The 55,001-nt window shown below is 62.3% G+C and carries 60 protein-coding genes and 1 tRNA gene (2 of these 61 only partly in view); 31 read left to right on the top strand and 30 right to left on the bottom strand.

Annotated elements, in window-relative coordinates:
- The 10 genes from Q9295_RS13970 to rpmH form a co-directional block, all read right to left on the bottom strand.
- A protein-coding gene (locus tag Q9295_RS13970) for an amino acid ABC transporter ATP-binding protein (RefSeq protein WP_306681185.1) crosses the window boundary here: on the bottom strand, positions 1–168 show its start. The gene continues 603 nt to the left of window position 1, outside the view; the window shows 168 of its 771 coding nt (coding positions 1–168); the start codon lies at positions 166–168; its stop codon lies off the left edge, out of view.
- Positions 169–180: 12 nt separating this feature from the next.
- A complete protein-coding gene (locus tag Q9295_RS13965; protein ID WP_306681184.1) occupies positions 181–1,977 on the bottom strand; it encodes an amino acid ABC transporter permease in 1,797 nt (598 codons plus the stop codon).
- Between the two features lies 1 nt (position 1,978).
- Positions 1,979–3,316, bottom strand: coding sequence for an amino acid ABC transporter permease (locus Q9295_RS13960; protein WP_306681183.1), 1,338 nt, complete (start codon positions 3,314–3,316; stop codon positions 1,979–1,981).
- 165 nt (positions 3,317–3,481) lie between these two features.
- Positions 3,482–4,498 carry an amino acid ABC transporter substrate-binding protein gene (locus Q9295_RS13955; protein ID WP_306681182.1) on the bottom strand — a complete coding sequence of 339 codons (1,017 nt, stop codon included), beginning with the start codon at positions 4,496–4,498 and terminating at the stop codon, positions 3,482–3,484.
- Positions 4,499–4,729: 231 nt separating this feature from the next.
- Complete coding sequence (locus tag Q9295_RS13950) at positions 4,730–5,437, bottom strand: ATP12 family chaperone protein (RefSeq protein ID WP_306681181.1); 708 nt, start codon at positions 5,435–5,437, stop codon at positions 4,730–4,732.
- Between the two features lie 22 nt (positions 5,438–5,459).
- Positions 5,460–6,506: an RluA family pseudouridine synthase gene (locus Q9295_RS13945; RefSeq protein ID WP_306681180.1), complete on the bottom strand. Its 1,047-nt coding sequence runs from the start codon at positions 6,504–6,506 to the stop codon at positions 5,460–5,462.
- Positions 6,503–6,886 carry a fluoride efflux transporter CrcB gene (crcB, locus tag Q9295_RS13940; protein ID WP_306681179.1) on the bottom strand — a complete coding sequence of 128 codons (384 nt, stop codon included), beginning with the start codon at positions 6,884–6,886 and terminating at the stop codon, positions 6,503–6,505. The genes Q9295_RS13945 and crcB overlap by 4 nt, the downstream gene beginning before the upstream one ends.
- A gap of 115 nt (positions 6,887–7,001) precedes the next feature.
- The gene (yidD, locus tag Q9295_RS13935) at positions 7,002–7,259 is read right to left on the bottom strand and encodes a membrane protein insertion efficiency factor YidD (RefSeq protein WP_306681178.1); all 258 of its coding nucleotides are present in this window, start codon (positions 7,257–7,259) and stop codon (positions 7,002–7,004) included.
- Positions 7,256–7,750, bottom strand: coding sequence for a ribonuclease P protein component (locus tag Q9295_RS13930; protein WP_373457468.1), 495 nt, complete (start codon positions 7,748–7,750; stop codon positions 7,256–7,258). The genes yidD and Q9295_RS13930 overlap by 4 nt, the downstream gene beginning before the upstream one ends.
- A gap of 32 nt (positions 7,751–7,782) precedes the next feature.
- Positions 7,783–7,917: a 50S ribosomal protein L34 gene (gene rpmH, locus Q9295_RS13925; RefSeq protein WP_124086033.1), complete on the bottom strand. Its 135-nt coding sequence runs from the start codon at positions 7,915–7,917 to the stop codon at positions 7,783–7,785.
- 380 nt (positions 7,918–8,297) lie between these two features.
- Here rpmH and Q9295_RS13920 point away from each other — a divergent pair, with 380 nt between their 5' ends.
- Together Q9295_RS13920 and Q9295_RS13915 are read left to right on the top strand one after the other, a co-directional pair.
- A complete protein-coding gene (locus Q9295_RS13920; protein ID WP_306681176.1) occupies positions 8,298–9,764 on the top strand; it encodes a sensor histidine kinase in 1,467 nt (488 codons plus the stop codon).
- Between the two features lie 153 nt (positions 9,765–9,917).
- Positions 9,918–9,994, top strand: a tRNA-Arg gene (locus Q9295_RS13915).
- A gap of 92 nt (positions 9,995–10,086) precedes the next feature.
- Here Q9295_RS13915 and Q9295_RS13910 read toward each other — a convergent pair.
- Positions 10,087–10,842: a helix-turn-helix transcriptional regulator gene (locus Q9295_RS13910; protein WP_306681175.1), complete on the bottom strand. Its 756-nt coding sequence runs from the start codon at positions 10,840–10,842 to the stop codon at positions 10,087–10,089.
- Positions 10,843–10,951: 109 nt separating this feature from the next.
- On the opposite strand from Q9295_RS13910, the gene Q9295_RS13905 reads away from it, so the two are divergent.
- From Q9295_RS13905 to Q9295_RS13885, 5 genes are all read left to right on the top strand, one after another.
- Positions 10,952–12,031 (top strand): ABC transporter ATP-binding protein, encoded by a 1,080-nt coding sequence (locus Q9295_RS13905; RefSeq protein WP_306681174.1) that lies wholly within the window; start codon positions 10,952–10,954, stop codon positions 12,029–12,031.
- 79 nt (positions 12,032–12,110) lie between these two features.
- Positions 12,111–13,256 carry an ABC transporter substrate-binding protein gene (locus Q9295_RS13900; RefSeq protein WP_306681173.1) on the top strand — a complete coding sequence of 382 codons (1,146 nt, stop codon included), beginning with the start codon at positions 12,111–12,113 and terminating at the stop codon, positions 13,254–13,256.
- Positions 13,257–13,260: 4 nt separating this feature from the next.
- Entirely contained in the window at positions 13,261–14,112 is an 852-nt protein-coding gene (locus Q9295_RS13895) for an ABC transporter permease (protein WP_306681172.1), read from the top strand.
- Positions 14,113–14,121: 9 nt separating this feature from the next.
- Entirely contained in the window at positions 14,122–14,925 is an 804-nt protein-coding gene (locus Q9295_RS13890) for an ABC transporter permease (protein WP_306681171.1), read from the top strand.
- Between the two features lie 17 nt (positions 14,926–14,942).
- The gene (locus Q9295_RS13885; protein ID WP_306681170.1) at positions 14,943–15,701 is read left to right on the top strand and encodes an SDR family NAD(P)-dependent oxidoreductase; all 759 of its coding nucleotides are present in this window, start codon (positions 14,943–14,945) and stop codon (positions 15,699–15,701) included.
- A 21-nt stretch (positions 15,702–15,722) separates the two neighbouring features.
- On the opposite strand, the gene Q9295_RS13880 is transcribed toward Q9295_RS13885, so the two are convergent.
- From Q9295_RS13880 to Q9295_RS13845, 8 genes are all read right to left on the bottom strand, one after another.
- Positions 15,723–17,429 (bottom strand): ABC transporter ATP-binding protein/permease, encoded by a 1,707-nt coding sequence (locus Q9295_RS13880; protein WP_306681169.1) that lies wholly within the window; start codon positions 17,427–17,429, stop codon positions 15,723–15,725.
- Positions 17,430–17,737: 308 nt separating this feature from the next.
- The gene (locus Q9295_RS13875; RefSeq protein WP_306681168.1) at positions 17,738–18,268 is read right to left on the bottom strand and encodes a hypothetical protein; all 531 of its coding nucleotides are present in this window, start codon (positions 18,266–18,268) and stop codon (positions 17,738–17,740) included.
- 8 nt (positions 18,269–18,276) lie between these two features.
- A complete protein-coding gene (locus Q9295_RS13870; RefSeq protein ID WP_306681167.1) occupies positions 18,277–18,714 on the bottom strand; it encodes a hypothetical protein in 438 nt (145 codons plus the stop codon).
- 248 nt (positions 18,715–18,962) lie between these two features.
- Positions 18,963–20,039 carry a DmpA family aminopeptidase gene (locus tag Q9295_RS13865; RefSeq protein WP_306681166.1) on the bottom strand — a complete coding sequence of 359 codons (1,077 nt, stop codon included), beginning with the start codon at positions 20,037–20,039 and terminating at the stop codon, positions 18,963–18,965.
- 34 nt (positions 20,040–20,073) lie between these two features.
- Positions 20,074–21,093: a polyamine ABC transporter substrate-binding protein gene (locus Q9295_RS13860; RefSeq protein ID WP_306681164.1), complete on the bottom strand. Its 1,020-nt coding sequence runs from the start codon at positions 21,091–21,093 to the stop codon at positions 20,074–20,076.
- Positions 21,094–21,322: 229 nt separating this feature from the next.
- Positions 21,323–21,808 carry a gluconokinase gene (locus Q9295_RS13855; protein ID WP_306681163.1) on the bottom strand — a complete coding sequence of 162 codons (486 nt, stop codon included), beginning with the start codon at positions 21,806–21,808 and terminating at the stop codon, positions 21,323–21,325.
- A gap of 1 nt (position 21,809) precedes the next feature.
- On the bottom strand, positions 21,810–22,688 hold the full coding sequence (locus Q9295_RS13850) for a DMT family transporter (protein ID WP_306681162.1): 879 nt from the start codon (positions 22,686–22,688) through the stop codon (positions 21,810–21,812).
- Positions 22,689–22,728: 40 nt separating this feature from the next.
- Entirely contained in the window at positions 22,729–23,640 is a 912-nt protein-coding gene (locus Q9295_RS13845) for a LysR family transcriptional regulator (RefSeq protein WP_306681161.1), read from the bottom strand.
- 133 nt (positions 23,641–23,773) lie between these two features.
- On the opposite strand from Q9295_RS13845, the gene Q9295_RS13840 reads away from it, so the two are divergent.
- The 10 genes from Q9295_RS13840 (at position 23,774) to Q9295_RS13795 (ending at position 32,685) form a co-directional block, all read left to right on the top strand.
- Entirely contained in the window at positions 23,774–25,435 is a 1,662-nt protein-coding gene (locus tag Q9295_RS13840; RefSeq protein ID WP_306681160.1) for an alpha/beta hydrolase, read from the top strand.
- Between the two features lie 199 nt (positions 25,436–25,634).
- Positions 25,635–27,158 carry a signal recognition particle protein gene (gene ffh, locus Q9295_RS13835; protein WP_306681159.1) on the top strand — a complete coding sequence of 508 codons (1,524 nt, stop codon included), beginning with the start codon at positions 25,635–25,637 and terminating at the stop codon, positions 27,156–27,158.
- Positions 27,159–27,324: 166 nt separating this feature from the next.
- Positions 27,325–27,633, top strand: a complete 309-nt coding sequence (locus Q9295_RS13830; RefSeq protein WP_306681158.1) for a chorismate mutase — start codon at positions 27,325–27,327, stop codon at positions 27,631–27,633.
- Positions 27,634–27,693: 60 nt separating this feature from the next.
- Entirely contained in the window at positions 27,694–28,053 is a 360-nt protein-coding gene (gene rpsP / locus Q9295_RS13825) for a 30S ribosomal protein S16 (protein WP_306681157.1), read from the top strand.
- Positions 28,054–28,268: 215 nt separating this feature from the next.
- The gene (gene rimM, locus Q9295_RS13820) at positions 28,269–28,772 is read left to right on the top strand and encodes a ribosome maturation factor RimM (protein WP_306681156.1); all 504 of its coding nucleotides are present in this window, start codon (positions 28,269–28,271) and stop codon (positions 28,770–28,772) included.
- 68 nt (positions 28,773–28,840) lie between these two features.
- Positions 28,841–29,788 carry a hypothetical protein gene (locus Q9295_RS13815; RefSeq protein ID WP_306681155.1) on the top strand — a complete coding sequence of 316 codons (948 nt, stop codon included), beginning with the start codon at positions 28,841–28,843 and terminating at the stop codon, positions 29,786–29,788.
- A 70-nt stretch (positions 29,789–29,858) separates the two neighbouring features.
- Positions 29,859–30,692 (top strand): tRNA (guanosine(37)-N1)-methyltransferase TrmD, encoded by an 834-nt coding sequence (trmD, locus tag Q9295_RS13810; protein ID WP_306681154.1) that lies wholly within the window; start codon positions 29,859–29,861, stop codon positions 30,690–30,692.
- 369 nt (positions 30,693–31,061) lie between these two features.
- Positions 31,062–31,436 carry a 50S ribosomal protein L19 gene (rplS, locus tag Q9295_RS13805; protein ID WP_306681153.1) on the top strand — a complete coding sequence of 125 codons (375 nt, stop codon included), beginning with the start codon at positions 31,062–31,064 and terminating at the stop codon, positions 31,434–31,436.
- Between the two features lie 14 nt (positions 31,437–31,450).
- Positions 31,451–31,672 carry a 50S ribosomal protein L31 gene (gene rpmE, locus Q9295_RS13800; RefSeq protein WP_306681152.1) on the top strand — a complete coding sequence of 74 codons (222 nt, stop codon included), beginning with the start codon at positions 31,451–31,453 and terminating at the stop codon, positions 31,670–31,672.
- Between the two features lie 203 nt (positions 31,673–31,875).
- On the top strand, positions 31,876–32,685 hold the full coding sequence (locus tag Q9295_RS13795; RefSeq protein WP_306681151.1) for a division plane positioning ATPase MipZ: 810 nt from the start codon (positions 31,876–31,878) through the stop codon (positions 32,683–32,685).
- Here Q9295_RS13795 and Q9295_RS13790 read toward each other — a convergent pair.
- Both Q9295_RS13790 and Q9295_RS13785 read right to left on the bottom strand, forming a co-directional pair.
- Positions 32,669–32,821, bottom strand: a complete 153-nt coding sequence (locus Q9295_RS13790) for a hypothetical protein (protein ID WP_306681150.1) — start codon at positions 32,819–32,821, stop codon at positions 32,669–32,671. The two genes, Q9295_RS13795 and Q9295_RS13790, sit on opposite strands and share 17 nt — an antisense overlap.
- Positions 32,822–32,951: 130 nt before the next feature.
- Positions 32,952–33,317 (bottom strand): ArsR/SmtB family transcription factor, encoded by a 366-nt coding sequence (locus Q9295_RS13785; protein ID WP_306681148.1) that lies wholly within the window; start codon positions 33,315–33,317, stop codon positions 32,952–32,954.
- 205 nt (positions 33,318–33,522) lie between these two features.
- Between Q9295_RS13785 and Q9295_RS13780 the strand changes: the two genes are divergently transcribed.
- From Q9295_RS13780 to Q9295_RS13760, 5 genes are all read left to right on the top strand, one after another.
- Positions 33,523–33,879, top strand: a complete 357-nt coding sequence (locus Q9295_RS13780; RefSeq protein WP_306681147.1) for an AtpZ/AtpI family protein — start codon at positions 33,523–33,525, stop codon at positions 33,877–33,879.
- 36 nt (positions 33,880–33,915) lie between these two features.
- Positions 33,916–34,626: a F0F1 ATP synthase subunit A gene (locus tag Q9295_RS13775; protein ID WP_306681231.1), complete on the top strand. Its 711-nt coding sequence runs from the start codon at positions 33,916–33,918 to the stop codon at positions 34,624–34,626.
- A 65-nt stretch (positions 34,627–34,691) separates the two neighbouring features.
- On the top strand, positions 34,692–34,928 hold the full coding sequence (locus Q9295_RS13770) for a F0F1 ATP synthase subunit C (RefSeq protein WP_226936586.1): 237 nt from the start codon (positions 34,692–34,694) through the stop codon (positions 34,926–34,928).
- Positions 34,929–35,015: 87 nt separating this feature from the next.
- A complete protein-coding gene (locus Q9295_RS13765) occupies positions 35,016–35,567 on the top strand; it encodes a F0F1 ATP synthase subunit B' (protein WP_306681146.1) in 552 nt (183 codons plus the stop codon).
- 4 nt (positions 35,568–35,571) lie between these two features.
- Complete coding sequence (locus Q9295_RS13760; protein WP_306681145.1) at positions 35,572–36,144, top strand: F0F1 ATP synthase subunit B; 573 nt, start codon at positions 35,572–35,574, stop codon at positions 36,142–36,144.
- Between the two features lie 154 nt (positions 36,145–36,298).
- Here Q9295_RS13760 and Q9295_RS13755 read toward each other — a convergent pair whose 3' ends face one another.
- Together Q9295_RS13755 and Q9295_RS13750 are read right to left on the bottom strand one after the other, a co-directional pair.
- Complete coding sequence (locus tag Q9295_RS13755) at positions 36,299–36,958, bottom strand: YiaD family glycine zipper/OmpA-like lipoprotein (RefSeq protein WP_306681230.1); 660 nt, start codon at positions 36,956–36,958, stop codon at positions 36,299–36,301.
- 159 nt (positions 36,959–37,117) lie between these two features.
- Complete coding sequence (locus tag Q9295_RS13750) at positions 37,118–37,951, bottom strand: methylated-DNA--[protein]-cysteine S-methyltransferase (RefSeq protein WP_306681144.1); 834 nt, start codon at positions 37,949–37,951, stop codon at positions 37,118–37,120.
- Between the two features lie 209 nt (positions 37,952–38,160).
- Between Q9295_RS13750 and nth the strand changes: the two genes are divergently transcribed.
- The 7 genes from nth to Q9295_RS13715 all read left to right on the top strand — a co-directional run bounded on the left by nth (position 38,161) and on the right by Q9295_RS13715 (position 45,392).
- Positions 38,161–38,802 (top strand): endonuclease III, encoded by a 642-nt coding sequence (gene nth / locus Q9295_RS13745; protein ID WP_306681143.1) that lies wholly within the window; start codon positions 38,161–38,163, stop codon positions 38,800–38,802.
- Positions 38,799–39,782, top strand: a complete 984-nt coding sequence (locus Q9295_RS13740; RefSeq protein WP_306681142.1) for an adenosine kinase — start codon at positions 38,799–38,801, stop codon at positions 39,780–39,782. The genes nth and Q9295_RS13740 overlap by 4 nt, the downstream gene beginning before the upstream one ends.
- 194 nt (positions 39,783–39,976) lie before the next feature.
- Positions 39,977–41,476, top strand: a complete 1,500-nt coding sequence (locus Q9295_RS13735; protein WP_306681141.1) for an FAD-linked oxidase C-terminal domain-containing protein — start codon at positions 39,977–39,979, stop codon at positions 41,474–41,476.
- Positions 41,476–42,567, top strand: coding sequence for an FAD-binding protein (locus tag Q9295_RS13730; protein WP_306681229.1), 1,092 nt, complete (start codon positions 41,476–41,478; stop codon positions 42,565–42,567). The genes Q9295_RS13735 and Q9295_RS13730 overlap by 1 nt, the downstream gene beginning before the upstream one ends.
- Entirely contained in the window at positions 42,567–43,859 is a 1,293-nt protein-coding gene (gene glcF / locus Q9295_RS13725) for a glycolate oxidase subunit GlcF (RefSeq protein ID WP_306681140.1), read from the top strand. Before Q9295_RS13730 ends, glcF begins: the two co-directional genes overlap by 1 nt.
- Positions 43,860–43,923: 64 nt before the next feature.
- Positions 43,924–44,733, top strand: coding sequence for a trypsin-like serine peptidase (locus tag Q9295_RS13720; protein ID WP_306681139.1), 810 nt, complete (start codon positions 43,924–43,926; stop codon positions 44,731–44,733).
- A 182-nt stretch (positions 44,734–44,915) separates the two neighbouring features.
- Complete coding sequence (locus tag Q9295_RS13715) at positions 44,916–45,392, top strand: Hsp20 family protein (protein ID WP_306681138.1); 477 nt, start codon at positions 44,916–44,918, stop codon at positions 45,390–45,392.
- A gap of 93 nt (positions 45,393–45,485) precedes the next feature.
- Here Q9295_RS13715 and Q9295_RS13710 read toward each other — a convergent pair whose 3' ends face one another.
- From Q9295_RS13710 to ubiA, 7 genes are all read right to left on the bottom strand, one after another.
- A complete protein-coding gene (locus Q9295_RS13710) occupies positions 45,486–47,501 on the bottom strand; it encodes a vWA domain-containing protein (RefSeq protein ID WP_306681137.1) in 2,016 nt (671 codons plus the stop codon).
- Positions 47,498–48,034 (bottom strand): RNA polymerase sigma factor, encoded by a 537-nt coding sequence (locus tag Q9295_RS13705; protein WP_306681136.1) that lies wholly within the window; start codon positions 48,032–48,034, stop codon positions 47,498–47,500. The genes Q9295_RS13710 and Q9295_RS13705 overlap by 4 nt, the downstream gene beginning before the upstream one ends.
- Before the next feature lie 243 nt (positions 48,035–48,277).
- A complete protein-coding gene (locus Q9295_RS13700; RefSeq protein ID WP_306681135.1) occupies positions 48,278–48,772 on the bottom strand; it encodes a peptidoglycan-binding protein in 495 nt (164 codons plus the stop codon).
- A gap of 214 nt (positions 48,773–48,986) precedes the next feature.
- A complete protein-coding gene (locus Q9295_RS13695; protein ID WP_306681134.1) occupies positions 48,987–50,465 on the bottom strand; it encodes an NAD-dependent succinate-semialdehyde dehydrogenase in 1,479 nt (492 codons plus the stop codon).
- Between the two features lie 230 nt (positions 50,466–50,695).
- On the bottom strand, positions 50,696–51,025 hold the full coding sequence (locus tag Q9295_RS13690; protein WP_306681133.1) for a hypothetical protein: 330 nt from the start codon (positions 51,023–51,025) through the stop codon (positions 50,696–50,698).
- Between the two features lie 44 nt (positions 51,026–51,069).
- Positions 51,070–53,043: an OmpA family protein gene (locus Q9295_RS13685; protein WP_306681132.1), complete on the bottom strand. Its 1,974-nt coding sequence runs from the start codon at positions 53,041–53,043 to the stop codon at positions 51,070–51,072.
- Between the two features lie 89 nt (positions 53,044–53,132).
- A complete protein-coding gene (gene ubiA / locus Q9295_RS13680; RefSeq protein ID WP_306681131.1) occupies positions 53,133–54,104 on the bottom strand; it encodes a 4-hydroxybenzoate octaprenyltransferase in 972 nt (323 codons plus the stop codon).
- A 12-nt stretch (positions 54,105–54,116) separates the two neighbouring features.
- On the opposite strand from ubiA, the gene Q9295_RS13675 reads away from it, so the two are divergent.
- Positions 54,117–54,842 carry a 16S rRNA (uracil(1498)-N(3))-methyltransferase gene (locus Q9295_RS13675; protein ID WP_306681130.1) on the top strand — a complete coding sequence of 242 codons (726 nt, stop codon included), beginning with the start codon at positions 54,117–54,119 and terminating at the stop codon, positions 54,840–54,842.
- Positions 54,839–55,001 carry the start of a hypothetical protein gene (locus tag Q9295_RS13670; RefSeq protein ID WP_306681129.1) on the top strand. The gene runs 389 nt beyond the window's last position, so the window shows 163 of its 552 coding nt (coding positions 1–163); the start codon lies at positions 54,839–54,841; the stop codon falls past the right edge of the window. Before Q9295_RS13675 ends, Q9295_RS13670 begins: the two co-directional genes overlap by 4 nt.

The following is a 55,001-nucleotide window of genomic DNA, read 5'->3' as shown; positions in this document are numbered from 1 at the left end:
GGTGGATTTGCCCGAGCCAGAGGGGCCGCAGATCACGATCCGTTCGCCCCGGTTCACGGTCATGTCGATATCGCGCAGCACATGAAAGCTGCCATACCATTTGTTCATATTGCGGATCTCGACCGCGACCTCGTCGGAGACCTGAAGTTTGGCGTTAGCACTGGTCATATGGGGGCTCCTTTAACGGTGGTCGGTCTTCAGCTTGCGCTCCAGATACATCGAGTATCGGGACATGCCGAAGCAGATGATGAAGAAGATGGCGCCGACGAAGATATAGGGCTCCCAATAGATGCCCTTCCAATTGATATCGGCGCGTACGATTTGGGTGACACCGCGCAGCGGGTCGAGCAGGCCCACGAAAGAGACCAGAGTGGTGTCTTTGAAAAGCCCGATGAAGGTCGAGACGATGCCCGGGATCGAGATCTTCAACGCTTGTGGCATGATGATCAGCCGCTGCGCTTGCCAATAATCAAGGCCAAGCGCATCGGCGGCCTCATATTGGCCACGGGGGAGAGCGGCAAGACCGCCCCGCACCACCTCGGCGATATAGGCCGAGGCGAAGAGCGAGGCGAGGATGATCACCCGCAGGATCAGGTCGAAATTGGTGCCGGGCGGCAGGAAGTAAGCCAAAAGCAGCGAGGCGGTGAAGAGAAGGGTGATGAGCGGCACGCCTCGGATGAACTCGATAAACCCGACGGAGAGGGTTTTGACGAGGAACATGTCAGAGCGGCGGCCGAGGGCGAGGATGATGCCCAAGGGCAGCGAGGCGGCGATGGCGCTGACGCCGATGACGATGGCCAAAAGGAAGCCGCCGAATTGGTCAGAGCTGACTTTGGTGAGGCCAAGGGGAAGACTCTGGTCCAGTTGGGCGGTGACCAAGGGGTGCAGGATCACGAAATAAGCGCCCAAGGCGAGAAGCCCACCCAAGATGCCAAGCCCGGCGGCGCGGCTGCGGGCGGCGCGGAAGGTGCCGAGGCCCGCAAGTATGGCGCCCAGGCCAAGGAAGCTTGCCAAGGTGCCGCCAAAGATCATCCCAAGGTTCAGGTCGAGCGTGGCGCTGATCGCGCGCATCACCGCAACCATGGCCCAGACCAGCATCGAGATCACCCAGACCACAGCCGAGACTATGGCTCCGAGGAGTTTCACGAGGATGCCGCTCTCGGCGCCCCAGCCTGGGTAGAAGCTGTTGGCGGCGGAGATCTTGGTCAGGAAGTCGGCGCTGACGGCGTTGAGGTAATGCAGCAAGGCGGCCGCCACCACCGCCGCACCCAGCGCGGTCAGGAGGGCGTAGACCAGATTGCCGGTGGAGTCTTTGAGCCGGCTGTAAAGGAGGCCAAAGCCAACGCCCACGGCTGCGGCCAGCATGGCGGAGAGGTAAAGCCAGACCGAGCCGCCCCAGAGCAGAAAGAGCGAGGCGAAAGGATAGCTGAGCGTCACCCAGATCAAAAGCTTCGGCCGGCTCCAAGCCAGCGCAAAGAGCCCGACCAAAAGCACGGCCGAGACCAAAAGCGGGGCGGTCGCGGTGCCAAGAAACAGCATCGCAATCAGGGTGAGCGCGCCGGAGATGCCGGCCATGATCGCGGCTTTGCGGTCATTCCAAAAGAGCACCGGGGCCAGCGCCACCATCAAAAGGCCAGCGGCCAAGACCGGGCGCCAGTAAAGCTCTGATGGGTAGAAGCCGAAGATATATTGGTGCCAGCGAGCGCGGATCACCGCCCAGCAAGCCCCGCTTTCAGCGCCGTTGGCGGCGACGATCTGGCGACACTCGCCAAGGCTGGTGGCATCCCAGACGCCATTCCACCACCAAGGCGCGGCGCGGGCGACGAGCCAGAAGATCACGAAAAGCCCCAGCAGGGTCAGGATGGTGTTCACGGGACCCGAGAAAAGGTTCTCGCGCAGCCATTTCACCGCGCCTTTCTGGCCCAGAGGCGGCTCTTGTGCAGCGAGCATTTCAGTGCGGACGAAACTGTTGGACATCTTAGCGCTCCTTCAGCTTCACGGCATTGTTGTAGATGTTCATCAGGCCCGAGATGATGAGGCTGATGATGAGATAGGTGAGCATCATCAAGAGCATACACTCAAGCTCGCGCCCGGTTTGGTTGAGCGTGATGCCCCCCAGAGTGCCGCGCAGGTCAAGGTAGCTGACCGCGATGCCAAGCGAGGTGTTCTTGGTGAGGTTGAGATATTGCGAGATCAGCGGCGGGATGATGACCCGCAAGGCTTGCGGCAGAATGATGAGACTCATCGTGCGACCGGGGCGGATGCCAAGGGCGAAGGAGGCCTCGGTCTGGCCTCGGCTGATGGCAAGGATACCGGCGCGAACGATCTCGGCGATGAAGGCTCCGGTATAAAGCGCCAAGGCCAAAGTCAAAGCGGTGAAGCTGTGCTGCACCAAAATGCCGCCTTGGAAGTTGAAGCCCTTTGAGACGCCATTCTCATCGGAAGCAAAGGCCGGGAGTTGCAGATGAAAGCCCATCGCCAGCAGCAAAAGCGCGATCGGGCCGAACAGGATTAAGAGAGATTTCCACCATGTGGTTGGCCGCTCGCCCGTGGCCTCTTGCTGAGCCTTGACCCGGCGCAGCATGGCGCGGTTGACCAAGATTGAGCCGATCACCACAGCCAAGGCCGCAAGCACCGAGAAATTCACCGGCACGCCGCCAATCTCGGTGCTGCCCAAGGGACGGTCAAGCATCGGCGTGGCCATATAGCTGCCGCGGTTGGTGACGGCGACGGTGCCAAAGAGGATTTTCGAGGCCGTAGGCTCTAGATCATTGGCGGGATCATCATCCTGCCAGCTGTCGACCATCGCTTGCGTGACTTTGAACTCATTGGGGGCGGGCTGGGTCTCGGAGGTGACCACGAAGATCACGACAATCCACAAAAGCAGCGGGATGTTGCGAAAAGCCTCGACATAGACGGTCATCAACCGGCTGACGAGCCAGTTGTTGGACAGCCGCAAGACCCCGGCGATCACGCCGATGATCGTGGCGAAGAAACAGCCGACAATCGCAACGAGCAAGGTGTTGAGCAGGCCGATGATGACGGCGCGGCCGTGGGTGCTGTCGTTGGTATAGGGGATCAGCTGCTGCTCGATATCATAGCCAGCGCGGACCCAAAGGAAACTGAAGTTGATGTCTTTGCCTTTGGCATTCAGGTTTTGAATGGTGTTGTCCACCAACCAACCGACCAAAAGCAGCACCAGAACCAAGACCACCACTTGGATGGTGATTGCACGGAACCGGGTATCGTAAATCAGCATCGAAAGGCGAAAGCCGTCTCGATCTGCCCCGGGGGGCGTGCTCGTGGCTAAAGTCATTCTTTACCCCCTGTGCCTGTCATGTCCGGCTTTGGCGCCGGTTATGCGGCAGATCGTGTCGATCTGCGGGATGACGGGACGTGTAATTTTGCGGCGACCCGCGTGGGCCAGGCCCGAAAAAGACAAAAGGGGCGCGACCTTGCGGACGCGCCCCTTTCGATCAGATCACCGGAACGGTGCGGCGTATTGCAGCCCACCTTGGGTCCAGAGCGCGTTCAACCCGCGGGCCAGACCGATCGGGGTGGCGGTGCCGATATTGGCCTCAAAGATCTCGCCATAGTTGCCGCTGGCGGCGATGGCATTCTTGAAGGCGTTGTTGTCGAGACCGGCCATCGCGCCAAGGTCACCCTCGATGCCAAGGAGGCGGCGGACTTCCGGGTCGGTCGAGGACGCGGCGGCTTCTTCGATATTGGCTTTGGTGATGCCTTTTTCTTCAGCGATCAGCAGAGCGTTGAAGGTCCAGCGGACGATATCGCCCCACTGGTTGTCGCCATGACGCACGGCCGGCCCAAGCGGCTCTTTCGAGATGATCTCGGGAAGGATGATGTGGTTCTCGCTGTCGGCCATAGTGGCGCGCGAGGCCGCTAGACCCGAAGCGTCGGTGGTGTAGGTGTCGCAAGCACCAGCCAGATATTGGCGCTGGGCTTCCGAATCGTCCTGCACGGTAACCGGGGTGTAGGAGATGTTGTTGAACTTGAAGAAGTCGGCCAAGTTCAGCTCGGTCGTGGTGCCGGTCTGGATGCAGACGGTGGCGCCATCGAGTTCCTTAGCCGAGGAAACGCCGAGGTCTTTTTTGACCATGAAGCCTTGGCCGTCATAGTAGTTGATCGCAACGAAATCGAGCTTCAGGTCAACGTCGCGGCCATAGGTGGCGGTCGAGTTGCGGACCAGAAGGTCCACTTCGCCCGAAGCCAAAGCGGTGAAGCGGGTCTCGCCGGTGGTGGGGACGAATTTCACCTTGGTCGCATCGCCCAAGACGGCGGCGGCAACGGCGCGGCACAGGTCCACATCGAAGCCCTTCCACTCGCCGCTGGCATCGGGTGCGCCAAAGCCGGTGAGGCCGACGTTGGAGCCGCAGATCAGCTCGCCGCGGGCCTTCACATCATCCAGCGTGCCGGCGAAAGCTGCGCCGGCCAGAACGGTCGATGCCGCAAAAGCGCCGAGGAATACCGATTTTTTCATGTTACCTCTTCCTGTTTCTCCGCCGCGAGGGCGGCTTTTTTGTCCCAGCCTTGCTGGCTTAGGCTTGATCCTGTTGGAGGTTGGCCTCTCCCAGTGCAGGGCAGTGTCGGCGAAAGGACAGGAATCGGTCAAGGGGACATGCAAACGATCGAAAAGATCGCCTGTTTTCATGACGTTATTTGGAAGAATGCGGCGGTTTTAGGCGCGCGTCGAAGAATTTGCTTCGAAATGTTACCGACACAATGCGCAGAATCGGTCGGCTTGCACAAAAGCGACACGGCGGATGGTCTCGGCTGCGGCCTCCATTTCATCCTCGCCCCATTGCTCGACCTGCCAATGATTGTCGATGCGCGACAGATCAAAGGCTTCGCTGGCGGTCAGGCGCGCACGGGTGGTGGCAAGGGCAAGGACCAGCGAGCCCGAGATCGCCACAAGGTCATGCAGAGCTGCGAGTTCAAAATTGCTGAACGCGGCAACATGGCCGGTCAGCCGATCAAGGCTTTGCGCCGGTTGATCCACCGGCATGATGCCCGATGTCACGACAAGGGGTGCGTCGAGGGTCTTGGCCGACCAGTCCAAAAGCGGATCCCAAGCGGCGGCTTGGCGCTCTTGCAAGGGGGCGGGGCCGGTGGCGCGGTAGCACAAAAGGTCGCTGCCGCCGTAATTGGAAAGCTCGGCAATCACCTCGGCCCGCATCGGCGCGACTTTGTCGATGGCGGAATTGGCGGCTTTGGTGAGCGGCATGGTCTCGGGCTTAAGGACTTTCTCTTGCGCGTCCCATTCGGCGGCGATGGCTTCGGCCAAGGCGAGGGTTGGCAACACCAACAAGGCTTTGGCCGGGGTCTTCACCGCGCGGCCATCAAGGCGGATGGTAAATCCGCCCTCGACAGCTTCGGCCTTCGCCTCCTTCCAGAAGCGTTTCGGGGTCCAGTCGCTCATGATGCCGCCCTTGATCTTTGGCTTAACGGATGGTGGTGAAAGGATCGGCGGGGACGTCGGTCACTTTCCAATCCAAGATCTCCCATGTCCGGGCCATATGCTCGGGCAGGGGGGCGGTGAAGGTCACTTGGGCCTTGGTGATCGGGTGCTCGACGGTCATCGAGCGGGCATGCAGATGCATCTTGCGCGAGATGCCGCCACCAATGGCTGCGCCCCAGCCATCGCCGGCATTATCCGCCTCGGAGCCACCATATTTGCCATCGCCCAGAATGGGATGGCCGATTTCGGCCATATGGGCGCGCAGCTGATGGGTGCGGCCGGTGACCGGCTCAAGTGCCATCCACGACAGACGCGTGCCAAGGAACCACAGAGTGAAATAGTCGGTCTGCGAGCGCTTGGCCTCGGGGTGTTCTTTGGCCTTGGCGGGGTGGACGCAGAGCATCTTTTCGCCCTCGCCGCCGCGACCGCGGCCCGGAGCTTTCTCAAGGTAGAATTTGATCGAGCCACGGCGCGGGTTCGGCACGCCAGCGACGACCGCCCAATAGATCTTGCGCGCGGCGCGGTGGCGCAGGCTTTCCGACAAAGCGCGGGCAATCCGATCGGTGCGGGCCAGAAGGAGGATACCGGAGGTGTCTTTATCCAGCCGGTGCACCAGCTTGGGCCGGTCTTTGTAGCCAAATTTCAAAGCCTCGGTCAGACCGTCAACATGGCGATCCCCTTGGCCCGAACCACCTTGCGACGGCAGCCCCGGCGGCTTGTTCAGCACGATGATATGCTCATCTTTCCAGATCACCGCGTCTTGGATCATCTTGGCATCCGCCGCCGAGATGCCAGCGACCTGTGCCCGGACAGGTGCCTCGGTCTCGGGCAAGGGCGGCACGCGGATGGTCTCGCCCGGTGCCACACGGTCCGAGGCTTTGGCGCGGCCACCATCAACGCGGATCTGCCCGGTGCGGCACATCTTTTCGATGGCACCTTGGGTGATCTGCGGGAAGCGGCGCTTCAGCCAGCGGTCAAGGCGTTGCTCGCCTTCATCTTCGGATACGGTCAACAGTTGCACAGCGCTCATGCGAAGGCTCCCCGGAATAGGTGCAGGGCCAGCGCGATGGCTGCCAGCGAAAGAAGGACAGAGGCGGCGATATAAGCCGTTGCCTCGAGGATATCGCCGCGCTGCCAAAGGGTTAGGCTGTCGAGCGAAAAGGCCGAAAAGGTGGTGAAGCCGCCCAAGAGGCCGGTCAAAAGAAGCGGCGAGAGGCGGGCGGCCTCGCGCTCGGTCAGCAGCACGAGCAAAAGCCCCATCGCGAATGATCCGATGACATTGACGATCATCGTGCCCCAAGGAAAGCCCACGCCGAAAAGGCGGGTCGTGCCTGTCGTGACGCCAAAGCGCAGCACGGAGCCGAGGGCTCCGCCAAGGGCGACTTGCAAGACATTGGACAGGGTGAACATCGGTTGGCCTATGCGGCGGGGCAGGGAAAAAGTCAATCTCGGCAGGGATTTTCGGCAGGTTTTCGGCAAGGGCTTGGGCCGTTTGGCCCCGCCCTGCTGAAAGGGTCGTAAGAGGTTACGGCGCGCGATGTTGGGCATCATGCGCAGGGTCCGCGCCGGGCACCGGATCATAGCCCGCCCCGCCCCAAGGGTGGCAGCGACAGAGCCGATGCGCGGTCAGATAGCCGCCTTTCAGCCCACCATGCCGCTGCAAGGCTTCCAGCGAATAGGCCGAGCAGGTGGGTTGAAAGCGGCAGCCATGCCCGACCCAAGGCGACAAGAGCAGCCGGTAGGCCCGCACTGGCAGTGCCAGAATATGGGCCAGGGGCGTCACTTGCGGGCCTCATGCACCTTGGCGAGGGCGGTCTCTAGATCGGCCAACAGGTCGGTGAAGAGCCGCGTCACGGTGGCGCCGGGACGGGCGACCAGCACATAATCCCAGCCCGGTTGGCCCTTTGGCAGAAGGACCGCCCGCGCTGCCTCACGCAACCGGCGCTTGGCGCGGCTGCGCACCACCGAATTGCCGGTCTTCTTCGAGGCGGTGAAGCCGACTTGGATCTTCGGATCGCCGTCTTTGCGGTCACGCGCCTGCAAAAGGAAGGCAGGTGCCGTCTGGCGACGGGCTGAAGCCGTGCGCAAAAACTCGGGCCGCGTTTTCATCACGGCCATTTTCGGCGCGGAGTTTGCGTCGGTCATGGGCTGAGATTCGGTCACGGCCTGGGGTTCAGCTTGGGTATCGGCTATCGGCGGACAAACGGAAACCGCCGGTGGCGCGATGGGCGCTTCGGCAGATTGCCTTGTGCCCAGTGCCTCCGGCGGCGTCATGCAGTCTCCTCGCCCCCGAGAGGGCTAAAGAATTAGGCCGAAAGGACCTTGCGGCCCTTGGCGCGGCGGGCTGCCAGCACCAGACGGCCACCTTTGGTAGCCATACGGGCGCGGAAGCCGTGACGGCGGCTGCGGACCAGCTTCGAGGGTTGGTAAGTGCGCTTCATCGCGGTCTCCATCAGATTCGGGTGCCCGAACCGAGAGATTCGAGGGCTGTAACTAGAAGCCCGCCTGATAGGGAGGTTTTATCCCCAAGTCAACGCGGGTTGCGGGGCCTTTTGCATCAGATTGCCAAGGAAGCGCAAGGGCAGAGGGCGCAAAACCCTGTGACGCAGCGGCGGGCTTGCCGTAGCGGCCAGCGCGGCGGCTGTGATGGGCCGAAAATGCCCACCGGGATGCGCCGATAGGCAAGTTGGAAAACTGTGCGGCAATGAAGGGTCATCTGCGCTTCTTTACCCTTCTTTGACACGGATGCATTTGATATCTCTGCTCACAGAGTTGTGTGCGGGATGGGCCGGTGGCGGAGACGGGCAAGCAGGACACAAGGGTGCGACCGGCCGTCGAAGGCCGGCGCTGGCGCTTTTGGAAAACGCTTTCAGGGCGGTTCTTGCTTTTGACCGTGGTCTTTGTGCTGCTGGCTGAAACGCTGGTTTTCCTGCCCTCGATTGCGCGCTACCGCTATGATCGGATGGATGAGCGGCTGAAGCTGGCGCAGGTCGCTGCGCTGACGCAGCTGGCGTCGGACAATATGGTGAGTCCCGATCTTGAGGCCGAGCTTTTGGCCAATGCGGCGGTGTTCAACGTGGTGCTTCGGCGCGATGATGTGCGCCAATTGGTGCTATCCTCGCCGGTTCCGGGCCCGGTTGCGGCGAATTACGACCTGCGCAAAGCCACAAGCTGGGAGCTGATCCGCGACGCTCTGGCGCTTTTGGCCAAAGCTGAAGTGCAGGTGATCCGGGTGATCGGGCATCCGGTGCAAGAGGGCGGCCAGCTGATCGAGATTACGATGGACACCAAGGTGCTGCGCCAGCAGCTTTTGGAGTTCAGCTTCCGCATTCTGGCGCTGTCGGCTTTGATCTCGGCGGTGATGGCGGTGCTGTTGTTTACGGCAGCGCAGCGGCTGCTGGTGGCGCCGATTCGCCGCGTCGTGCGCCATATGCAGGCCTATGCCGAAGCGCCCGAGGATGCGCGGCGGGTGATCGCCCCCACGGCCGAGGTGATGGAGCTGCGCGCCGCCGAAGAGGCGATGGCTCAGATGCAGACGCAACTCATTGGTGCCTTCAAACAAAAAGAGCGGCTGGCGCAGTTGGGCGGGGCAGTGGCCAAGATCAGCCATGATCTGCGCAACATCCTTACCACGGCGCAGCTTTTTGCCGACCGGTTGGAGGGCAGCGCCGATCCGGCGGTGGCGCGTTCGGCGCCGAAGCTGATCAACTCGATCAGCCGGGCGGTGGCTTTGTGCGAATCGACCCTTGTCTTTGGTAAGGCCGAAGAAGCCCCGCCGAAGCTGCGCCATTTCGCCTTGGCGCCTTTGGTGGCCGAGGTGGCGGAAGGCGAAGGCTTGCCGATCAGTGGCTTGCGTGGGGCAAGCGCCGGGGAAGACGCCCCGGCCGAGGCCTTGGTCTCGGCCTTGCTGGATGTGCCTGCGGGTCTGATGCTGCGGGCTGACCCCGAGCAGCTGCACCGCGTGCTCTCGAATCTGTTGCGCAATGCCCGCCAAGCGATCGAGGCCACCGGCCAGCCCGGCATGATCGAGATCTCGGCCGGGGAGGATGACAATGATTGGTGGATCAGGGTGGGGGACACTGGCCCCGGTCTGCCCGCCAAGGCGCGCGAGCATCTGTTTGCGGCGTTTCAGGGCGGCGCGCGCAAGGGTGGCACCGGGCTGGGCCTTGCCATCGCGGCCGAGCTGGTGCGCGGGCATGGCGGCCGGTTGGAACTGCATCGCAGCGATTCCGAGGGCAGTGAGTTCGTGATTCATCTGCCAAAAGCCGAAGGCGTGGCAGAGGCTTAGCCGATATCGCCCCTTGGCAGGGCCGCGGCGGCTTTGCCGGGGCACTTGCCGTAGGGGCATGACAGATTTTTGAAAAAAAATCGTCTGAAATCAAAATCTCTGACATTTCGCACTTGCCAATACCGGGGGCTAAGGCTACATCGCCCCCACGACGGACCCGTAGCTCAGCTGGATAGAGCATCAGACTACGAATCTGAGGGTCGGGCGTTCGAATCGCTCCGGGTCCGCCATAGAATTCAAGGCCTTAGACAGAAATGTCTAAGGCCTTTTTTCTTTGCCTTGCTTGGATTCGCGGCTTGATCGGCCCGGATTGAGACCGGGCTTAAGGGGCGATTCCAGCTAAGAAATGCGCGAAGAGTTCGCGCTGTGAAGAGATTCCCAATTTGGCGTAAATATTGCGCCGATGGATGCGCACTGTGCCGGGCGCGATGCCCAGCTCTTGGCCCGTCGCCTCGGCGGAATAGCCTTTCAGCACCCAGTCGACGATTTCCCGTTCCCGCAAGGTGAGCCGGTCAAGCCTTTCGCCGCTGAGGGTGGGGCGGGGGGCTGAGCGGGTGGCAAATTCCGCCTCAAGCCCGGCCCAATGGCGGCGCATCAAGGCGGTGACCACCGGGGCAAGATCACCCAGCCGGCGCAGCTCGGGGCGGGTGAAGGGCTTTTCCTCGCGCATCAAGGACAGCACGACATGACAGTTGCCGGGCGCTTCGGCGAAAAAGCCGATCTCCTCGGCAATCTCGGTGCGCTGGTAATAGCTGCGGAAATATTCGCCTTGGTAGAAGCGATCGGGTGCCAAAGTGCGCAGTTGGTAAAGCCCCGAGGCAACCGGCCGAATCGCCGCTTGGCAGAAAGGGTCTAAGAGATAGGGCCCTTCCAGATAGTCGCTGACGAAAACTTGCCGCCGATGCGCGGGGAAATCGTCGAAAAGATCCAAGGGCTTGTCCTCGCCGCGATAGCCGAAGGCCACGGTGAACGTATAGGGCACCACCCCGCGCAGCCAGCTGCTGAGTGCGGGGCAAAAGCCGGTGCTGCCCAAAGCGGAGATCGCTGCGGCCAATTCTGCGGCGTGATCTGGTCTCATGGTTGAGCCGTCCCTTGTGGTCAGGAACTATGCCTTTTGTGGTATATACAGAAGAAGGCACATTTTCTACGCTTTCCCTGATTTCATAGGGTAGATGGCCAAGAGGTTCATGCAAAGTCAACCGATTGCCGAATTGCGGGAGGTCACCAAGCGCTATGGTTTGGTGACGGCGACCAGCGGGCTGAACTTGGCGATCCAGCCGGGGGAGTTTCTAAGCTTCCTTGGCCCCTCGGGCTGCGGCAAGACCACGGCTTTGCGGATGCTGGCGGGGTTTGAGCAGGCCACCGAAGGCGCGGTGCTGATTGATGGGCAGAATGTGAACGGCGTGCCGCCCTATCTGCGCCCGGTGAATATGGTCTTTCAGCAATATGCGCTGTTCCCGCATCTCGATGTGGCGCGCAATGTGGCCTACGGGCTGAACCAGCGCCGCCCGAAACCTGCCAAGGCCGAGGTTGCGGCAGCGGTGGACCGCGCCTTAGAGATGGTGCGGCTGTCCGGCTTTGGCCCTCGGCGGATTTGGGAAATGTCGGGCGGGCAGCAACAACGGGTCGCGCTGGCCCGCGCCATCATCAACCGCCCGAAGATCCTCCTTTTGGACGAGCCGATGGCGGCTTTGGACAAAAAGCTGCGCCATGACATGCAGATCGAGCTGAAATCCCTGCAGCGCGAACTGGGCATCACTTTCGTTCTGGTCACCCATGATCAGGAAGAGGCTTTGTCGATGTCGGACCGGATTTGCATCATGGGGCAGGGGCGGATCGTGCAAACCGGCACGCCGGAAGACCTCTATGACCGGCCGCAAAGCCGCTATGTGGCGGATTTCGTTGGGCGTTCGAATTTTATCAAAGCCGAGGTGGCAGGGCGCGAGGGCGATCTTCTTGCCGCGAAGGCCGGGGGCAGCGTGATTAAGGCGCGCGGCGGTGAGGGGCTGGCGCAGGGCTCTGCGGTGACGCTTTCGCTGCGGCCCGAAGAGATCCGCCTTGCCCCGGCGGGGGAAGGTTTGCCCGTCACCGTCACGCATCGGATCTTCCTAGGCGAGCACACCGAATATCACCTGCAATCAAAGGCTTTGGGGACTTTGGTCGCCGTGGTGCCGCGTGGCTCTGAAGCCGCCGGCGCTTTGGCTCCGGGGGCCGAGGTCGTGGCGCAGTGGCGCGACGGCGCGGCTTTGGCATTGCAAGCGGAATGAGACGGCGGGGCAGAGGCCCCAAACAATGACCACAGATCGGGTGCAACCCGGCAGCAAAACCAACATCAGGGAGACTAAGATGACCAAATATCGTGATCATATCCCGGCGAAAGAGTTCCTGACCCATCTGGAAAGCTTGCGCAAAGGCTCGATCTCGCGGCGGCATTTTCTGGCGGTGACCGGGATCGGCGCGGCGACAAGCCTCTTGGCCGCAAGCCTGCCGGGCCGGGCCTTCGCGCAAGCCATTGGCGACCGCGTGGGGATTGCCACTTGGCCGAATTACCATGATCCGGCCAATCTGGACGCCTTCCGCGACGCCACCGGCGCGGCGGTGGATGTGAATGTTTTCGGCTCGAACGAAGAGATGCTGGCCAAGTTGCAGGCGGGCGCGACGGGCTGGGATGTGGTGGTGGCGACGAATTACACCATCTCGACTTATGTCGAAGAGGGGATCATCCAAGAGCTGGATCTTACGCAGATCCCGAATTTCGACCGCGCCGCCACTGATCCGCGCTTTGCCGATCCCGGCGTGATCGATGGCAAGACCTATGCGATCCCGCGCAACATCGGCACCACCGGCTATTGCGTGAACAGCAATGATCTGGAGGGGGCCGAGGCTAAGAGCTGGAAGGACTTCTGGGATCTGGCGCGCGACAAGCTTTCGGGCCGGGCGATGGTGCATGACTATCAGCTGACCGCCATCGGCAATGCGTTGAAATATTACGGCTATTCCTTCAACTCGGTCGACAGTGCAGAGCTGGCCGATGCCGAGAAGCTGCTGATCGAGGCCAAGCCGCATCTCTTTGCGATCAACTCGGACTACCAGCCCTCGATGCGTTCGGGCGATGCGTCGATGTCGATGTGCTGGACCGGGGATGCGGTGCAATTGCAGCGCGATATGCCGGAAATCCTCTATGTGCTCGGCACCGAAGGCGGCGAGCTTTGGTCAGATTTCTTCACCATCCCGACCTCGGCCCCGAATAAGGCAGCGGCCTATGCGCTGATCAACTTCCTTCTTGAGCCGCAGATGGCCGCGAAAGAGGCTTTGTTCCACGGCTATCCCACGGGCGATTCCCGCGTGGATGCTTTGCTGCCGGAAGAGATGCGCAACAGCGAGATCCTTTACCCGGCGGCGGATCTGCTGAACGCGCTGGAATTTGGCGCGGCGGTGACCCTGACGAACCCCGAGCGCGCCGAGATCATGGCGCGGTTCAAGGCGGCCTAAGCCCATGCGACCATCCTTGCGCACCAGTCTTTTCCTAGCCCCTGCAACAGCTTGGCTGCTGTGCATGCTGGTGCTGCCATTGGTGGTCGTTTTGGTCTTCAGCTTCGGCACAAGGGGGGCGGCGGGCGGTTACGTCCCCGCCCTTTCCTTGGAGAATTACGCCAACCTCGGCGCGCGCTGGGCGGCGTTTCAAAACACGCTGGTGCTGGCGCCTTTGGGCACGCTCACCTGCCTTATCATTGCTTGGCCCTTGGCCTATTTCCTTGCGATCAAGGCCGATCCGCGCTGGCGGACCTTGCTGTTGATCTTGGTGATCGTGCCATTCTGGACCTCGATCCTGATCCGCTCTTACGCTTGGATCCAGATTCTTGGCGGCAACGGCCTGCCCAGCCTGATTGCCGAGCTTGGGATGGGCAAGCCGCGTCTCATCAACACGCCTTTCGCGGTGATGGTGGGGATTGTCTACGGCTATCTGCCGCTGATGGTCTTTCCGATCTATGTCGCCTTGGAAAAGCTGGACAAAAAGCTGCTTGAGGCCTCGAGCGATCTTGGCAGCCCGCCCTTCCGCACCTTCTTGCAGGTCTCTTTGCCGCTCTCGCTTTCCGGAGTGGCCACCGGCTCGATGCTGGTTTTCATCTTGTTGATGGGCGAATTCCTGATCCCGCAGATCTTGGGCGGCGGAAAGGTGTTTTTCGTTGGCAATGCGCTGGTCGACCTCTTCTTGCAATCGCGCAACTGGCCCTTTGGCGCGGCGGTGGCCGCCACTTTGGTGCTGGTGATGCTGGTCACCGTCACGCTGTACCTGAGGGCCATGAAACGGCTGTCGGGCGGGCGCGATGATGTGGCGTTGATGTAGGGGGCGGGGATGCGGCTTTACGCGCTGGCGGTTTACCTGTTCCTTTACATCCCGATCGGGATCATTGCGCTTTTTTCCTTCAATGCCGGGCGGCATGCGGCGCAGCTCACGGGCTTTTCGCTGCAATGGTATGGCAAGGCTTTGGATAATCCCTTTGTGATCGGGGCCTTGAAGACCAGTTTCACCGTTGCTTTGATCTCGGCCACTTTGGCCACGCTTTGCGGCACTCTGGCGGCGGTGGCCCTGCAGGGGATGCGAGGCCGCGCGCGGATGCTTTACGATGCGGCCCTTTATGTGGCGGTGATGGTGCCGGGGATCGTGATCGGCATTGCCACTTTGATCGCTTTGGTCACGGTGTTTGACGCTGTGAACCCGCTCCTCTTGCAGGCATTTGGGGCCGAGGCCCCGCAGCTTGGCCTTGGCAAAGGCTCTCTCATCGCGGCGCATGGCATGTTCACCATGGCGCTGGTGGTGGTGATCGTGCGGGCCCGGTTGCAAGGCATGGACCGCGCTTTGCTTGAGGCTTCGGCCGATCTGGGCGCGCCGCCGATGCGGACGTTCCTTCAGGTGACTTTGCCGCAGATCGCTCCGGCGGTGCTGGCCGGCTTCCTTCTGGCCTTCACCTTTAGCTTTGACGATTTCATCATCGCCTTCTTCGTTGCCGGGTCCGAGACGACCCTGCCGATCTATGTTTTTTCCTCGATCCGCCGGGGGGTTACGCCCGAGATCAACGCCATTGGCACGATGGTGCTGGTCGCCTCGCTCTTGGTGCTGATCACCGCGCAGATGATGTTGCGGCGGCGGGCGCGTTAACCATGGAGCAGTCGGGAATGGAGTTGCAGGGCCGGGTGGCTGTGGTGACGGCGGGTGGCGCGGGGATCGGTCGGGCGGGCTGCTTGGCCATGGCGCGGGCCGGGGCTTTGGTCGTGGTCACGGACCTTGACGCTTCGCGGGCCAAGGCGGTGGCCGAGGAGATCCGCCTGGCGGGCGGACAGGCCGAGGGGCATGGCTTAGACGTCAGTGATGATGCCGCTTTGCAGGGAAGGATCGCGGATGTCGCGGCGCGGCACGGGCGGTTGGATGTGCTGCATTCCCATGCCGGGGTGCAGGTGCCGGGGCGGCTCGATCAGATTACGGCAGAGGATATGGATCTCTCTTGGCGGCTGAATGTGCGGGCGCATTTTGTGGCAGCACAGGCGGCGATGGCGGTGATGCTGCCGCAAAAGGCCGGGTCGATCATCGTCACGTCTTCGAATTCCGGGGTGCAATATGACCGTGAGATGTTGGCCTATTGCACCACCAAACATGCGGTGATTGCGATGGTGCGCCAGATCGCAGTCGACTTCGCGCCCCATAAGATCCGCTGCAATGCTTTGTGTCCGGGCTTCGTGGACACCGTCTTCAACGCCGGCTTTGAGGCGCAGATGGGGGGGCGCGCTGGGCTGGAGCGTTATGTGGCGGGGCAAATCCCCTTGGGGCGCTTTGGCACGGCGGAGGAGATTGGCGAGGCGGTGCTTTACCTCGCCTCGGACCGGTCAAGCTTTATGACCGGCCATGCTTTGGTGATCGACGGGGCGGAGAGCCTTTAAGCGCTCCGCCCGATTTTTTTTTCAGGCAAGGTCTTCTGAGCGATCCGCCGGGCCGATCCGCAAAGCGTCATCGGTGGCAAGACCCAAGGGCTTGCGATGGGCGACGACGAGGATGCTGGTCTGCGGCAGCTCGGCGCGCAGCCATGTCAGCAGATCGGCCTCGGATGCGGGATCAAGCGCCGAGGTTGCCTCATCCATCAAAAGCCAATCGGGGTGGTTCAGGACCGCGCGGGCAAGGCCCAAGCGCTGCCGTTCGCCCATCGAAAGACCGGCCAAAGCGGCCTCGGGCGTGTCGCTGAGCAAGCGGTGGCCAAGGCCCAGCCGGTCAAGCACAGCGGCGATCCGCGCGGGGTCTTGGCTGGCAGGATCCAAGGGGTGGCAGGCGGCACCGGCCAGCCCATCGCCCAGCACAGGCGCGCCGGCGGGCAGGAAAAGGAAGCGCCCGGCGGGGCGTTCGACCCTGCCGATGCCCCAAGGCCAAAGCCCTGCAATGGCGGCCAAAAGCGTGGTCTTGCCTTGGCCAGAGCTGCCGGTGATCAAAAGTGTTTGGCCGGGGCGGATCACCCGGTCCGGCACCTTATCGAGCCAGCGCCCATCCGGCGTGGCGAGTTGCAACCCGGACAGCCGCACGGCACCATCATTCGAGACCCCGCGTTTGATATCACGCGGCGCGCCTGCCAAGGGGGTGGGGGCTTTCGCGGCCTGCATCAAGCCGTCCAAACGCTCACAAACCGCGACGAACTCGGCCAAGTCACGGTAATTGAACAAAAACCAGCTGAGCGTCGTGGTGACATTGGAAAAGGCCGAGGCGAGTTGCATCAACCCCCCCAGCGTTGCCGCGCCTGCCAGATAGGCGGGTAATGCGAAGAAGGTCGGCACCCGCAGCACGGTTTGCGTATAGGGCCGGGTGAACAGGCCCTGCAAAAGCTCGACCCGCATGATGCGCTGCCAATTGCCCCGGATCGCGGCAAAGCGGCTGTCGAGGAGGCGGCGCTCGGCCTCTTCCCCGCCGCCTTGCGCCACCGAATCGGCGCGGTCGCGCAAGCCGATCAGGGCATGGCGGAAGTCAGCCTCGACCTTCTCACGTTCAAAATACCGCGCCTTCAGCGGGCGGCCGAGACCGTGAGTGATCAGCGTGGCGATGACCGCATAGATCGGCGCCAGCCAGAACATATAGCGCGGGATCGTGACCTCAAAGCCAAAGGCGGTGAAGCTGAGCGCGAAGGTCGACAGCGACCACAGGATGGCGACGAAGGAAAAGAGCGAGACGATTTGAGAGGTCAGCTCAAGCGTGAATTCCAAGAGCCGGCTGACATAGATCCGACAATCCTCGGCCACGCGCTGATCGGGGTTGTCGATCGCGGTCTGGCCAAAACCCGGCCGCAACAGCCAATAAGCGCGGTTGCCGACCCAAAGGTCCAAGGCCTCGGCGGTCAGCCGCGCCCGCCAGCGGATCAAAAGCTGCTTGCGGAACCAATCGGCGGCCAGCCAGCTGGCGGCGGAAAGCCCGACCAGAAGGAAGAAAATGCCGACCTGCCGGATCGCCTCAGCCGCATCCATCGCCTCAAGCGCATCGAAGAAATGCTTGTTCCAAGCGATCATCCGCACCGCGACCCAGACGCCAACAAAGTTCAGCGCCAGAACAAGGGCGTAAAGGCCGATCCCCCACCATGCACCGGGCCCCCCGGCCGCAATCCGCGCCAATCGAACCGCGCGAAGCAGGGTCATGCGAAAGCCAGAGGCCATTGCGTCGTTCCTAGACTGTGCCGCCCGTTGTCAAAGCAATGGATGGCCCGGCTGCGGATGCGCTTGAGGCGGATCCGGCAGGCAAGGTCGCTTGGCTTTGGCAGCTGTTGGAATTTGGGTGCTGGCAAACGGGCTGGCGGCGTGACCGAAGGATCACGGGGGCGTCATGGCAAAACCAACCGGATTAGTCAACTTTGCTTACCCTTGCCGGGCCGCGGCACGGGCGCATAGCCCATAAAAAAGCGCCCAAGCTTGGGGCTTGGGCGCTTTTAAGTTTTGAAGGTCGCGGTTTAGCGCGGGTCGACGGTCTCGTCGCGGCGCATTGCTTCGAAGATGGTTTTCACCTCCGAGACATGGCCGATGCGGCTTTTCCAAGTGAACAAGGGCGCGAAGTGGCGCAGATATCCAAAGGCCAAGACGATCGACATGTAGAAGCACATCACGCCCATATAGGTGGGCGAGAACAGCCGATCGGTGCGCAGATTGAGCACGATCGCATTATACCAAACCACGCCCGAGATCGGCAAAGCCAGCACGATGGCCAAAGGCATCATCCGGTTCAGCATCAACAGAACGCCGCAAACGATTTCCAGCGTTTTGACGATGTCGAAAAGGCCAACCTCGATCATGGTGACCAGCATTTGCGACGAAAGCGGCATATTGCCCACGGGCTGCGGGAAGATCGGCGCGGCGCCAGCTTGGGTCAGCCAGTAAGAGGTGCCCGAGATGATCATCCAGCCGCCAAGGTAAAGGCGGAAGAAATGCAAGATAACCTTGCCCAGGGTGCCAAGGCTCAGATCAAAGGTGATGTTCTTGTTCATGATGCGCCTCAGTTCTGAGCGATGTAACGCTGGATGGAATCAATGCGGCCACCGCGGGCGCCGATGTCGATGATATCGACCACGGTCCGGGTGGTGCCGTTGATTTCAAGCTGATGCACCGCCGTCACCTGACGGCCGTCCCCCAAAAGCGGGCGCAGCAGGGTGGATTTCGCGGTCACGCCGGCTTCCAGCTCAGGGAACAGGGCGGGGTCCAGCTCGGCCTTGGCCGAGAGATATTCGGCTTTGACGAAATCGGCTTTGCCTTCGTCATAAAGCGCGGTGCGCATATCGGTGACAACATGGCGCGGCATCTTGTCGATGGCGGGGCCCCATTGCCAGCCCGGCGCGATATGCAACTGGTAGTAGATATTGCCCAAGGAAGCCAGTCCGACCACCACCAAAAGGGCGCGAACTGTATTCTGGGACAGCGTAAATTGTGCAGGCATAGCCGCTCCATTCATTAATACTTGCGGCCATTTGGCAGAATGAGAACTGCCCGAAGATCGCAAGTGCACGACGGTGGTGTCCTAGGGCGTCATTGGAAGACGTCGCAAGGCGCAAACGTGCTGACGTCACGACAGTTCCCATTTGCGTGATTTCGGCGACGAATGGGCGGGCTTATTGCGGAACTGCCGCAAACTGTCAAATTTCGTGTTTCTGGGAAAGGATTTAGACCGGGGGCGATGGCGGTGGCTTAGCCCTTTGTGCTTGCGAAAATTTCGCGCAACCTGTCGGTGTTCAAGGCGCGGCAGGTTCCGCCCTTGGGCTTGAACGTGTCGACATCCTCGCCCGCCACCATTGCATTGACCACCGACTCCTCGATGGCCTGCACCGCTGCCAGATAAAGCGGGTCGAGAAGGTCAATGGTCAGCTCTTCTTTGCGCACCAAGGGGGCGGCGAATTTCGGCATCGGGCCGGGATTGGCGGTCGAAAAGGCCAAAAAGATATCGCCCGAGCTGTTGCCGCCCGGCGTGCCATGCCGGCCAATGCCAATCGCGGCGCGCTTGGCCAATTGCCGCAGCGATAGACCCGAAAGCGGTGCGTCGGTGGCGATCACCACAATGATCGAGCCCATTTCCGTCTTTTGCGGGGCCTCATAGGGGATCAGCTCCCCGACCGGGCGGCCAAGGATGTTCAGCCAAGGCCGCAAGCCGTGATTGGCCTGCACCAAAGCGGCCACGGTATAATCTTGCCCGCCCACGGCCACTCTGCGCGACGAGGTGCCGGTGCCGCCCTTGAACTCATAGCAGATCATGCCATTGCCCCCGCCCGAGGAACCCTCGGCGACCGGCCCGGTCGAACGCGCTTCGATCGCGGCGATGGCATGCGCAGGCTCTACATGCAAAGCGTTGATATCGTTCAACACCCCGTCATAGGTCTCGGCCACCACCGGCATGGCCCAAGCGTGATGCTGGGTGAAATATTCCGCGTAATGATCGATCATCCAGCGGGTCGCGCCCATATGGGCCGCGCCCACGCCATGCGTGTTGGTGATCAGTACCGGGCCAAGGAAATACCCCGCATCGTCAATCCAATGCGTGCCGGTCATCTCGCCATTGCCGTTTAGCGCATAATGACCGGCCCAGACCGGCTGCGGTTCATGTCCCGGACGCGGCAGGATCGCCGTCACCCCGGTGCGCATGTCGCGCGCGGGATCGGTCAGGGTGCAAAAGCCGACCGCCACCCCGGGCACATCGGTGATCGCGTTCAAGGGGCCGGGCGTGCCGGGGAAAGGCAATCCAAGATCGCGGGCGCGGGGCTTTGGTTGCATATCATCTCTCCTTGGGACAATGGCGCGCGGGGCCTTAAGGCGCGGGCCGGATCGCATTCCACGCACGGTCATAATGTTCAATCGCCGTGCCAAGGTCTTCCAAGATTTGCAGCCGCCGATGCGTCTCGCCTTGCACATTGATGCTGGGCTGCGAGCGGATCGCCTCGGGCGTTAGCACATTGGCGGGGATGTTGGGCGTGCTGTTGAACTGGTGCGAGACATTCAGCGCCGCGATCTCGGGGCGCAGATAGAACTCCATAAATTTAATGGCGTTCGCGCGGTTCGGCGCCGAGGCCAGCACACACATATTCTCTTGATACATCGTCGCCCCCTCAGTGGGGATCACATATTTGATCTGGGGCCTGTCTTGGTAGAACGCATTCATCCCAACATAGGCCTGCGCGGCGACATAGGGGCCGTCTTCCAGCCGGGTGGGCGCTTCATAGTCAAAGGTCGCAATCTGTGCCTCTTGCGCCAAGATGTAATCGGCGGCTGCCCGGATTTCATCGGGATCGGTGCTGTTGACCGAGGTGCCATTGACGAAATGTCCAATCGCCAGCACCTCGCGCTTATCATCCAAGAGCGCGATCGGACCGAGGCCCTTTTTCGGGATGGCGAAAAACTCCTCCCAACTGGCGATGGGGCCGGTTTGCGCTTCATTGTAGAAAATCCCCACCGTGCCCCAAGCATAGGGCAGGCAATATTCGCCCTTAGAATCCAGCTTGGTGCGCAGGAAACTTGGGTCGATATTTTTGAAATCGGGATGAGTGTTGATGCCGGTTTTGTCCAAAAGCCCCAGCCGCAACATGATGTCGTTCATATGAACCGAGGGAAAGACGATGTCATAGCTGGTCGTCCCGGCTTGAATCTTCGCCAGCATCTCCTCATTCGAGGTGTAGCTTTCCAAGCGCACCGTGATGCCGGTCTCTTCGGTGAATTTGACCAGCACTTGTGGCGAGATGTAATCCAGCCAGTTGTAAAGGGACAAATGGCCCTCGGCCTGCGCGCCTGCGGGCGAAAGGGTCAGCGCAATGGCCCATGCCATTGTTTTCATTGGGAAGCTCCGCCCTGATGCCTGTGGCTCTGGGCCGCTGGAGGAAACGTTAAGGCGATGGCAAGGCGGGGAGGAGCGGCGGGCAGGCACGGATGGCAGACACGGCGGGCAGGCACGGGGGGCAGGCACGGAGGGAGCGAGCATCCTTCGGCTCAGACTGATGCAGGGCGCGTGGATGACACAACAACTGATGTGAGCGGTAACACTCTTTTGCATGCGGAATAAAGCCCTAGCCTTGCAGGGCGATTAATGCTGCCCTTAAAAGTGCCGATGGCGGCAGGCTGGCATCAAGCGCGGTGGCCTCATCGGGACCGGGGGGCTCAAGCGTGGCGTATTGGCTGGCCAGCAGCGAGCTGGGCATGAAATGGCCTTGGCGCTGGGCAAGGCGGGTGGCGACCAGCGGCTCGGGGGCGCGCAGATACAATATCTGCAACGTGCCCGCCTGACGCAACCGGTCGCGATAGGCGCGGCGCAGCGCCGAGCAGGCGACCACCACCGGCGCGCGATCGCGCAAGGCGCTTGCCACCCGATCCAGCCAAGGCGCGCGATCGGCGTCGTCAAGCGGCGTGCCAGCGGCCATTTTGGCGCGATTGGCGGCGGGATGCAGATCATCCCCCTCTACAAACTCGGCGCCCAAAGCCTGAGCCAAAGCCGCCGCCAAGTTGGATTTGCCACAGCCCGAGACGCCCATCACCAGAATGCGCCACGGGGCCATATCAGTCTTTCAACAGCATGATGAGCGCCACACAGGTCAGCGCCACGCCAAATCCCACCAAGGCCGAGGGCCAAAGCCCATGCATGGCCAACTCCCACAGGATCACCCAGCTTGGCACAAGGTAGGTATAGGCCATCACCTTAGCCGCAGGCAGCCGCAGCGAGGCGAATTGCACCAGCCAAAGTGTCGTCGCGGTGGCGGCGATGGTGATATAGGCCAAGGTAACCCAAACGATGCCCGGCAAAGCGGTCAGCTCGGTGCTGCGCAGGCTGGGAGCGGCCCAAAGCGTCAAGATCAACGCGCCTGCGATCATCGTCAGCAAGGTCGAGGTGAGCGCGCTTTCGCCGCGGTTGAACTTGCGCACCAGCGCCGCATAGGCGGCATGGCAAGCGCAGCCCCAGAAGTAAATCACCTCGCCCCGGCCGATCTCAAAGCGCAACAGCGCCGAGATGTCGCCGCGAAAGATCACCCAAAGCGCCCCAGCTCCGCCCAGAGCCAAAGCCACCCGCATCCGCGGCGTGGTGCGTTGGCGCAAGAAGAGCCAGCCAAAGCCCGCCGCCATCACCGGCGTGAGGGTGAAGACCGCAGCGGTCTGCACCGCAGGGGCCAGCTTCAGGCCTTCAAACATCAGCGTGAAATAGGCCGCCATCAGCGCGCCCAACACCAGCCAGCGCCAAGGCGCGCGGCGCGCCGCTTTGCGCACCGGTGCGCCGCTGATCCATGCCAAACCCGCCAAGAACACCGCTGAAAGCGCGAAGCGCCATGCCGACAGGAGAGCCGGGTCGATATGCGGGGCGGCCAGCACCCCCAGCGAGAACGATCCCGCCACAAGAGCGGAAAAGGCCAGCATTGCCAGATGGCCAAGGGCGGCGGGGCTCATGCTTGGTGTTCCTTAGTGGGGCCGGGCGCCTTCTTCAGTCTTAGCTGCACAGCCGCCACGATTTTGCCTGCTCTTTCAAATGCGCCACAAAGGCCTGCACCTTGCGGGTGCGGTGCAAATCCACATGCGTCACCAGCCACAAAGGCGATTCCCATTCTGCGCGCGGCGGCATCACCTCGACCAAGCGGTCGTCTTGATGGGCCCGGAAGGCCGACAGGAAGCCAATGCCCACGCCCTCACGCAGGGCCACTTCCATCGCTTGCGGCTCTCCAGTGCGGAAGGTCAGCGCCGTATCCGGCACCCGCTCGCGCAGCCAGCGGTGGAAGGGCGCGCGCCCAGCCTCATTATCGGCCGTGACAAAGCGGTGCTGCGCCAGATCGGCCTCCGTCTGAGGCAGGCCATATTTTTCGACGTAAGAGCGCGCGGCATAAAGCCCGGTCTTCATCCGCACCAAGGGCTGCACAACATTGTCAGGCTCTTCTGGCACGCTGCCAGCGCGGATCGCCACATGCGCCTCGCCGAAATCCAGTCGGAACAGCCGCATATCGGTGAGATAGCGCACCGAGAGATCGGGTTGCAGGGCTTGGAAGCTGGTCAGCACCGGCACCAGCAGATCCGAGATCCCCGCGATCGAGGTCACGATCAGCTCACCCTGAACCGTCTCGCCATGCCCTTTGATGCGATTGGCGAGCTGGACGAACTGCTCATCCGCCGCCTGCGCCACCACCAAAAGATCGCGCCCGGCTTCGGTCGAGGTGTAACCTCGCGCGTGGCGTTGGAAAAGTTTGATCCCCAGCCGCGACTCTAGCGCGTCGATATGGCGGATCACCGTGGCATGGTGCACGCCCAAAACCTCGGCCGCGCCCGAGACCGTGCCCAGCCGCGCCACTTGATAGGCTGTCCGTAACTCGTCCCAGTTTTGCACCTGAACCTCCTGTGCGATTATGCACATCTGTGCTGGGGGCGGCGCGAAAGGCAAGAGCTTGCGTGTCGAACTTACGCGAAGACAGCGCTGCGGTGCTTGACCTTGACGCGCTGAAGCCTGAGCTTGGCAGGCGAAGTCAGGCCTTTGGGATTGCGTGGTGATGATCAGTTGGAGAGAGGTGCGCGACCACCCCTTGCTGGGGCGACCCTCGGCCTTGGGGCTGGTGCTTGGCTCCATCCTGTTCGCCTTGTCGCTGACACCCTCGCTGATCCCGCGCAGCGGGCCGATGCAGGGGCTTTTGGGCGGCATCTGTTTTGCTATCGGCTATTTGATCGGTGCATCTTTGGTGATGCTTTGGGACTGGATGTTAGAGCGTCCCGCCCGGTCCGAGCGTTTCGTGCGCCAAAGCCTTTGGGTGGCGCTGGGCTTGGGCGTGGTGGTGGCCGGTTGGGGGCTTTGGAACGTCACCCGCTGGCAAAACGGCATCCATAGCGCGATGCAAATCCCGCCCGTTGAAAGCGCGCGGCCTTTCACCATTCTCTGCGTCGCGGCTGGGGTCGCAGTGGGGCTGATCGGCATTGGGCGGATCTTCCGGCGGCTTTGGCGGATGATCTCTGCCCAGCTTGAAGGGCTTTTGCCACGCCGTCTGGCGCTGGTGGTCGGGCTGGGGCTGGCCTTCTTGCTCTTTTGGTCGGTCGGCAATGACCTTGTCCTGCGCCGCGTCTTGGGCGCGATGGATGAGACCTATGCCGCCGTCGACAAACTTATCCCGCCTGACCGCGCCGCCCCCAGCGATCCTTTGAAAACCGGCAGCGCGGCCTCGCTTGCCAGTTGGGAGGGGCTTGGGGCCGAGGGACGCAATTGGATCTCGTCGGCCCCCGATGGCGATGAGATCACCGCCGCCACAGGCTTGGCCGCGGTGCAGCCCTTGCGGGTCTATGTCGGTCTGAACAACGCCAAAACCCCCGAAGAACGCGCCGCTCTGGCCTTGGCCGAGGCCAAGCGCGTGGGCGCCTTCGACCGGCGCACTCTGGTCATCGCCACCCCCACCGGCACCGGCTGGATGGACCCGGCGGGGATGCAGGTGCTTGACTATCTGACCGGCGGCGATGTCGCGACAATCGCGGTGCAATATTCCTATCTACCCAGTTGGATGTCGCTGTTTTTGCAACCCGAATACGGATCAGAAACCTCCGAGGCGCTATTCCACGCCATCTACGGCCATTGGCGCAGCCTGCCGATTGAGACCCGCCCGCGGCTCTTTCTCTTTGGCCTCTCGCTTGGCTCGCGCAATGGCGAATTCGCCGCCACCTCGCCGATGACCTTGGGCGATCCGGTGGATGGGGCCTTTTGGGTCGGCCCGCCCTTCGCCGCCACCGGCTGGCGACAGGTGGTCTCGGGGCGTGAGGCAGGCAGCACCGCTTGGGCGCCGCGCTTTGGCGATGGCTCGATCCTGCGCTCGATGACGCAAAAGATTGACCCGGTGGGCGAGGGTGCGGCTTGGGGCGCGGTACGGGTGGTTTATCTTGCTTATCCCTCGGACCCGATTGCGCATTTCACCACCGATACGCTCTGGCGTCGCCCCGATTGGCTGTCCGGCCCGCGCGGTCCCGATGTCTCGCCCGGGCTTGGCTGGTATCCCGTCGTCACCTTCTTGCAGCTGGCGCTGGATATGATGACCGCCACCTCGCCGCCCCCCGGTCGCGGCCATGTCTATGCCGCCCGCGACTATCTGCGCGGCTGGGAAGAGGTTTTGGGGCTAAAGACCCCGCCCGAGACGCTGGCGCGCATCGATCAGGCCTTGGCGGATCAGGGCCTATAGCCCGCCTTTGTGCCTGCAAGCCTTGACTCATTGGCCCAAGGCGCGTATCGCCCGACCCAATTCCCCGGAGGCCAAAGCTTCCGGTCCCATGGGCAAAGCCCGGGATCGCCATCCGTCAGCGCGTTGCGCCCACGGGTGCTTTGCCGCTTTGCCGTCTCGCTTCCCTTCAGGAAGTGGCCCGCAACGATGAGGTGACGCGATGTTCGAGAGCCTGTCAGAACGCCTTGGTGGCGTCTTCGACCGCCTGACCCGGGCTGGCGCGCTGTCCGAAGAGGACGTGATCACCGCGCTGCGCGAAGTCCGCGTGGCTTTGCTTGAGGCTGACGTCTCGCTGCCGGTTGCGCGCGATTTCATCAAGCGGGTGCAAGAAAAGGCCACCGGCTCGGCGGTGACGAAGTCGATCACCCCCGGCCAGATGGTGGTGAAATTCGTCCATGACGAACTGACCCGCGTTCTGGCTGGCGATGAGCCGCCCGAGGCCCTGAAAATCGACAACCCGCCCGCGACCATCCTGATGGTCGGTCTGCAAGGCTCGGGTAAAACCACGACCACGGCGAAGCTCGCCAAGCGTCTGAAAGAGAAGAACGGCAAGAAGGTTCTCCTCGCCTCGCTCGACACCCAGCGCCCGGCGGCTATGGAGCAGTTGGCGATCCTCGGCGTCCAGATCGGCGTCGACAGCCTGCCGATCGTCAAAGGCGAAACGGCGGTGCAGATCGCCAAACGCGCCAAGACCCAAGCCTCGCTTGGTGGCTATGACGTTGTCTTCCTTGATACCGCGGGCCGTCTGCACATCGACGAAGTGTTGATGGACGAGGTCCAAGCCGTCCGCGACATCGCCCAGCCGCGCGAGACGCTTCTGGTGGTTGACGGCCTGACCGGCCAAGACGCGGTCAATGTGGCTTCGGAATTTGACGGCAAAGTCGGCATCTCCGGCGTGGTCCTCACCCGGATGGACGGCGACGGTCGCGGCGGTGCGGCGCTTTCGATGCGCGCCGTCACCGGCAAACCGATCCGCTTCGTCGGCCTTGGCGAGAAGATGGACGCGATTGAGCCCTTCGAGGCCGAGCGCGTCGCGGGCCGCATCCTTGGCATGGGTGACATCGTCGCCCTTGTCGAAAAAGCCCAAGAGACCTTCGAGGCCGAGCAGGCCGAGCGGATGGCCAAGCGCTTCTCCAAAGGTCTGTTCAATATGAACGACCTGCGGATGCAACTGGAACAGATGCTGAAAATGGGCGGGATGCAGGGCCTGATGGGTATGCTTCCCGGCATGGGCGGCATGGCGAAAAAGGCCGAAGAGGCGGGCTTCAACGACAAGATGCTGCGCCGCCAAATCGCGCTCATCAACTCGATGACCAAGCGCGAGCGCGCCAATCCCGATCTTTTGCAAGCCAGCCGCAAGAAGCGCATCGCTGCCGGTGCCGGGCTTGAGGTGTCAGAGCTGAACAAGCTGCTGAAACAGCACAAGCAAATGGCCGATATGATGAAGAAATTCGGCAAAGGCGGCGGCATGAAGCAGATGATCCGTCAGATGATGGGCAAGGGCGGCATGCCCGACCCGTCGAAAATGTCGCCCGAACAGCTCGCCGAAGCCGCCAAAGGCATGCAGCAAGGCCTTGGTGGCATGGGCGGCATGGGTGGTCTTTCCGGTATGGGCGGCATGGGCGGTATGCCGCGCGGCCTGTCGTTGCCGGCCGGTCTCTCGGGGCTGATGAAGAAGAAATGACCCAAGCTCTGGCACAGCATGGCAGCTCTGGCCCGGTCCTTGCGACCGCGCGCCCGCATCTGTGCCAGAGGCTGCGGTCTCAGGCGTTTCGTGACCTGTATCCGACCCTAGCCGCATCTGTGTTGCGCGGTCCCTCGCCATCCGCTGATCCTATGGGAGCCATGCAATGACCGATGCCGTCACCGATCCCACCCTCCGCGCCGCCGAGCTGTTGAAAGAGCACCGCGAGTCGATTGATCGCTTGGACGCGATCCTCGTCTATACGCTGGCCGAGCGCTTCAAACACACCCAAGGCGTGGGCCGGCTGAAAGCCGAGCACAGCCTCCCGCCATCCGACCCCGCCCGCGAGGCGCGTCAGATCGAACGTCTGGAGAAACTGGCCCAAGAGGCCAAGCTGGACCCAGAGTTTGCTAAGAAATTCCTGAACTTCATCATCTCGGAAGTCATCCGGCATCACGAGAGTTTCAAGAAATAACCATCCGCAGAGAGGGCAATCCTGCCCCGCCTGCTAAAAGCCATCCAAAGGAGAAACACTATGGCTATGAAAATCCGGCTCGCCCGCGGCGGTTCGAAAAAGCGCCCGTTCTACTCGATCGTTGCCACCGATTCGCGCAACCCGCGCGACGGCCGCTTCTTGGAAAAGCTGGGCACCTACAACCCGCTCATGGCCAAAGACGCTGAAGGCCGCGTTGTCATGAACATCGAGCGCATCAACCACTGGATCGCCCAAGGCGCCCAGCCGACCGACCGCGTTGCACGCTTCCTCGAAGCCGCTGGCGCACGTCCGAAGAAAGAGCGCTCGAACCCGAAATCGGCTGTTCCGGGCAAAGCTATGGCTGAGCGCGCTGCTAAGAAAGCTGCTCGCAACGAAGCTCCGGCTGCTGCCGAGGAATGATCCTCCCGGGCCTAGGCCTCATTCGGCGGGTGATCACGCTGGGCCTGTGCGGCGCTTGCTTTTGGGCAGGGCTGCAACTGGGCCAAGCGGGGCAGGCGGGTGCCTGCCGCTCCGCCGGAGGGGTCTGGGACCAACGCGGATTTTGCAGCGGCGCTCAGCCATGAGCCCGCTGCAACCGCTTTTCACGACAACTCAAAGCAAAAGGATGTTCTTCGATGTCAGATGAGCTCATCTGTGTCGGCGCCATTGCCGGATCTTTCGGGGTCCAAGGCGAGGTGCGGCTGAAATCCTTCTGCACCGAAGCAGCCGATATTGCCGCTTATGGCCCGGTCTTCACCAAAGACGGCCGCAGCTTCACGCTGAAGCTGACCCGCCCCGTTGCGGGCGGTCTTGGGGGCCGCCTTTCCGGCGTGACCAACAAAGAAGACGCGGATGCCTTAAAAGGGACCGAATTGTTCGTCCCCCGCGCCAAGCTGCCCAAGCTGCCCGATGATGAGTTTTACCACAGCGATCTCATCGGCTTAACCGTGCGCGACACCGGCGGTGAGACCTTGGGTGAGGTGATCTCGGTCCATAATCACGGCGCTGGCGATATCCTTGAAATTCGACTGAATGGGCCAAAATCTGCCCTTCTTCTGCCATTTACCCTTGCCACGGTGCCCACAGTGGATCTTGCGGGCGGGCTGATCATCGTCGATCTGCCCGAGGGGTTGGACTAAGGTCCGAAAGCGGCCAAGCCCTTCCCTGTCCCGCTATCGTTTGGCCTTTGGACATTGGGGGGAATGGCGTGAAACTGCGTGCAAGATGGCTGCAAGCGCCTGCGGCGCTCCTCTACCTTGGGCCTTTGTTGGCGGGCTTTAGCGGCTATGGCTGGGCGCTGTTGCCGCCCTTCGTTCTCATCTTCTGCCTGTGGCTGGTGCAGCTTTGGCCGCAATATTGGCCGCGCCGCTGGTCGCATTGGCGAAAGCCGCGGCTGCTGACCTTGGTGATAAGCCAGGTGCTGACGCAGATCGCGCTGGTCACGCTTCTCTTCGCCATTGGCCGCGGGCTTGCCGGGGTGGCGGGCGGCACTGGCCCTGACGCATCCAGCGGTTTGCCGGCTCTGTCCTTGCCGCTTCTCTTGGGTCTCTCCTTCCTCGCGCTGCCGTTGTCGCGCCTGCTCTGGGATGGTGAAAAAGCCCTGAAACATGGCGTTCGGCTCGAGGAATTGCGCCATCCCCCAGTCGCAGAACCCCAACAGCCGCCCCATGCCCGGCCCGAGGCTGAAATCGCCCCGCTCCTCGCCTTTGCTGATGACGCCCCCGTGACCGAGATCGCCCCGGTGCTTGAGGATGTGATGGATGCCGCTGACGCTTGGCACCGGCTTGAGCTTTTGGGCCAAGCCCTTGCGGGCGCCCCCGACCAACACGGTGCCTTGCGCCGCGCGCTTCTTTTATGGGCGACCGAGCCCGAGGTTTTTGCCTCCGGCGCTGCCCCCACTGCGATCCGCACCGCCTTTGCCGCGGCGGGCCAAGATCTGCCGCTGCTGCAAATGCTCTTGCCCCGCGCGGCCTCACTGGTTCGCAGCTTCCCGGACCGGCGCCACCAATTTCCCGATGCGCAGGCCTTGCAAAGGCTGAGCAAGCTGGGCCTGCCCAACGATCTGGCGGCGGATCTTGCGACCTTAACCGCCACAGTGGGCCGCAAGGCCAGCCGAAGGGCTTGGACTCCGCACAGCCGGCCACAGCCGGGCTAAACCGAACGCGCCTGCGCTCAGCGCAAAGCCGGGGCTTGATGCTGCACCGCTTTCCCCGGATAACCGCCGCATGAGCCAAGAACCCGAACCCGTCCAACCGAAAAGCCACGGTCGCCTGTCGATCAAGGTTAGCATGAAGCCGCGCGATCTGATGGAGGGCGCGCCGCATCTGGCGCAGGCCTTCGAGGCGCGCGTGGTCACGCTTTTCCCCGATGCCTTTCCGGGCACGCTAGGCCTGTCGCTGACCGGCAAAGCGCTGGATGCGGGGCTTTGGCGGCTGAAACCCATTGATCTGCGGACCTTCGGTCTGGGCAAACACCGCACCGTTGATGACACGCCTGCCGGGGGCGGGGCTGGCATGGTCTTGCGTGCCGATGTGGTCGATGCCGCCCTTGAGGCGGCGATGGAGGACACCCCGGCCGACCGCAGCCGCTGGCCGGTGATCTATCTCTCGCCGCGCGGTCGCCGCTTCGATCAAGCGATGGCGCGCCGCTTTGCCGCTTGCGACGGCCTCACCATGCTGTGCGGCCGCTTCGAAGGCGTCGATCAGCGCGTCCTTGATGCGCGCCAGATCGAAGAGGTGAGCCTTGGGGATTTTGTCCTGACCGGGGGCGAATTGCCCGCGCAAGCCATGCTTGATGCCGTGGTGCGGCTCTTGCCCGGCGTCTTGGGCAATGCCGCCTCGACCGAGGAGGAAAGTTTCTCGGATGGTATGCTGGAACACCCGCAATACACCCGGCCCCAAGAATGGCAGGGGGCTGAAATCCCAGCAGTCCTGACCTCGGGCAATCACGGCGAGGTCGCCAAATGGCGCCGCGCCCAGTCTGAGGCATTGACCCAAGAGCGCCGCCCTGATCTCTGGCAAGCGCATCTCGACCGCCAGCCGCCGAAAAAGCAGCGCTGAACAACTTAATAGGGCGGGGGGCTCTGCCCCCCCCATTGCCAATGGCAGCCCCCTCCCGCCGGAGGCTTTCCGAAGCAGCCGGACCCGCCGCGCTTGCCGCAACGCGCAGCGCTTGCCGCAACGCGCAGCGCTTGACCGCAAGCTCTTGTCCCCCTATAGCCACCCCGTCCGGGGCTTCTTGCCCATCGGTCCCGATTCCCTGTGCTTGCTTGCCTTCTTCGGCAAGGTCATTGCCCAGGGCGCGGTTAGCAAAGCAGGCGGCATCTCCGGCGGGCTTGTCCATCAGGGCAGGGATCCGACAGAAGACCAGGAGCTCTGGCGCGGCATCACCTCTGCGGAACCACCGCAGGCAAGAATGGAGACCGGCGCATGAACCTCATCGCCCAGATCGAGGCGGAGCAAATTGCCGCCCTCGGCAAGACCATCCCCGACTTCAAAGCCGGCGACACTGTGCGCGTTGGCTACAAAGTGACCGAAGGCTCGCGTTCGCGCGTTCAGGCCTACGAAGGCGTTTGCATCGCTCGTAAAGGCGGCGCGACCCTGGCGGCTTCCTTCACGGTCCGTAAGATTTCCTTCGGCGAGGGCGTCGAGCGCGTCTTCCCGCTCTACTCGACCAATATCGCGACCATCGAAGTGGTCCGTCGCGGTAAAGTGCGTCGCGCCAAGCTGTACTACCTCCGTGATCGTCGCGGTAAATCCGCCCGGATCGCTGAGAACAGCACCTACAAAGCCAAAGCTGAATAAGAGGAGCCGGAACGATGAAAGAGGGCATTCACCCCGATTATCACTTCATCGAAGTGAAAATGACCGACGGCTCGACCTATCAGACCCGTTCGACCTGGGGCAAAGAAGGCGACACGCTGTCGCTCGACATCGACCCGCTGGCACACCCGGCTTGGACCGGCCAATCGGCCAAGCTGATGGACACCGGTGGCCGCGTGTCGAAGTTCAAAAACAAATACGCTGGCCTCGGCTTCTAAGCCCAGACCCGCAAAGACCAAGAGGGCGCATCTTCGGATGCGCCCTTTTGCATTGCTGCGCCTGACGGGCCTGCGCATGGCATGCGGGACTCACCCAAGGTCGCTGCAGCGGCTTTGTGCCAAAAAGGGCTTCCCCTTTCGGCTGGTCCTTGCCAATAGAAAGACCGGCCAAGAACTCGCGGGCCGCAAAAGGGGGCAATCACATGGCGCATATCATCGTTGTCGGCAACGAGAAGGGGGGCTCGGGCAAGTCCACCACCTGTATGCATGTGGCGACCGCCTTGGCCCGGATGGGTTTTGCGGTTGGCATGTTGGATCTGGACCTGCGCCAGAAGACCTCGGGCCGCTATGTCGAGAACCGCCGCGCTTGGATGGCGCAGGCCGGGATCGAGCTGCCCAGCCCCGAATACCGCGAACTGCCCGAGGTGGATGAGGCAAGCCTCACCCCCGGCGAGAATGCCTTTGACCAGCGGCTGACCAGTGCCGTGGCCGAGATGGACCCGGTGAAAGATTTCATCATCATCGACTGCCCCGGCAGCCATACGCGGCTGAGCCAAGTGGCGCATTCTTTGGCCGATACTCTGATCACGCCGATGAACGACAGCTTTGTCGATTTCGACCTGCTCGCCCGCATCGATCCCGAAAGCGGCAAAGTCAAAGGCCCGTCGATCTATGCCGAGATGGTTTGGGGCGCGCGGCAGCTGCGCGCGCAAGCCGGGCTGAAGCCAATCGATTGGATCGTGTTGCGCAACCGCCTTGGCGCCCAGCAGATGCACAACAAAAAGAAAGTGGGCGCAGCGCTAGAGGATCTCTCGCGCCGCATCGGTTTCCGCGTCGCGCCCGGTTTCTCCGAACGCGTGATCTTCCGCGAGTTGTTCCCGCGCGGCCTCACGCTGCTGGACTTGAAAGATTCCGGCGTTGAGCAGCTCAACATGTCCAACATCGCCGCCCGCCAAGAGCTGCGCGATCTGGTGACCGCGCTGCGTCTCCCCGGCGTTACTGCCCAGTTCTGAAAAGCACCGCCCGCGCGACCGAGACCTGACGCAGCCCGCCCATCTCTTGCAGCCGCTGCTCAAAGGCGCTGTCTTTCGGCTCATCGCGCTGGCGGAAGTTCCACAGCCTTTGCAACAAGCTCAATGCCTTGGCCATCGTCGTCTCTCCTTGCGGTTGGGACGGCTGCGCCAATGGCAACCCTCGCTGGCGCAAGGTTTGAAGCAAAGCGCGGCGGTTTTGTGACAAACCAGCGGGCAAACCGGGGCTTTACCGGGGCGCGCTTGGGCTAGGCCTTGGGGACTTCATCCTCGGCCAGCTCATGGTCCAAGAAGCGCTCAAAGGCATCAAGGTCCAAAGGTTCAAACTGCCCAAAGCCCCGCATCCAAACCGAGGCGCCGCGCAAAGCATCTGGCTCCAGCTTGCACCAAACCACCCGTCCGCGCTTCTCGCGGCTGATCAGCCCGGCTTCCGCCAGCACCTGCAAATGTTTGGAGATCGCCGCCAGACTTTGTTGAAACGGCTGCGCCACATCGGTGACCGCCATGTCATCTTCCAAAAGCATCGCCAAAATCGCCCGCCGCGTTGGATCGGCCAGTGCCGCAAAGATCGCGTCCAGCTTCAGGGTCTCGGCAGGGGAGAGGGTGGGGTCCATCAGGCGACTATCTGGCCCGTGCAGCCATTGTCAACCTAAGGGTTGAATATCGCTCAGCCCTGAATTTGTCACCATATGCCGCAAATTCAGCAAGTGTGAATCTGGAAAATACAACGTTTTCAGTGGTATAACTCGCAGCCTTCATCGCTTGACTCATGGCCCCCCGCCCCCTATTACCGCCGCTGACTGCCACGAGAGGGCCGCAATGGCTTCGGAACCTGATCCCGAGCGTCTGCGTGCGTTGGAACAACGCCTCGCTGCCGCACGCGGAGTGCCGAAGCCGCGCAGTTCAAGCGTGGCGCAAGGGATCTCGCAAGGCGAGATTGCTTGGAGGATGGTGATTGAGCTTGGCGCCGGCATCGTTGTCGGAACCAGCATCGGTTACGGGCTGGATAAGCTTTTCGGCACCTTGCCGATCCTTCTGGTGATCTTCTCGCTCTTGGGGTTTGTCGCGGGGGTGCGCACGATGATGGGCACGGCTCGTGAGATGATGGAAAAGAAGGCAGCTCAGGCTGCCGCAGACGATCAGGCGGCAAAGTCCGCCTTGAACGAGGGGAAGTGAAAAGTGGCGACTGAAGGCGGTTTCTCGATCCACCCGATGGACCAATTCGTGGTCAAGCCGCTCTTCGGCGATGGCCCGGTTGAGTGGTATACGCTGACCAATGTGACCTTGTGGATGGGCCTTGCCCTTGTCTGCATCTTCGCTTTGTTTGTGCTGGCAACCCGTCACCGCGGTCTGATCCCGACCCGGCTGCAATCCATTGCCGAAGTCTTCTATGGCTTCATCCACAATATGGTTGAAGAAGTCGCGGGCCATGAAGGGGTGAAATACTTCCCCCTCGTGATGACGCTCTTCCTCTTCGTGCTGCTGTCGAACCTCCTCGGCCTGCTGCCGATGAGCTTCACCACCACCAGCCATGTCGCTGTGACCGGCGTTCTGGCGCTTCTGGTTTTCCTCGGCGTCACCTTGATCGGCATCAGCCGCAAGGGTCTGGGTTTCTTTGCGATGTTCTGGGTGTCCTCGGCCCCCTTGGCCCTGCGTCCGATCTTGGCGGTGATTGAGGTCATCTCCTACATCATGCGCCCGGTTTCGCACTCGATCCGTCTTGCAGGCAACCTGCTGGCTGGTCACGCTGTTCTCAAAGTTTTCGCGGGCTTTGCCTCGATGGCGATCATCTCGCCGCTCGCGATCGCTGGTGCCGTTGGCATCTATGCGCTCGAGGTGCTCGTGGCTTTCGTTCAAGCCTATGTCTTCACCATTCTGACCTGCGTCTACCTTAAGGACGCGGTGGGCGAAGCCCACCACTAAGGCCCCGGCCTTGGTTCGGTAAGAAATCAAATCTCAAGCTTTTCCAACCTATAGGAGTCTACGACATGGAAGGCGAACTCGCTCTGCTCGGCAAATACATCGGTGCTGGCCTCGCAGCTTTCGGCCTTGCCGGTGCTGGCCTCGGCGTCGGTAACATCGTCGGCAAGTTCCTGGAAGGCGCTCTGCGCAATCCGTCGGCTGCCCCCGGCCAAACCGCGAACCTCTTCGTGGGTATCGCTTTCGCAGAAGCTCTCGGGATCTTCTCGTTCCTGATCGCTCTGCTGCTGATGTTCGCAGTCTGAACCAGCTTCTGACGTAAAAGTGGGAAGCGGCGCGGGTCGGAGACGGCTGGCGCCCTTCCTGTTCAGAACGGTTCGACGGAGAGCATGATGGCAACGGAAACCCACGGCATGAATTGGCATGCTGAGTGTCTTATGGACGCCGGTAGCGCCAAAGGGATGCCGCAGCTTTGCACCGACTGGATGCCGAACCAGGTGTTCTGGCTGCTGGTCACCTTGGTGGTGTTGTTCTTCATCCTGAAGACCATCGCTCTGCCCCGCATTGGCGCCGTTTTGGCCGAGCGTAAAGGCACGATCACCAACGATTTGGCCGCGGCCGAGGAACTGCGTCAAAAGGCCATCGCGGCCGAGCGCAGCTTCAACGAAGCTTTGGCCACCGCCCGCGCGGAAGCCGGGAAGATTGTCGCAGCTGCTAAGGCCGACATCCAAAAAGAATTGGATGCAGCCACGGCGCGGGCAGATCTTGAGATTGGCGCGAAAGCTGCCGAATCTGAAAAGCGGATTGCTGAGATCCGTGAGGGTGCCCTTGCAGCGGTGGAAGCCGTGGCCAAGGACACTGCGGCAGAGCTGGTCACGGCTCTGGGTGGCACGGTCGACGCCGGCGCTGTCACTGCGGCGGTTGCTGCGCGGCTGAAAGGGTAAGGCGATGAAGAAACTTCTCGTTCTTGGGACCGCTCTGGGGGCCGCTGTTGCGGCTGCCGCTCCGGCCCATGCTGCCGCCGGCCCGTTCTTCAGCCTGGGCAACACCGATTTCGTGGTGCTGATCGCCTTCCTCATCTTCGTGGGTATCCTGCTTTACGCAGGCGTGCCGGCGAAGCTGGCTGGGCTTTTGGACAAACGTGCGGCGACGATCAAATCCGAATTGGAAGAAGCGCGTGCTTTGCGTGAAGAAGCCAAATCGGTTCTGGCCTCCTATGAGCGCAAGCAAAAGGAAGTCGCCGAGCAAACCGACCGCATCGTCGCAAATGCCAAGGAAGAAGCTCAAGCTGCGGCAACGCAAGCGAAAGCCGATCTGAAGGTTGCGATCGATCGTCGTCTGGCTGCTGCTGAAGAGCAGATCGCCAGCGCCGAGGCTGCGGCCGTCAAGCAAGTGCGCGAGCGCGCGGTCACCGTGGCAATCGCCGCTGCGACCGATGTGCTGAGCCAGCAAATGTCGGCTGCCTCGACCTCGGCCTCGATCGATGCCGCGATCATCGAGGTGGAAGCCAAGCTGCACTAAGCCGCTTCAGCTGATCCAAAGAAAGAACCCCGTAGCCCCGTGCTGCGGGGTTTTTTCTTTGGCCCGGGCGGGGCAGGGCCATGAAAAAAGGGGCCGATCGCGCGGCCCCTTCTTCGATCCTTCAACAGGGGCCCGCTTAAGGGGCCTCCTCCGCTTACATCGTCGGGCGGATGATGATCTCCACCCGGCGGTTGCGGGCCTTGCCATCGGCGGTCAGGTTCGACGCGACCGGCTGGTCTTCACCCCGGCCATAGGCCGCCAGACGCGCTGCCGGAACGCCCGCGCCGCGCAGGACCGAAGCCACAGCCGAGGCACGGCGCACCGAGAGGTCTTGGTTGTAAGCCGCCGCACCGGTGTTGTCGGTATGGCCGATCACTTCCACGCGGCTGCGCGGATATTTCAGCAGGCTCGAGGCCACAGCGTTCAGATCGCGGGTCAGATCGCCGCGCAGCGTCGCGCTATCGGTCGCAAAGAGCAGGTCTTGCGGCATGTTCACGACCAGATAGTCACCCATATTGGTGACCGAGATGTTCGAGTTCAGCGAGACGCGCAGCTCCGCCGCTTGCCGGTCCAGATCTTGGCCGATCAAAGCACCGCCACCCGCGCCCAATGCGCCGCCGATGATTGCGCCCTTCAGCTCATCACCATCGCCCGAGGTCGCAACGCCAGCCGCTGCCCCCAAGATGCCGCCGATGATCGCGCCGTTCTTGGTGCGCGCATTCGGGTCATCGGGATAGGCATTCGGATCAACGCAAGCCGTCAGGGTCAAAAGGCCCGCAGCGGCCAGCACAAGAGGGGATTTCATCATGAATATGCTCGTTGTCGTTGGAATCAAGCCCGGTCTTAGACCTCGCGGCCCCGGGTTCACCGGTCAGCATAACATGCAGCCCCGCATCCGCACAGAGCCGAGGCTTGATGCGCGGCCTTCTGCCGATGACGAAGCAGTCACTTTCCAGTGCGAAAGGGCGCGCCTTCAGAACTCTGACCGCGCCGCCTCCCAAGCCAGCATGGCGCGCTTGCGCGGCAGGCCCCAGTGATAGCCGCCCAAAGCGCCATCGCGGCGAATGGCGCGGTGGCAGGGGATCAGGAATGAGATCGGATTGCGCCCGACCGCCGTCCCCACCGCGCGATGCGCCGAAGGATGGCCAATCGCCCCGGCAATATCGCCGTAAGTGGTGACATGGCCCGAAGGCACCGCCAGCAAAGCCTCCCAAACCTTGATCTGAAAGGGCGCACCAATCAGATGCAGCTTGGTCTCGCCGCCGCCACCAAAGGCCGCCTGCACCCAAGGCTGCAACCGCTCTGGCGCCTCACGATACTCCGCTTTCGGCCAGCGCCGTTGCAGATCGTCAAAGGCTTCCGCCTCTTCGCCCTCCTCCCCAAAGCCAATGCCGCAAATGCCCCGCTCGGTCCCCATCACCAAGGCCCGCCCAAAGGGCGAGGCGAACCAGCCCCAATAAATCTCCACCCCCGCGCCGCCGCGCGCATAGGCGCCGGGGCTCATCGCCTCCCAGCTTAGGAACAGATCATGCAGCCGCCCGGTGCCCGACAGCCCCAGCTCTTGCGCGGTGGCCAAAGTGGTATGCCGCTCGGCCAGCAAACGCCTCGCATGGTCAAGGCTAAGGTATTGCTGGTATTTCTTCGGCGAGATCCCAACCCATTGGCTAAAGGTGCGCTGGAAATGCGCCGCGCTCATCTGCATCCGCGCCGCCAGATCCTCTAGCGGCAGCCCCGGTGGGGCGGCATCAATCTCGCGCAGAGCCCGACCGATGACCGCGTAGTGATAGGCTGGGGATTGATCGGACATAGCAGCGCTCCTTTGCGGCGAATGTAGGCCAGCGCCCCCCGCCGTGCGACCCGTTTCCTGCGGTTCTTTCCGTCAAAGCTGCGGCGGGGGAACGGAAAGCGCTTTGCCGGGGGGCGCAGCTGCGAAGTCACCCCACGCCCTCACGGCACAGAACACAACCCAAACGCTAAACCTCTTGCCCCAAACCCCAGTTCATGCTGCAAGGCCCTATGGTCAGACAGCTCGATTACCCCGCCATGCATGCCCTTTTCACCCGGTTCCGCGAAGCGGAGGCCGAGCCGAAGGGTGAACTTGACCACACCAATGCCTTCACCTTGCTGGTCGCCGTGGCGCTTTCCGCCCAAGCCACCGACAAGGGCGTGAACAAGGCCACCAAGGCGCTGTTTGAGATCGCCGATACGCCGCAAAAGATGCTCGACCTCGGCGAAGAGCAGGTGATCGAGCATATCAAGACCATCGGCCTTTACCGCAACAAGGCCAAGAACGTCATCAAGCTCAGCCAAAGGCTGGTTGATACCTACGGCGGCGAAGTGCCCTCCAGCCGCGCCGCTTTGGTCACTTTGCCGGGCGTGGGCCGCAAAACCGCCAATGTGGTGCTGAACATGTGGTTCCGCATCCCCGCCCAAGCGGTCGACACCCATATTTTCCGCATCGGCAACCGCTCGGGCATCTGCCCCGGCAAGGATGAGACGGCGGTTGAACGCGCCATCGAAGACAACGTCCCGGCCGAGTTCCAACAACACGCGCATCACTGGCTGATCCTGCATGGTCGCTATATCTGCCTTGCGCGCAAACCCAAATGCGGCATCTGCCCAATCCGGGACTGGTGCCTCTACGAGGATAAGACATGAAAACCTATCAGATCGTCGGCATCGGCAATGCCATCGTGGATGTGCTTTCCACCGCGGATGACAGCTTCCTTGATCTGATGGGGATCGAGAAAGGCATCATGCAATTGGTCGAGCGTGAGCGCGGCGAATTGCTTTACGGCTCGATGAAGGACCGCCGCCAAGCGCCGGGCGGCTCGGTCGCCAATACCGTGGCCGGGATGGGTGCCTTGGGCCTCTCCAGCGCTTTCATTGGCCGGGTGCATGATGATGCTCTGGGGCGGTTCTACGCCCAAGCCTTGGCGGGCCAAGGCACCGATTTCGTCAACCCGCCTGTGGCCGGGGGGGAGTTGCCCACCTCGCGCAGCATGATCTTCGTCTCGCCCGATGGGGAGCGTTCAATGAACACCTATCTGGGGATTTCCTCCGAGCTTGGCCCCGATGATGTCTCGGATGATGTCGCGGGCAGCGCGCAGTTCCTGTTCCTTGAGGGCTATCTTTACGACAAGGACAAGGGCAAGCACGCGTTTGAACGCGCGGCCAAGCTGACCCAATCGGGCGGCGGTAAGGCCGGGATCGCTTTGTCAGACCCGTTCTGCGTCGACCGTCACCGCGATTCGTTCCGCCGGCTGGTCAAGGATCTGGATTATGTGATCGGCAACGAGCACGAATGGTCCTCGCTTTACCAAACCGACCTTGACGCGGCCTTGGCTCAGGCCTCGCAAGATGCAGGTCTCGTGGTCTGCACCCGCTCGGGCGATGAGGTGATCCTCATTCGCGGGGACGAGCGTGTGGTGGTGCCGGTGAACCGCGTGGTGCCGGTTGATGCCACCGGCGCGGGCGACCAATTCGCCGCGGGCTTCATCTACGGCCTTGCCACCGGCAAAGGGCTTGAGGTCGCAGGCCGCATGGGCTGTATCGCCGCGGCCGAGGTCATCGGCCATTTCGGCGCCCGCCCCGAGGCGGATGTGAAGGCACTCTTCCGCGCCGCTGGGCTGATCTGATCCCGCCAGACCCTCACGAGTAAAAGCCGGGCCCGCTTGGTCCGGCTTTTTTGTATGCCAAACCCCAGTGCTTGCTTGCCGTACGTGAACCATACGTAAGCCATACCTTTTCCAGACGTTGGCCATACGCCCTTTCCGCGTTGCCAGAGCCCGCTTCGGGTTCTATCTGCTGCAGGTGAATCGGAGGTCACGCGATGGACATGCCCCAGCCCAACGCTCGCATTATTGCGCGCAAATCCAGCATCCTAGCGCTCCTGTCGCAGGTGCTGCCTCCGGATGCCGTGATCGGCGACCCGGCCGAGACCCGCGCCTATGAATGCGACGCCCTCGCCGCCTATCGCTGCCAGCCCTTGGCCGTGGTCCTGCCCCGCACCACCGAAGAAGTTTCCGCCGTTTTGCGCATCTGCCACGCCGAAGGCGTGCCCGTGGTGCCGCGTGGTGCGGGCACCTCTTTGGCCGGTGGCTCGATGCCGACCGAGGATGCCGTGGTGATGGGTTTGGCCCGGATGACCCGCGTGATCGAAACGGATTATGAGAACCGCTTCATCCATGTTGAGACCGGCCGCACCAATCTCTCCGTCACGCAAGCTGTTGAAGCGGAAGGGTTCTTTTATGCGCCTGATCCCTCTAGCCAGCTTGCCTGCGCGATTGGCGGCAATATCGGCATGAATTCGGGCGGGGCGCATTGCCTGAAATATGGCGTGACGACCAACAACCTTTTGGGCGTTCGGATGGTGCTGATGGACGGCACCGTGACCACGATCGGTGGACCTTGGGATGAGCCTGGGAGCCTTGATCTTCTGGGTGTCGTCTGCGGCTCGGAAGGCCAATTGGGCGTGGTGACCGAGGCCTGGTTGCGCATCCTTCCAAAGCCCGAAGGCGCGCGCCCGGTGCTCGTGGGCTTCGCCGAGAATGAGGTCGCAGGCGCCTGCGTCGCCGATATCATCCGCGCCGGCGTGCTGCCGGTGGCGATCGAATTCATGGACCGTCCCTGCATCGAGGCGACCGAGGCTTTCGCCAAAGCCGGCTACCCCGATTGCGAAGCGCTATTGATCATCGAGGTCGAAGGGTCTGAGGCCGAGATCGCCGAACAATTGGCCAAAATCAAAGAGATAGCCCTCCGCCACAACCCGGTGGAATTCCGCGAAGCGCAAGATGAAGACCAAGCCCGCCGCATCTGGCTGGGCCGTAAATCGGCCTTTGGCGCCATGGGGCAGATCAATGATTACATGTGTTTGGACGGCACGATCCCGGTCTCATCCTTGCCTTATGTGCTGCGCCGCATCGGCGAGATGAGCGCTGAATTTGGCCTTGGCGTCGGCAATGTCTTCCATGCTGGAGACGGCAATATGCACCCGCTGATCCTTTATAATGCCAATAAGCCGGGTGACTTAGCTTTGTGCGAAGCCTTCGGGGCCGAAATCTTGAAGCTTTGCGTCGAGGTCGGCGGTTGCCTGACGGGTGAGCATGGCGTGGGCATCGAAAAGCGCGATCTGATGGTGGTGCAATTTGCCCCGGTTGATCTGGAAGCGCAGATGAGGGTCAAGGATGTCTTTGATCCGCAATGGCTTTTGAACCCAGCCAAGGTGTTTCCTTTGGCGGTAAGTGCCGGGCGGCGCGATGCAGTGACCACCGGGCCGGGGGCCAGCCCCCGGACCCCCGGGATATTTGAGGACAGAAAATGTCAGGCGTGATGCGGCCCGAGACCGAGGCTGAACTGGCGGAGATCGTGGCCGGTGCCGCTGGGCCTTTGGCGATCCAAGGTGGCGGGACACGGCGGATCGGCGGGGCTGAAGGCGCGGTGCTGGAGACCTCCGGTCTGAGCGGTGTTGTCCTTTACGAACCCGCCGCTTTGACCTTGGTGGTGCGCGCTGGAACGCCTTTGGCTGAGGTTGAGGCCTTGCTGGCGGGTGAGCGGCAAAGGCTAGCCTTTGAGCCGCTGGATATGCGGCAAGTGCTTGGCCGCACAGGGGTTTCCACCATTGGCGGCGTTGTGGCGGCCAATGCCAGCGGCCCGCGCCGGGTGCAATCTGGCGCTGCGCGGGATGCGCTGATTGGCGTGCGTTTCGTCTCAGGGCGTGGCGAGGTGGTGAAGTCCGGCGGGCGGGTGATGAAGAATGTCACCGGCTATGATCTGGTGAAGCTGATGGCGGGAAGCCACGGCACATTGGGGGTCCTGAGCGAGCTGTCCTTCAAGCTGCAGGCCCAGCCCGAGGTCGAGGCGACCTTGATCCTTGAGGGGCTGGACGACGGCCCCGGCCTTGCCGCTTTGCGCCGAGCGCTTGGCTCGCCCTTCGATGTCTCGGGCGTTGCGCGTGTTTCGGGCCGTTCGGTCGTTCGGCTTGAGGGGCTTGCAGGCTCGGTCGCCTACCGTGTTGGGCAGTTGCGGGCGGTGCTTCCGGGTGATGTCTCGGTGGTAGAGGGGGAAGCCAGCGCCGAGATTTGGCGTAATGTCAGAGACTTGGCGCCCTTGCAGGGGCCGGAGGGCGATCTTTGGCGGATCTCTTGCCTGCCCACACATGCGGCGGAGCTTGCTGCTGCGATGGGCGGCACGGTGCTTTTTGACCGGGCTGGCGGGCAGGTCTCGATGGTCTTGCCGGAGGGGCAGGGCGAGGCGCTGCAGAAGGCCTTGGCGGGCCGTGGTCAGGCCATCTTGCTGCGTGGCGCAGGCGCTTTGCCCTTCGCCCGATCCTCGGCTGAGGTCTTGGCCTTGTCCGCCGGGCTCAAATCCGCCTTTGATCCCAAAGCTTTGTTCAATCCCGCCCAGAGCCGAGGGCTTTTCTGATGCAAACCCATTTCACTGAAGCTCAGCTGGCTGATCCCGGCGTCGCGCGGGCCAATGAGATCCTGCGCTCTTGCGTGCATTGCGGCTTTTGCACCGCGACTTGCCCGACATATCAGGTGCTTGGCGATGAACTCGACAGCCCGCGCGGTCGGATCTACCTGATTAAGGACATGCTTGAGGCCGGGCGACCGGCGGATGCGCAAACGGTCAAACATGTTGATCGCTGCCTGTCCTGTCTGTCTTGCATGACGACCTGCCCCAGCGGTGTGCATTATATGCATCTCGTCGATCATGCCCGCGTTCATATCGAAAAAACCTATCGCCGTCCGTGGGTTGATCGGATGCTGCGTAACGTTTTGGCCTTTGTGCTGCCCCATCCCGGGCGAATGCGGCTGGCGCTATTGGGGGCCAAGATCATCCGCCCCTTCCGCCGTCTTCTGCCCGATGCGCGGCTGCGGGCGATGGTTGAGATGGCGCCGAAGACCATCCCTCCGGTCTCGCGCAATGACGACCCGCAGGTCTTTGCCGCCACCGCTCCACGCCGGATGCGGGTGGCGCTTTTGACGGGTTGTGCGCAAAAGGCGCTGAACACGGACATCAATGATGCCACGATAAGGCTTCTGCGCCGGCTGGGTTGCGAGGTCGTGGTGGCCAAGGGGCAGGGCTGTTGCGGCGCGCTGACCCATCATATGGGCAAGGAAGATCAAGCACATAGCGCGGCCGCTGCCAATATCCACGCTTGGATGGCAGAGCGGCGCGGCGCGGGGCTTGATGCGGTGGTGATCAACACCTCGGGCTGTGGCACCACGGTCAAAGACTACGGCCATATGTTCCGCAATGACCCGCTGGCGGCGGATGCGGCTGAGATTGCCGGTCTTGCCAAAGATATCTCCGAGGTGCTGGCGCAGATCGGCCTGCCGCAGGGCGCCCCGCGTGAGATGCGGGTGGCCTATCACGCGGCCTGTTCGTTGCAGCATGGCCAGCAGATCAAGTCCGCGCCGAAAGATCTTTTGAAACGCGTGGGTTATGAGGTGGTAGAACCCGCCGACAGCCATCTGTGCTGCGGCTCGGCTGGCACCTATAACCTTCTGCAGCCTGAGATTTCGGCCCAGCTGAAGGCGCGCAAATTGGCCACGCTTGAAGCAAAAGCGCCGCAAGTGATTGCGGCCGGGAACATTGGTTGCATGATGCAGCTTGGGTCAGGAGCCTCGGTTCCGGTGGTGCATACGGTCGAGCTTTTGGACTGGGCGACGGGCGGTCCGATGCCGCGCGCGCTGCATGAAAGTGCCTAAGAAACGCCTGCTTTGCAGCCCAAGTTAGGGGGCCTCATCGCGGCGCTAAGGTAAGGATCGACCCATGTTCCGGCTTAAGCCGTTGATGATTGCGAGTGTTTTTACGCTTTTCGCGGGGACCGCCCTGCCCGAAGAGGGAGCGGTCACGCGGATGCATACGGCCAATGATGCGCGCGGCTGGAACTCGGTCGGCAAGCTGATGATGGGGCAGCGCGGCTTTTGCACCGGGGTGTTGATCGCGCCGGCGCGGGTGCTGACCGCGGCGCATTGTCTTTTCGACAAAGAGACCGGTGCGCGGATGCCGGATGATCAGATCAGCTTTCAGGCCGGTTGGCGCAATGGCCGGGCCGAGGCCTATCGCGGGGTGCGCCGCTCGATCGCGCATCCTGATTTTATCTATAGCGGCGAAGATGATATGGCGCGCGTCGCTTATGATCTCGCGCTGCTTGAACTGGACCAGCCCATTCTTTTGCCGCAGCTGACGCCCTTTGCCATCGACAACCGTCCGGGTGCAGGAGACCATGTTTCGGTCGTCAGCTATGCCAAAGATCGCTCGGAAGTGCCCTCGATCGAGCAAGATTGCCGGGTGATCATCAACACCAAGCCGGCACTGATCCTGTCCTGTGATATCGATTTTGGCTCTTCGGGCGCGCCGGTTTTTACAGTGCAGGATGGGGTGGCGCGGGTGGTCTCGGTGATCTCGGCTAAGGCCGAGATGGAGGGCAATAAGGTGGCGCTTGCGGTGCCTTTGGAGCAACCATTGGCGCAGCTGCAAGAGGCGATGGACCAAGATGCGCCGGGCGAGCGGCCGCGCGGTCCGGTTAAGGTGCTGAAGGGTGGCCTATCGGGCGGCGCGAAGTTTATCACGCCTTAAAAAGCGGGGCGGTCGTCAAATCTGGCCCAAAGGCTTTGCAGCCCTTGGTGTCACGAACCTCTTGAAACCGCGCATCAGCCTTCCCAAATCAGCGTTATCCGGGTGCCAGTCAGGGCCCGGAGGTCCTAGCCCGGCCCCCTGATGGGGCGGGCGCAACCGCATCGCTTTTGAAGGATGACTCCATGCGTAGCTTTGATTTCGCCCCGCTCTACCGTGCCACCGTTGGCTTTGACCGCGTTGCTGATCTGATGGATCGCGCTTTGTCGGCCGATGTCGCTCAGCCGACCTATCCGCCCTATAACATTGAGAAAACCGCCGATGATGCCTATCGCATCTCGATTGCCGTCGCCGGTTTCACCCCCGAAGAGCTGTCGGTTGAAGTGAAGGATGGCCATCTGTTCGTCACTGCCCGCAAGGCCGAAGGTGGGGCTGAGCGCAGCTTCCTGCACCGCGGTATTGCGACCCGCGCCTTTGAGCGCCGCTTCGCCTTGGCCGATCATGTGAAGGTCACCGGTGCCAGCCATGAGCATGGCATGCTGCATATCGAGCTTGCCCGTGAGATCCCCGAAGCCGCGCGCCCGCGCCGGATCGAGATCGCCCAAGGCACCCCGAGCGTGAGCCATGCCGCGATTGAGGCCAAAGCTGAAACCGTGAACTGAACGACGCCTAGACTTTCCTCGTGACGTTTAACAAGTAGCAAAGGCGCGCCACCCGGCGCGCCTTTTTTCATTTTATAACAAGTGTTTGTGCGCTTAGCGGCCCAGGCTTTGCGCCAGTCGCATCAGGTTGACCGCTTCCACTCGGTAGCCGAAAGCATCCTCGCCTTTGGCGGAAAGCGCCAAGGCAATCGCCTCATCCCAGCCCCAGTCGCCAAGATAGGTCGAGCCTTGCAAAAGCTGGCCAAAGCCGGCGATGGCAGCGGCGAAGCGGGCGTCATCACTGGCGGGTTCCGTCCCGGTGATCGGCGTCTCAATGAGCTGGCTGTCTGCGGCACCCGGAGCTTTCCAGCGCAACCGCAGGAAGCCCAACTCACCCTCGGAGGGCTGCACCGGCGCCGCCGTGCCATAGCGCAAAGGCTCATTCAGCAAAGCCTCCGAGCCCGGCGCGGTGATCTCGTAAAGCGCCGTCACTTGGAGCCCGGCGCCGATTTCCCCGGCATCGACCTTGTCATTGTTGAAATCCTCGCGCCGCAAAGCGCGGGTCTCATAGCCGATGAGGCGATATTCTGCGACGGTCGCGGGATTCCATTCGACCTGCACCTTCACATCCTCGGCGATGGCGAAAAGCGCCCCGGTCAGTTGATCGACCAGCACTTTGCGCGCCTCGGACAGCGTGTCGATATAGGCCGCCTGACCATTGCCGTTCTGCGCCAAGGCCTGCATCGTGGCATCATCCAGATTGCCGCGACCAAAGCCCAAGACGGAGAGATAAACCCCCTCCGCTTCGCGCTTTTTGGCGACATAAGCCGTCAGCCCCTCGGGATCCGAGATGCCAAGGTTAAAATCGCCATCGGTGGCCAGAAGGATGCGGCTCACCTCGCCCTCGGCCTGCATCGCCTTGGCGGTCTGATAGGCCAGTTCCAGCCCTTCAGCCCCGGCGGTGCCACCGCCTGCGGCAAGATTATCAAGCGCCGTCAGGATCTTGTCACGCTCACCGGCCTTCGTGGGAGGCAGAACCGCGCCAGCGGAACCGGCATAGGCGATGATCGAGATCTCATCCTCGGCCCGCAATTGCGGCAGCATCAGCGCCAAGGATTGCTTCAACAGACCCAGCTTATTGGGATCTTCCATCGAGCCGGAGGTGTCGATCAGGAACACAAGGTTCAGCGGCGGGCGATCTTCAACCGCAGGCAGCGCGCCTTGCAGCCCGATGCTGACAAGCTTTGTGCCCGGATTCCACGGTGTCGGCTGGATCGAGACCGTGCTGCGGAAGGCCTGATCCGCTGCCGGGGCGGCATAGGCATAGGGGAAGTAATTCACCATCTCTTCGATGCGCACCTGTTCGGGCGCAGGCAGCACCCCGGCGTTCAGCGACGAACGGAGGATCGCATAGCTCGCCGTGTCCACATCGATCGAGAAGGTCGAAACCGGCTCTTCGGCCGTCACTTTGACCGGGTTGGCCTCGGCATTCGCATAGGCCTCGGTATTGGGCAGCGGCTGGGGGGCAAGCTCGGGCAGGGGGGCGGGCATTATGGCCACCGAGGGTGCGAGCATTGAGCTGCTTATGCTCTCGATTTCAGCGGTGGCCGAGCGGCGCGTCATCTGCGGGGCCTCGGCCGCGATCTCGGCGCTGGCGGCATCTGCCATCGGCTCGGCTGTGACATCGGCCAATGGCTCAGTCGGCGCTGTGACATCCAGCCCTTCAGCTTCAGATCTGGCCTTAGCAGCGACATCCGCCGTCGCGGCCGTCGCATTCGCTTCCGGCTTTTGCACGGTTGCAGGCGCGGTCGAGATCGTCGGGGCGGGGCGGGTCACGGGCAGGATCACTGCCACGCCAATCAACAAAGCCGCCACAGAGGTCGAGGCTGCAAGGGCAGGTTTGGTCGTCAAGGCTTTCAGCATGGCTTGCACTCCACTAAAGAACCCCGCCGCACCCATGGCTTGGGGCGGGCGGTCCTCACTGGAACGCAAAGGTGTGGGGCTTCCTTGGAGCCGGTCGAAATTTTCCATAGCCAGCTTCAAAGCGGCCTCGCGTGAGGCCGCATCGGGGGCAGGGGCGGCTTTCAGCGCCGCGCGCAAGGCTTGCAGATCGTCGAACCCGTCACTCATTTCGCTTCCTCCGCGGCCATAGCCTTAAGCCGCTTCTTCACCTCGGACATCCGCCAAGCAATGGTGCCCTCCGAGACGCCCAGCACCGCGCCTGCCTCGGCTTGGGTCATCTCTTCGCCCAAAACCAGAGCGACCGTGTCGCGTAACTCGGGTGTCAGACGCTGCATCGACACCGTCAGCCAATCCAAAGCCTCGGCTTGGGTGGCGATCTCATCCTGCCGGGCCAATTCCCAATCGCCCCAACCGCTTGCCGCCTTGCTGCGGGTCGCGGCACGGCGGCGCTGGTCATGGGCGGCATTGACGACAACGCGGTAGAGCCAAGTGGTGAACTTGGCATCCGCCCGCCAGTTGCGCAGCTTTGCGGGCAAGGCGGCGCAAATGTCTTGCGCCAGATCCTCGGCCTCGGCCTTGGCGCCGGTCAGCCGCCAAGCCAGCCCGTGGATGCGGTCATAATGCCGGGCCACCAGCGTAGCAAAAGCCGCGCGGTCACCGCTTGCGGCGGCTAAAGCAAGGGTCTCATCAGCGGTGTTCATCAGCATAATGGATAACAGACGCGCGCCGTCCGGCAATCCTTGGGACGCTTGGAGAATATTTTCACAAAAAGGCGCCTTTGCTGGCCCTAAGGGGCAAAAGAAAGCCCCCGTCCCGACGGGCGGAACGGGGGCGCTTGGATCGTTTTGGGGAACAAAAGACGATCCAAGGCAACGAGGGGGCTCCAAAGTTACGGGGCTCCAAAGTTACGGGGCTCCAAAGATGCGGGGCTTCGTGAGGCGGGCTTAGTAGATCAGCCCGTCATACAAAGAATAGACGCCCGAGGATGAGTTTAGGTTCCGTGTCGCGCCCGCATCGCGTGCATAAGCGGCGATGGCATTATAGGTGCCGGGGCCGAAAGAGCCGTCGATGCTGCCGCGATAGTAACCGTAGCTGCGCAGGCTGCGCTGAATGGCGCGACGCTCGGCATGGGAATAGCTGTTGAAGGCCTGACCCGCCGGCGTCGCATAGACCGAGCGGTAGCTCGGCGCCGGATCGCGGTAGCGCGGCGGTTCGACGTAGCGAGGCGGCTCAACGTAGCGCGGGGGCTCGACATAACGCGGACTGTTGTTGCGGTGGCGATTGTTGTCGATCAGCTCATCCACGATAATCGCGGTCAAAGCGCCAGCAACGAAGCCTTGTTCTTTCTTGCCCCAAGCATGGGCCGGGGCGGCGGCAGAGGCCGCAATGGCCAAAGCAGCAAGCGCAGCGAAGCCTTTGTTTTTCATCATGGGCAGCATGACTTTGTCCTTTCGGTTCAGGGTCTGCACCGCTGCCGAGGAGAAGGCTTTGGTGCGATGAGGCCAAGATGGTCTGCATCGCCCTGCTAAGCAAAATCGTCGCTTGGTTATGAGATAGCGTAAGCAATATCAGGGGGTTAGACGGGTGACGCCCAAGCAAAAAGGCGGGCCCTTGCGGACCCGCCTTTGCTTTAACCAGCCGTAAGGCGGTGGATCAGATACTCAGGCAGATGTATTTCAGCTCCAGGAAGTCATCCATGCCGTGATGGCTGCCTTCGCGTCCCAGCCCTGATTGTTTGACCCCGCCAAAGGGCGCGACCTCGGTCGAGATGATGCCAGTGTTCACACCGACGATGCCGTATTCCAGCGCCTCTTGGACGCGGGTGATCCGGCCGATGTCGCGGGCGTAGAAGTAGGAGGCCAGACCAAAGATCGTGTCATTGGCCTTAGCGATCACCTCTTCCTCGGTGTCGAATTTGAAAAGGGGCGCGACGGGGCCAAAGGTCTCTTCATTGGTGACGATCATCGCATCGGTCACACCGGTCAGCACGGTCGGCTGGAAGAAGTTGCCGCCCAAAGCATGGCGCGCGCCGCCGATCTCGATCTTGGCACCTTTCGAGGTCGCATCGGCGATATGCTCTTCGACCTTCTCAACGGCAGCGAAATTGACCAGAGGGCCGAACTGGACCTCTTCGGCCAAACCGTCGCCGACTTTGGTCTTGGACACGGCTTCCTTCAGTTTGGCGGCAAAGGCGTCATAGACCCCGGCTTGCACATAGATCCGGTTGGCGCAGACGCAGGTCTGGCCGTTGTTGCGGAACTTCGACATCATGGCACCTGCCACCGCGGCATCGAGATCGGCGTCGTCAAAGACGATGAAAGGCGCGTTGCCACCCAACTCCATCGAACATTTCAGCACCTGATCGGCGGCTTGACGCAGCAAGATGCGGCCCACCTCGGTCGAGCCGGTGAAGGTCAACTTGCGGATTGTTGGATTCTCGCAGAACTCTTTGCCAATCTCGGACGAGCGGCTTGAGGTGATGACCGAGAAGATCCCCGCAGGCAGCCCAGCCCGCTCGCCCAAGACCGCCAAGGCCAAAGCCGAGAGCGGCGTCTCGGCAGCAGGGCGGGCGACGAAGCCGCAGCCCACGGCCAAAGCTGGGGCACATTTGCGGGTGATCATCGCATTGGGGAAGTTCCAAGGCGTGATCGAGGCCACCACGCCGATTGGCTGCTTGATGACAGTAAGGCGCTTGTCGCGCTGATGGCCGGGGATGGTCTCGCCATAGACGCGCTTGGCCTCTTCGCCGAACCATTCGATGAAACTGGCACCATAGGCGATCTCGCCCTTGGCCTCGGCCAAAGGCTTGCCCATCTCGGCGCAAAGAATGGTGCCAAGATCGTCTTGGTTGGCCATCATCAGGTCAAACCACTTGCGCAGCACCTGCGCACGTTCTTTGCCAGTGCGGGCGGCCCATTCCTTCATCGCCAGCTGCGCGGCCTTGATGGCGCGGGCGGCATCGGCGCGCGACATATCGGCGACATGGCAGATCACGTCGCCCCGCGCCGGGTTCAGGACGGGGAAGGTCTTTCCATCTTCTGCATCGACCCATTCCCCCGCAATATACGCTTTGGTCGCCAAAAGGCTGGGGTCTTTCAAAAGATCACGCAAATTGGTTACGGAATCGAGCATCGGAGCCTCCGTCAAAAAGGGATGCTTCGGGATGACATGCCGCGAATGGCCTGTCCAGTTCCGCGCCGCCCTTAGGTCCAGTCGAGCGCCGAACTTGGCCGAGGCTGGAAGGATAGAGCCTCCGGCGGGAGTATTTAGATCAAGATGAAAAGCTAAAGTTATTCATCTTGACGGAAATACTCTCGGGGGTCCGGGGGGTGAGCCCCCCGGCCTGCGTCAAGGGCGCGGCTTTAGCCGTTGGCGTGCATCCGCTCGATATAGGCGCGCATGTCTTCAGCCTCGGTGCGGGCATCGCGCAGGCCCTCCATCGCGGCGCGCAGTTCTGCTTCGGTCTGGGCGATTTGGTTCAAAAGCTCCGCCTCGCGTTCCTCGAGATAAAGCACGGCTTGGTCGCGGATTTCTTCGGCCTCATGCAGGCTTTGCGCCAGGCGGTCCATCTCGGTCAAATCCTCGCCCGCCACCCGGCTGAACCGGTGCAGAAGCCAATGGGTCAGCCAGCCCATGGCAAAGGCCAGCAGCAGGATGATCGCGGTGGCGATGACAAATTCGGTGCGGTTCATGCCCAGTCTGGTCCCGTCTGATCCTGTATTCTACCGTTGCGCGCTCACTCGGCCGCTGCCGGGCGCGGTTTCGGGCGTATCGTCTTTTCCCGCGGCGCAACAGAGGCCGAGGTGTCGTTCGAGAAATCATGCCCTTCGGCGGGCGCGTCGGCCACAGCTGCGGGAGCCGCATCCGCAGAGACCGGGGCCGCGCCTTTCAGCACAAACTCGATCCGGCGGTTTTCTTCACGCCCAGCCTCGGTGCCGTTATCGGCAATCGGAACGGCTTCGCCATAGCCGACAGCGGTCATCTGGCTGACATCGACGCGGCGGCCTTGCAGCGCGAGGAGTACCGCCTCGGCACGGGCCTGGCTTAGCGCCTTATTGCCGCTTTCCGACCCTTGGGAATCGGTGTGACCGGCGATTTCCAAAGGCACAGCGACGCAATTCTTTAGCGCTTCCGCCAGCTTGGCAGCGATTGGCAGGGTTTCGCTGGTGATCTCGGCCGAGCCGGGGGTGAAGGTGAACTTTTGGCTCTTCATCACCTCGGAGACCCGTGCCGCGCATTCCTGTGGAGTGGGCAAGGCGGCAAAGGGATCAAGCTCTTTGTTATAGCTGACATCGACGCGGAAGGTGGCCCCTTGGCCGAGCTTGCCCGACAGGATCCGTGTCACGCCAGCGCGCGCATCTTGGCTGCCCGAGACGCCCTTGACCTCAACCGTGTCGGCGCGCACCAAAAGGCTGCCGTCATGCAAAAGCGCGAGTGCTTCCAGTCCTGCCAGCACCCGCACCGGCCAGCCGTCGGGCAGGTCGTTGTCGAGCCGGGTTGCGACATAGACCTTCGAGGCGCCAAAGGAGGCCCGCGCAAAGGCATCGACCGCCGCTTGCTGCATCTCATCGGGCAGCCGGCCGCGCAGCTCGACCCGGCCTTCGGGGCTGAGCTTTGCGGTGAATTCTGCCGGACCTTGGGCCACGTCTTTCTTCGGCAGCTGCGCGTTCAGCGAGAAAACCGGCGGCAAAGCGGCGCGCAGCTCACCAACCACGCGGTCAAACAGCTCTTGGCTGACCGAAGCATCGGCCAACAGCGTCACATCAGCATCCGAGAAGGTGACGGTCGCATTCTCCAACTCCGCCACGGCCTTGATGCCAGCGGTTGCGCCCTCGGCCCAACGCGGCGTCGGCACGCCAAGGCCGATGGTGCAGCTGGCGCCTTCGGGCAAGCCAGCAACCTCGGCGGCGCGCAAAATGGCGGTGCGGGCGCGGACGCTGTCGGCGGCGCAGGCGTCAAACCGCGCGCCGCTGCCGTCTTTGATGAACCGCAAGGTGAAGGGCGTCAGCACCGGGCGTGGCGCTGAGATCTCGATCAAAAGGCTTACCCCGTCGGGTTTGGCGGCGTTCAAAGCTGCCTCAAGCCGGCGCTTTTCGGATTCGCTTTCCGCAATTGCGGTGATCTCGACCCGGTCTGCGGCCACCGAGACCTTTGAGCGTTTCAGGATCTTCAGCGCCGAGACGCCCAAGGTCAGCGCCTTGTTCCAAGTCTCGGGGGCGGGCCAAGCGGCGGCCTCCAAGAGGTTGCTGACCTCCATATCCGGGGTCAAAGCCGTGGCGGCCTCAACGAGGCTGGTCTCATCCATGCCGCCCTCTTCGGGCTTCTCAGGCATGAGACCGATAAGTTGGATGCCGTCATCATTGCGCAACATCTCGACCGAGAAGCGCGGCGCAGCCAAGGCCACGGCCGGGGTCACATCCAGCGAATCGCGGATCCGGCTGGCATCCACGACCGAGCCCACCAGGTTCAGCGCCCGAAACCGGGCGCGCTCATCCGGGGCGGTGCCAGTGAGATGCACTTGCAACCCGTCCGAGGTGCTGGTCGCCCATTCCATCCCCGCGCCATGCAGCGCCTTGGTGATCGCCCTGTCGGATCGCGACTCGATCACCAAGGCAGCCAGAAGGGCGACACCCAACATGAAGACGCCAGCCAGCCCAAAGGCCAGCGCAGCAAGCAAGTTGGTCGGCAGTCGAAGAAGGCGCTGGGGCAAGGTATGCTCGGCAAAAGGGGGTGGTGGGCCGGCCCATCGCTGCGGTCAGCCCCCATCAGCTTCGTAGGGGGAATGGGCCTTGGGATCAATCAGACCAAGGCCGCAATGGCAAGAAACAGCACAAACACAAATCCGGCATCGCGGTTTGAGATAAAGATGCGGCGGCACGACTCATTGTCGCTCATATCCAGCACCCGCATTTGCCACAGCATATGCAGCCCCATCCCCCAAACACCGGCCAATCCAAGCACCATCGGCAAGGGGCCACGGGACGCGGGGATGGCAAGGATCACGGCGGCGCTGAGCAGCACGATGACCGCAACAAGGAAGCCCGCCAGCCAGCGGCTGACATGGGTGCCGAAAAGCCGTGCGGTGGATTTGACGCCGATCAGCGCGTCATCCTCAATGTCTTGCAGCGCATAGATCGTGTCGTAGTAAAGCGTCCAGATGATGCCTGCTGCGTAGAGCAGGTATGCGGCGGGGTGCAGCGTCCCTGCATGCGCCGCCCAAGCCAAAAGCGCGCCCCAGTTGAAGGCCAGTCCAAGGAAGGCTTGTGGCCACCAAGTGAAGCGTTTGGCAAAGGGATAGATCGCGACCAAGGCCAAGGAGGCGATGCCGAGCAGGATCGTCAACCCGTTGAAACTGAAAAGGATCAGCGCCCCGATCAGCGCCTGTGCCACCATCCAGATCAGCGCTTGTCTCACCGTCGCCTGCCCCGAAGGCAGCGGGCGCGAACGGGTGCGGGCTACCAGCCCATCGATATGCCGGTCGGTGATGTCATTCCATGTGCAGCCAGCGCCGCGCATCACAAAAGCCCCAATGCCGCAGCCAAGCGCGATCCACAGATCCCAAAGCTGGAAGCCGTCGATATTGGCCGCCAGCACCAGCCCCCAAAGGCAGGGGATGTAGAGCAGCCAAGTGCCAATCGCTCGGTCTGCCCGGCTCAATCGTAGGTAGGGCCGGGTCTTTGCCGGGGCAAAGCGGTCCACCCAATTGTTTTTTGAGGCGTCTGCCACGATTCCTGCAAGCGCAGGCTCTGGCGTTTCATTGGTCTGGGACATAGATTTCCCCTCATGACAGAGCCTAAGGTCCGACTTCACATAGACCAGCCCCTTGCCGAGGGGCAAGCCGTGGCCCTTGACGAGGGGCAGGCGAATTATCTTTTCGCGGTGATGCGGCTGCAGGTTGGCGCCGCATTGCTGCTGTTCAACGGCCGCGATGGCGAATGGCGCGCCGAGGTGGCCGAGGCGGCCAAGCGCCGGGGCATCTTGATCTGCCGCACGCAGACCAAGCCGCAACAGATGCCGCCCGATCTGTGGCTGCTGTTCTCGCCTTTGCGCAAAGAGCGCACCGCCTTCTTGGTGGAAAAGGCGGTGGAGCTGGGCGTGGCGCGGCTGCTGCCGGTCTCAACCCGCTATCTGGCGGGGGACCGCTTCCGGCTGGAGAAAGAGCGCGCCCATGCGGTGGAAGCGGCCGAGCAATGCGGCGCGACCTTTGTGCCGCAGGTCGAGGAATTGCAGTCGCTGGACCGTGTATTGAAGTCTTGGGATCCCGCACGTCGGCTGTTCTGGGCGGATGAGGCTTTGGCGGGGCAAGCGGCTGCCTGGCCCGAAGCTGTTCCCGGCCCAGCGGCGATCCTGATCGGCCCCGAGGGCGGCTTTTCGCCTGAAGAGAAAGAGCGGCTGCGTGCTCTGCCCTATGTCGCTCCGCTCTCTTTGGGGCCGCGTATCTTAAGGGCCGAGACGGCGGCGCTTGCGGCGCTGACGCTTTGGCAATCGCATTACGGCGACTGGCGATGAGGGTGATCCGGGCCGAGGTGCGCGCGCTTTTCAGCCGCTGGGCTGAGCCGCTCTTTGGCCTCAGCTTGGCCGGTTTTGGCCTTTGGATTTTGTCGCTGGGCGGATGGGTTCTGGGGCCTGCCGGGGCGGCGATCATTGCGCTTGGCTTGGCTTGGGCGC

Origin of the sequence: Pseudogemmobacter lacusdianii (assembly GCF_030848395.1) — a bacterium.
Taxonomy (GTDB): domain Bacteria; phylum Pseudomonadota; class Alphaproteobacteria; order Rhodobacterales; family Rhodobacteraceae; genus Pseudogemmobacter; species Pseudogemmobacter lacusdianii.
This window is presented reverse-complemented; position numbering and strand designations above follow the sequence as displayed.

Coding starts and splice junctions, on each gene's coding strand:
- trmD (WP_306681154.1), top strand. CDS start 29,859: ATGAGCCAAGAACCCGAACCCGTCCAACCGAAAAGCCACGGTCGCCTG.
- Q9295_RS13860 (WP_306681164.1), bottom strand. CDS start 21,093: ATGAAAACAATGGCATGGGCCATTGCGCTGACCCTTTCGCCCGCAGGC.
- crcB (WP_306681179.1), bottom strand. CDS start 6,886: ATGTTCACCCTGTCCAATGTCTTGCAAGTCGCCCTTGGCGGAGCCCTC.
- Q9295_RS13765 (WP_306681146.1), top strand. CDS start 35,016: ATGGCAACGGAAACCCACGGCATGAATTGGCATGCTGAGTGTCTTATG.
- Q9295_RS13875 (WP_306681168.1), bottom strand. CDS start 18,268: ATGAACAAGAACATCACCTTTGATCTGAGCCTTGGCACCCTGGGCAAG.
- Q9295_RS13705 (WP_306681136.1), bottom strand. CDS start 48,034: ATGAACACCGCTGATGAGACCCTTGCTTTAGCCGCCGCAAGCGGTGAC.
- ubiA (WP_306681131.1), bottom strand. CDS start 54,104: ATGTCCCAGACCAATGAAACGCCAGAGCCTGCGCTTGCAGGAATCGTG.
- Q9295_RS13790 (WP_306681150.1), bottom strand. CDS start 32,821: ATGGCCAAGGCATTGAGCTTGTTGCAAAGGCTGTGGAACTTCCGCCAG.
- Q9295_RS13780 (WP_306681147.1), top strand. CDS start 33,523: ATGGCTTCGGAACCTGATCCCGAGCGTCTGCGTGCGTTGGAACAACGC.
- Q9295_RS13885 (WP_306681170.1), top strand. CDS start 14,943: ATGGAGTTGCAGGGCCGGGTGGCTGTGGTGACGGCGGGTGGCGCGGGG.
- rpmE (WP_306681152.1), top strand. CDS start 31,451: ATGAAAGAGGGCATTCACCCCGATTATCACTTCATCGAAGTGAAAATG.
- Q9295_RS13710 (WP_306681137.1), bottom strand. CDS start 47,501: ATGAGTGACGGGTTCGACGATCTGCAAGCCTTGCGCGCGGCGCTGAAA.
- Q9295_RS13750 (WP_306681144.1), bottom strand. CDS start 37,951: ATGTCCGATCAATCCCCAGCCTATCACTACGCGGTCATCGGTCGGGCT.
- Q9295_RS13735 (WP_306681141.1), top strand. CDS start 39,977: ATGGACATGCCCCAGCCCAACGCTCGCATTATTGCGCGCAAATCCAGC.
- Q9295_RS13930 (WP_373457468.1), bottom strand. CDS start 7,750: ATGACGCCGCCGGAGGCACTGGGCACAAGGCAATCTGCCGAAGCGCCC.
- Q9295_RS13700 (WP_306681135.1), bottom strand. CDS start 48,772: ATGCTGCCCATGATGAAAAACAAAGGCTTCGCTGCGCTTGCTGCTTTG.
- Q9295_RS13870 (WP_306681167.1), bottom strand. CDS start 18,714: ATGCCTGCACAATTTACGCTGTCCCAGAATACAGTTCGCGCCCTTTTG.
- rpsP (WP_306681157.1), top strand. CDS start 27,694: ATGGCTATGAAAATCCGGCTCGCCCGCGGCGGTTCGAAAAAGCGCCCG.
- nth (WP_306681143.1), top strand. CDS start 38,161: ATGGTCAGACAGCTCGATTACCCCGCCATGCATGCCCTTTTCACCCGG.
- Q9295_RS13695 (WP_306681134.1), bottom strand. CDS start 50,465: ATGCTCGATTCCGTAACCAATTTGCGTGATCTTTTGAAAGACCCCAGC.
- rpmH (WP_124086033.1), bottom strand. CDS start 7,917: ATGAAGCGCACTTACCAACCCTCGAAGCTGGTCCGCAGCCGCCGTCAC.
- Q9295_RS13775 (WP_306681231.1), top strand. CDS start 33,916: ATGGACCAATTCGTGGTCAAGCCGCTCTTCGGCGATGGCCCGGTTGAG.
- Q9295_RS13910 (WP_306681175.1), bottom strand. CDS start 10,842: ATGAGACCAGATCACGCCGCAGAATTGGCCGCAGCGATCTCCGCTTTG.
- Q9295_RS13720 (WP_306681139.1), top strand. CDS start 43,924: ATGTTCCGGCTTAAGCCGTTGATGATTGCGAGTGTTTTTACGCTTTTC.
- Q9295_RS13955 (WP_306681182.1), bottom strand. CDS start 4,498: ATGAAAAAATCGGTATTCCTCGGCGCTTTTGCGGCATCGACCGTTCTG.
- Q9295_RS13675 (WP_306681130.1), top strand. CDS start 54,117: ATGACAGAGCCTAAGGTCCGACTTCACATAGACCAGCCCCTTGCCGAG.
- Q9295_RS13795 (WP_306681151.1), top strand. CDS start 31,876: ATGGCGCATATCATCGTTGTCGGCAACGAGAAGGGGGGCTCGGGCAAG.
- Q9295_RS13945 (WP_306681180.1), bottom strand. CDS start 6,506: ATGAGCGCTGTGCAACTGTTGACCGTATCCGAAGATGAAGGCGAGCAA.
- Q9295_RS13840 (WP_306681160.1), top strand. CDS start 23,774: ATGATCAGTTGGAGAGAGGTGCGCGACCACCCCTTGCTGGGGCGACCC.
- Q9295_RS13785 (WP_306681148.1), bottom strand. CDS start 33,317: ATGGACCCCACCCTCTCCCCTGCCGAGACCCTGAAGCTGGACGCGATC.
- ffh (WP_306681159.1), top strand. CDS start 25,635: ATGTTCGAGAGCCTGTCAGAACGCCTTGGTGGCGTCTTCGACCGCCTG.
- Q9295_RS13850 (WP_306681162.1), bottom strand. CDS start 22,688: ATGAGCCCCGCCGCCCTTGGCCATCTGGCAATGCTGGCCTTTTCCGCT.
- Q9295_RS13895 (WP_306681172.1), top strand. CDS start 13,261: ATGCGACCATCCTTGCGCACCAGTCTTTTCCTAGCCCCTGCAACAGCT.
- Q9295_RS13730 (WP_306681229.1), top strand. CDS start 41,476: ATGCGGCCCGAGACCGAGGCTGAACTGGCGGAGATCGTGGCCGGTGCC.
- rplS (WP_306681153.1), top strand. CDS start 31,062: ATGAACCTCATCGCCCAGATCGAGGCGGAGCAAATTGCCGCCCTCGGC.
- Q9295_RS13740 (WP_306681142.1), top strand. CDS start 38,799: ATGAAAACCTATCAGATCGTCGGCATCGGCAATGCCATCGTGGATGTG.
- Q9295_RS13865 (WP_306681166.1), bottom strand. CDS start 20,039: ATGCAACCAAAGCCCCGCGCCCGCGATCTTGGATTGCCTTTCCCCGGC.
- Q9295_RS13890 (WP_306681171.1), top strand. CDS start 14,122: ATGCGGCTTTACGCGCTGGCGGTTTACCTGTTCCTTTACATCCCGATC.
- glcF (WP_306681140.1), top strand. CDS start 42,567: ATGCAAACCCATTTCACTGAAGCTCAGCTGGCTGATCCCGGCGTCGCG.
- Q9295_RS13880 (WP_306681169.1), bottom strand. CDS start 17,429: ATGACCCTGCTTCGCGCGGTTCGATTGGCGCGGATTGCGGCCGGGGGG.
- Q9295_RS13715 (WP_306681138.1), top strand. CDS start 44,916: ATGCGTAGCTTTGATTTCGCCCCGCTCTACCGTGCCACCGTTGGCTTT.
- Q9295_RS13950 (WP_306681181.1), bottom strand. CDS start 5,437: ATGAGCGACTGGACCCCGAAACGCTTCTGGAAGGAGGCGAAGGCCGAA.
- Q9295_RS13900 (WP_306681173.1), top strand. CDS start 12,111: ATGACCAAATATCGTGATCATATCCCGGCGAAAGAGTTCCTGACCCAT.
- Q9295_RS13965 (WP_306681184.1), bottom strand. CDS start 1,977: ATGTCCAACAGTTTCGTCCGCACTGAAATGCTCGCTGCACAAGAGCCG.
- Q9295_RS13830 (WP_306681158.1), top strand. CDS start 27,325: ATGACCGATGCCGTCACCGATCCCACCCTCCGCGCCGCCGAGCTGTTG.
- Q9295_RS13905 (WP_306681174.1), top strand. CDS start 10,952: ATGCAAAGTCAACCGATTGCCGAATTGCGGGAGGTCACCAAGCGCTAT.
- Q9295_RS13760 (WP_306681145.1), top strand. CDS start 35,572: ATGAAGAAACTTCTCGTTCTTGGGACCGCTCTGGGGGCCGCTGTTGCG.
- Q9295_RS13690 (WP_306681133.1), bottom strand. CDS start 51,025: ATGAACCGCACCGAATTTGTCATCGCCACCGCGATCATCCTGCTGCTG.
- Q9295_RS13960 (WP_306681183.1), bottom strand. CDS start 3,316: ATGACTTTAGCCACGAGCACGCCCCCCGGGGCAGATCGAGACGGCTTT.
- rimM (WP_306681156.1), top strand. CDS start 28,269: ATGTCAGATGAGCTCATCTGTGTCGGCGCCATTGCCGGATCTTTCGGG.
- Q9295_RS13770 (WP_226936586.1), top strand. CDS start 34,692: ATGGAAGGCGAACTCGCTCTGCTCGGCAAATACATCGGTGCTGGCCTC.
- Q9295_RS13855 (WP_306681163.1), bottom strand. CDS start 21,808: ATGGCCCCGTGGCGCATTCTGGTGATGGGCGTCTCGGGCTGTGGCAAA.
- Q9295_RS13845 (WP_306681161.1), bottom strand. CDS start 23,640: ATGTGCATAATCGCACAGGAGGTTCAGGTGCAAAACTGGGACGAGTTA.